Genomic DNA, 57045 nt, shown 5'->3' with positions numbered 1-57045 from the left:
ATAATTCAGAAAGCTGTATTTGCTTATTGGATTGACCATTGAAACTGCGTCAGCCAAAAATGGCACCTGCAAGGTGGTCCCTTCCATTAAAAGTCCCTCATGCCAATTAAACTGGGGCTTTTGATCAAAAAAGAGCGCGTCCACATCTTTTACATCCTCAAGCAATGCTGCCATTCCAAGATTAAATGGTCCAAGTCCTACTCCTATTACGTCATAAATCATTCTTTAGCCCCCATTCGAAATCTTCTCTTTCACATATCATGAAGAGTGCTTTTTTATCAGGCAGCTGAATTTCCTTTTGCGGAAAGAATCCGCATTTTTTGAAAACATGAATCATTTTCTTATTTCGGCTGTCAGGCTCGGCGACTATCCTCTGTGTCCGCTCGTCAGTAAACATCTGTTTCATGATTTCACGGAGCATTGGCAGTGAAAGACCTTTACCAAGGTAAAAAGGATCACCAATCAGCAAATGAACACCCTGATCATAAGGCTCTGATGCATAATAATCTCCAATGATGTCAGCACTTGCCCAATACGTTTCCCAATAGCTCATTGCCTCTCCGTTCAGATGCCCGATCCACAGCGTTTGATGATCATCCGCCAAAAGTTTTTTCAGATGCTTCGTATATTGGCTGAACGGATAATCTTGATTCCAATAAGGAATAACGTGCGGTTCGTGATGCCACTTATGAAGCATGGCAGCATCTTTTTCAAAGTCGGCCTTTCGAAATGTTATAGATAAACCGGTCTCTAGCTGATTCATTTTGATGCAAAGACCTCCTTCTTTGTAAATAAAGGATTACGCACTTGAACATAAACAGACTGTGTTTCAAGCGGCCCAACCAGTTCATCTAAATCATGAAATCTAGTTAATAGATTCGCTTTGCAGGGCAAGGTCTTGTCTTCCAGCAGGGTTTTAAGCAAAAGCGATGGATGAGTTGCAGGAATGGACTGCTTTTCCAATTCCTCCCGAATAAGGTGAAGAAGATTTTTCTCATCTGCCAGGTTTGCCGTTCCAAAGGCATTCACAAGTCCGAATAAATGATTGAAAAAGAAATAATAGCGCAGCCGTTCATCTGCAACCGCATCTGAACATACCGTTTCACTTTTTAAACCGATTCCCGGAAGATACGAATTTAATTCATTCTTTTTGGATTCGCAAAAGTAAAATCCCTGATTATCTCTATAAAAAAATCGCGATGGATATCCATTTTCCAGCTGAACGACGCTGTTTTGCTGATGTGCTTCAAGCGCAATGCCTTTTTCAAAATAAAGCCACAGAATCGGCTTTAATGAAATCGCCAAATAGCGTTTCAGCCAGTCTTCGCTTATTTCTTCTGTTGACCGTTTTTCCTTTTTTGAAAGGTCACGAACGATGCTTGCAAGTCTTGACGATTGTGGCAGCATTCCGTCCTGACAAAGGGCAACAAGAGCTGTTGCTTGTTCCGCACTCCTTTTATAAAAAGGATTTTCCCTGAGAATGACTTCAAAACCTGACTCTTTCTGATCGTGCAGCTTTAATGTAATAAATGCAGGATCGTGAATGATATTAAAATCAGGAAATTGTTCAGATAACTCACTTCCAAGCTGTGTGTCCATCAATTCTTTCACTTCAGCTCCGCGTTCAAGTTCTTTTAATAGGTTCACCCGGACAGAATTTGTGATTTTGATGTTAAGTGAAAACTTCATCATAAAGGCAACATCTGGATGATAGACCGTTCGCAAGGATGAAGTTGCATAAAAAGCCTGTCCCTGCTGCCCTAGATTTTCAAGCATGCCTTCTTGAATGAATTCTTGAACAGCTGAGTCTTTCAGCAAATACTCTGCCTGCCACGGATGAATTGGAAGAAGTGCGTATTCATCCTTTCCTGCGTACTTCTCTTTAAACTCATCACTGATCTCCGGGTCATCCTTGACAAGCTGCTTTATAAGTTCAATTGCCGACTGTGGCATTGTTGACTTTGAATAGATAGACGCAGCATGAGCTCTAAAATAATGCAGCGGAAATGCTCCTTTTAATTCTGGTGAATACACCTTTATATCTGATTCTGTCATTCCCTGTCTGCTTTTTGGTGTCGGATGAAGCAAATGCCCAAATAAAAGGGACTGCTCTGCTGCAATAAAATCAAATGAGGTTTGATAAAGTTCTTCCTCATCATCTGAACGCTCTTCAAGAAATTGAGCCATGGATTCGCAGCTTTGTTTGACACGCAAAAGCAATTCTTCATCTTTTTCAGATGATGAATCATTTGCACCCAGTTCTTTCAGCGTTTTTTCAATGCATGTTATGTAATCGATTTCCTCACTATCACAGTACACTGGGCAGTCTAACAAGTGACGTCCTGTCTCAGATAGATAGCCTGCAGGGATATAAAGACTGGAATTTTGATGTTGTAAAATAACATGAATCCATTTGCCACTGTGCTTCTTTCTTAATTCTTCAGGTGCATCTGCACTTAGATTCCCGCTGTTTGTCTCCCGCAGAAAGCAATTTAAATAGCTTTGAAGAGTTGCTTTTTCAGCAAGAGCCATTGCTTCAAGTTTGTTCATACTGCAGCCTCCTTGTTTCATCTTCGCCAATTTCTTTCATTCTTCTTATGATTTTTTTAACATCAGCCATTTTTGTTAATGGATTCAAAAAGGTAAATTTCAGGCAGGCATCGCCGTCCACCTTTGTCCGGGCCATGATCACTTCTCCATTTTCCAGTAGAATTTCCCGAATTTGATAGTTTAGCTGATTGAGCTTCTCATGCGTGAGAAAGCCTGTCCCGATGTATCTGAAAACAACCGTGCTCAGTTCGGGCTGATGATAGACGCTGAACTCACGCTCTTTTTTCAGGAGCTCATACGTTTTCTGTGCTACAAGCAACGTGTGATCAATCATTTCTGCCCATTCCTCTTTTCGGACTAATTGAAATGAGAGAAAAGGCTTCAGTGCATCAAAGCGTCTGGTTGTCTGAATGGATTTGAAGACTAAATTCGGGATATCATCTTCCTCGTCTTCAATTGGATTCAAATAATCAGCATGATGCCTGATAAACGAAAATGACTCCCGATTTTTTACAAGAAAAGCTCCGCAGCTGATTGGCTGATAAAACATTTTATGAAAATCTACTGTAATGGAATCTGCTTTCTCTAAACCTCCGAGTTTATGCTTATGGGTATCTGTTAAGACAAGCCCGCCTCCATAAGCAGCATCTGCATGGAACCACAGGTCATGATCTTTAGCCAGGCTGCTCATTTCCTCCAGCGGATCGATGCTGCCAAAGTCTGTTGTACCTGCAGTGCCGATCAGCGCAAAAGGCAATTCCCCATTTTTTTTCAGATTGTGCAGGCATGCAGCCAAGTCTTCCATACACATGCGGTACTTTTCATCCGCTTTTACTAAAACAACAGAATCTTCACCTAAGCCTAATATCGAGGCTGCCTGCTGGACAGAAAAATGAGCGGCTTCTGAGCATAGAATTTTCAGACGATGCAGTTCTTTCGGAAGACCCTGCTTTTTAATATTCCATCCCCAAAACTTTAAGGCAGCGCGTTCCCTTGCAAGCAAGAGGCCCATTAAATTAGACTGCGTTCCGCCGCTTGTCATCACACCGTCTCCGTCTGGCAGATGGAACATCCCGCACAGCCCATTCATTACATACTGCTCAACCATTGTAGCTGCACCGCTTTGATCCCATGAATCCATCGATTGATTTAATCCGGAAATAACGGCTTCTGCCGCTAAACCCGTAATCATTGGCGGGCAGTGAAGATGTGCGGCAGTTGATGGATGGCTGACATGAATGGTATTTGAAGTGATGGTATCCGTAAGTTTTTCAAATACAGTTTGCTGATTTTGATTCATTTTTGGATGAAAGACCGGAAAATGTTGATCTAATTCTTTCTTCACATCAAAAGGAGTCATCCCGCTGTAGGGGTTTTGTGACATCATTATCCTTTTAACGGAGTTCATCGCATGAGTCATTTGGGTTTCATAATTTTTTAAACTTGATTCATAATTTGATAAAAACAAATGTTCAAAGGCTGTTTTTTCCTGAATGGCTGTCAAATGATCCACATCCTAAACTAAACTTGGGCTGAGTGTTCTTTCTGCAGCTTTAACAGAATCGAAGAATATATCACATACTGTGTCAAGCTGTTCTCTTGTAATTATCAGCGGCGGCAAGAAACGAACCACGCTGCCGAAGCGCCCTCCAAGCTCTAGGATAAGGCCCCGTTTGAAGCATTCCTGCTGAATAAGCTTCGCGAGCTTTGGATGAGCAGGATAACTTCCGATGGCATCTGCAGCCGCTGTTTTATCTACAATTTCAGCGCCAACCATCAGTCCTAATCCCCGAACATCTCCTATAGATGATACTTCTTGCTTCATCTGTTTCAAACGGAGCATTAAAAACTCTCCAAGCAGAGCTGTCTGTTCTTCAAGCTTTTCCTGCTTTATAAATTTCATTGTTGCTGTTCCGGCAGCAATCGCAATCTGATTTCCGCGGAATGTGCCTGAATGCGCTCCCGGTTCCCATTGATCAAGATCTTTATGATAGACAACAACCGCTAAAGGAAGGGTTCCGCCGATTGCTTTTGAAAGAACAACAACATCAGGATTGATGTCAGCATGTTCAAAGGCAAACATTTTTCCGGTGCGTCCAAATCCAGTCTGCACTTCATCGATAATGAGAGGAATTTGCTGTTCTTTAGTAATATTCCGTACTTGTCTCACCCATTCATCAGGAGCTGGAATGGCGCCTCCCTCCCCTTGCACGATTTCCATGACCATGCCTGCGGGCTTCACAATACCGGATTCAGGATCGTTTAGAGTGCGCTCAATAAATGTAGAGCCGATTGCCGCCCCGTCGTCTCCCCCAATGCCAAATGGGCAGCGGTATGAATATGGATAAGGAAGAAAGTGTACGTCTGACATTAAATTGGGTATTTTGCTTTTAGGACCAAGGTTTCCCATTAGACTAAGAGAGCCATTTGTCATGCCGTGATATCCGCCTTGGAAAGAAAGCATGCCGCCTCTGCCGGTTGCTGTTTTCACGAGCTTCATAGCGGCCTCAACAGCATCTGATCCTGATGGTCCGCAAAATTGGATTTTTGCATGTTCAGCAAATTTTTTCGGAAGAGCGTCAAACAGTTCCTCCACAAACTCCTCTTTCATTGGTGTAGTAATATCCAGCGTATGAAGCGGACGCTTGCCTTTTATCACATTTTCCATCGCTTCTATAACAACAGGATGATTATGTCCAAGTGCAAGAGTACCTGCTCCTGCCAAGCAATCTATGTAGGTTTTATTCTCAACATCCTTCACATAAATCCCTTCTGCCTCACTGATCGCGATTGGAATTCTGCGCGGATAAGATCTTGCATTTGATTCTCTCTTACGCTGGCTGCTTAAATAAAATTCATTTGTTAGCATGAACAATCACCTTTCTTTTTTGAAAATAATTATCATTCTCATTTAAAAAAATTAAAAATTTTTTCTCAGCAAAATTTTAAGCTGGTTTGAAATTCATATACGTTTTCTATATGATTCAGCTCCTTACTGTCTTGTCAGTGAATATACATGAATATTAATTGAAAATGATTATCAATGTCAATGACTTCTGAAAAATCAGTCATTCCTTCCTATGCATTTTCTAAAAACAAGAATGAATTCTAGCACATCATACCTATTCTTCCTTTCCATTTATTCACAAAAAAAAAGAACAGAATTTAATCTGTTCTCCATTTTTCAAGTACAGTGATACTTACTCCAGGCGCAACTTCAATCTCTCCTGTTTTCATAAATTTAAATGATTGATAAAGTGTTATGGCCGGGATATTTTTTGTGCCAGTAGATACTTTTACTCTATTATTTGTATTCTGTTTTAAAAAATAATCAAGCAAAGTTGAAGCGATCCCTAATCGAAAATAATTTGGATGTATGACTAGTCTGCAAATATTCAGAGTCTCTGCATCCCTTTCATAAGATAGAACTCCGCGTATTTCATTATCGATTATGCAGCCTATAAAGGTTTCTTCTGAATCAGCTATGTCTTTTGCTGTTTCTTTAAGCTGGGGGATATCTCTGAACCCTATCAAATCAGCTTCAATTTGGTAGGCTGGGATTTGAATTCTCAGAATTTTTTCTGCTGTGCTGTATTCTTTGTGGTTTAAGTGCTTAATCATTTAACCCGCTCCAATTTACATAATATTATTATAAAAAATTTAGGGAACTTCTTCATTTTATATTCTATGTCTTTTCCCAGGATCCTTCTGAACCGTCTTAATATTCCAGTACTCTAGTATTCATGAGAAATTTACAGAAGATCCATACTAGATTTAATGTTTCGGAATCGGAAAAGAAATCGAGCTGGATCGCCGTTAAAAAATCCAAACAATAAGAAAACGTGCAAATGATCATCATGATTTGCACGTTTTCTATTACTCTCCTATTCAAGATACAGATTTCTTCAAAGCAGTCGCGCTTTTATAGACATCTTCAGCAAGACTTATCGATGTAATCACCGAGACCCCGTCAGCACCTGCTTCAATAACTGCACGCGCATTTTCAGCTGTAATGCCTCCAATTCCTACAATCGGAATCAAAATGCCGCAGTTTCTTACTTCTTCAAGAAGAGAAGTCCCCTTAACAGGTTCTGCATCTGTTTTTGTAAGCGTAGGGTAAATTGGCCCTGCTCCGATATAATCGGCTCCATCATCGATAGCCTTCTCTACTTCTGCAAGGGTATGGGCTGAGACACCAACTATTTTTCCCTCGCCTAAAATCTTTCTTACAGTTCGGGCATCTTCATCATCCTGCCCGATATGAACTCCATCTGCATTTAGTGCAAGAGCAAGTTCTATGTCATCATTTATGATAAATGGTATTCCATGGTTCTTACAAAGTTTCTGCAGTTTTCTTGCCAGGTCCTTTTTTTCGCTTCCTGTTAAAGCATCTGTTCCTTTTTCCCGGAACTGAAACATGGATATGCCTCCATTTATTGCTTGGAACAGGACTTTTTCAGGGTCTTCCGTACAGTTTGTGCTGCCCATAATAAAATAAAGCTGAAGTTTCGCACGAACTTCCTCATTCCACATGCAAAGGTCCCCTTTTTTTCTTTTGATAAGCCCAATGATTTGTAGGTCCATGGCCCTGTCCTAATTTAAGATCTTCTTTTATCGCTTCCCGGATGAATGCAACGGCGGTTTCTGCCGAATTATAAATTGACTTTCCTTTTGCGATCTCGGCTGTGATGGCAGCTGCGAAGGTACAGCCTGTTCCGTGCGTATTTTTTGTATGAATACGTTCACTTGTAAAATAGCTGAACTCTGTTCCATCAAATAACAAATCTACTAACTGTTCCTCGTTTTCAGCATGTCCCCCCTTAACCACAACATTTTTCACGCCGAAAGAGTGCAGGATTTTGGCTGCAGTCTGACGATCATCGAGATTGTGAATGGTTAAACCCGTCAGCACTTCAGCTTCTGGAATGTTAGGAGTAACGACCAAAGCAAGCGGCAGCAAATGATTTTTCAATGCTTCCACTGCTTCATCCTGCAATAATGAAGCACCGCCTTTGGCTATCATGACGGGATCTACAATCACTTTGCTCCAATTGAACCTCTTTATTTGTTCAGAGACTGCTTCAATAATTTCACTATTAAATAGCATACCGGTTTTAATGGCATCAGCTCCAAAGTCTGAGCCAATCGCTTCAATCTGCTGCATAACCGCGTCTGAAGTTAATGGAAATACACCATGCACCCCTAGTGTGTTTTGAGCGGTTACCGCTGTAATGGCAGACATTCCATATACATTCAATTCCTGAAACGTTTTTAAATCCGCTTGAATTCCTGCTCCCCCGCCGCTGTCAGAGCCTGCAATCGTCAGTGCTTTAGAGATTGACATGGTAAACCTCCTCAAGTGCAGAAAGTTTTTGAATATCATCTGCTGAAATGTTATAAAGCTTGTTTAAAAACTCGATTTGAAAGCTTCCGGGGCCTTCAATTCCTTCAGCTGCAAGTTCGGCAGCACTCCCGTAAACCGCTAATGCTGCAGCAGAAGCACGAACATAGTCTTTTTCAACCGCGCAAAATGCGCCGATAACAGAGGTGAGCAAGCAGCCTGCACCTGTTACTTTTGTTAGAAGAGAATGACCATTTTTGCATATATATGTTGTTTCTCCATCTGAAACAATATCTTGTTTTCCTGTAATGACCGCAATCGTGTTTAACTGCTTTGCAGCTTTTACAGCAAGTGCGATTAAGTCTCCTTTGCCGTCACCGGAGTCGACTCCTTTTATCGACCAGCTCTCACCAACGACATTTGCCACTTCAGCCGCATTCCCTCTAACTGCAGCGATGTCCAGTTCCCTTACGATTATTTGCGCCGTTTCTGTACGGTATTTTGTTGCGCCTGCACCAACTGGATCAAAAATGACTGGCACGCCATGCTTATTGGCAGATTTCCCTGCAAGCAGCATCGCTTCTACATTTTCTTCGTTTAAGGTACCAATATTTAATACAAGTGCCCCTGCAATTTTCGCCATATCCGCTACTTCTTCCTTGGCGTAAGCCATTACCGGCGATGCTCCGATTGCTAACAGGCCATTTGCTGTAAAATTCGTTACCACAACATTTGTAATATTGTGCACCAATGGTTTTTCTTTTCTTAATTTTTCTAGAATCGCATCAATCGTTTTAGGTTCCAGCATTTTTTTCCCTCCCAAAAAATAAAGAGCACTCTGCCGCGGCAAAGTGCTCATATGTATCCCTGAATCACATCCCTGCGCTGGCATTATCCAACAGGTTCATTCGGTCTACGGCAGATAGCCGTACTCTCAGCCTGATTCCACAAGCTCCCGCTTTCATTATTTTATTTTTTATTTTATGATTCAAAGTCTACTCTTCTGGCACTTAATTTGCAACCTTTAAGCAGATGTTTTCGCATTCATCACTTTTGTTTTTATCAATAAAATTAAAATAAGCAGGATTGGAATGCCAAACTGAAATGGCAAATGAATGTACAAAGGCAAGTCCATTTTTTAAATGCTCTTTAATATTCTGAGCAATGAAAAAAGTCGTGAGAAAGGCAATAGACATGACACAATATATAATCTTATCTGATTTGACAGAAGAAGGAAATTCCTTTAGTTGATACATAAAAAAACACGACGACTTTTATAAATCCTACAATGAAGAAATAATCAAAGATAAATCTCCAGATGCTGAAAAAAATCCATTAAATTAATTATTTCAATTGATTTAATGAGCGGAAATGTAAAAAATGCATTGGTTCTTTGGTACCTATTGTGCTAAAAGTATTTTTCAGCAAGCCAGATGTGCAGCCAAACATAAAAAAGACACCGTAAATGATGTCTTTACTTTCTTTCTATTGCTAATTTAATGCCAAATCCAATGAGTACTGCTCCGGTTATGCCTTCCATCCACTTTTGTACAGCAGGCTTTTTCATGAAAGCACTCAATTGATGAATCAAGTATATATAAATAATAAACCAAATAAATGTAAGAATTGTGTACGTTAATCCCATAATCATAAACTGTGTAAAAGTATTCGATCCCGGCTCCAAAAATTGCGGCAAAAAGGTTAAAAAGAAAACAGCTACCTTAGGGTTTAGGAGATTTGTCAAAAATCCCTGCCTGTAACAGTTGACTTGCTTTGCTTCAGGCTTTTGTTCTTCTCTATCTTGTATTCTGCCCGGTTTTTTTAAAGTCCATAAAGATTTAAGTCCTAAATAAATGAGGTAGCAAGCTCCCGCGTACTTTAGGATTGAAAAAAGAAAAGCTGATTTGACAATAAGTGCTGATAAACCTAATACAGCTGCAAAAGTATGAATTAAAAGTGCTGTCAAAGTCCCGAACACTGTTTTCATTCCTCCTGCCCTCCCGCCAGTAATAGTATTCTTAGTAGCGATGGCTGTATCAGGTCCAGGCAATAAAATTAATAAAATAGACATGATGATAAATAATGATAAGTGCTCCAAGGTTATTCCCTCCATAGGCTGAATTTTACCAATTTTAACATATGGAGGGCCAGCTGAATAGAACTGATTTATCGGAAAAGCAGTTTCCAGATTCCCAAAACATCCAGCAAAACGAGGAAAATAGCGATTGGAGCTACATATCTCATTAAAATGAACCAAATGTTAAAGAGTCCTTTAGATAAAGACGAACCGTTAGCAAGTTCTGAGTAAAGCATGGATTTTTTCATTTTCAAAGGAACAAAGATGGAGATCAGCAAAGCGCCAATCGGCATCAGAATATTGCTGACCAAATAATCGGCTGCATCAAAAATTGATTTTCCGAAAATGCTTACTTCACTCCAGATTCCAAAGGATAAAGCAGATGGCACTCCAACTGCGAATATAAGCATTCCAATGATCCACGACCATTTAATCCGTTTGTCAGCATCACCTTTAGAAATCACAGATACAATAATTTCAAGCATCGAAAAGGCTGATGTTAGTGAAGCAAATAAGAAAAGCAGCAGGAAGGCAACGAAGAATGCCATTCCAAATGTCATTTGATTAAAAACGGTCGGAAGTACATTAAATAATAAGACAGGACCTGCATCAGGCTTCAGTCCAAATGAAAAGACTCCCGGGAAAATAGCTAATCCTGCCATAACAACGATAAATATATTCATACCTACAATCGAGAACGCTGATTGCGGCAAATTCGAATCCTTTGGCAAGTATGAACTATAGGTAAGCATAACTGAAACACCCACACTTAGTGTGAAAAAGGATTGTCCAAGTGCTGCAAGAATGACTTCAGAAGTTAATTTTGAAAAGTCAGGATAAAATAAAAATTGTACACCTTCCATTGCACCTTCTAGTGTAATCGAACGGAATATCAGCACTATAAATAATAGAAATAAGGCCGGCATCATAAATTTGCTTGTACGTTCAATCCCATTTTGTACACCCTTTGCAACAACGGCAATGGTTATGATCATAAATACAAGATGAGCTCCAACGCTAAGCAGCGGATTTGAAATCGTAGCACCAAATAACTCCCCAAACTGCTGCTGATTAAGTCCATTCAGTTCTCCTGATATCGCTTTAACTAAATATAAAATGATCCATCCGCCAATGACACTATAAAAAGAGAGCAAAATAAAGCATGTTATCATGCCCAGGTATCCAATAGAATACCATTTTGAATCCGGTGCAATTTTTTTATAAGATTCAATCGCATCACTTTGTGTGCTTCGCCCGATTGCAAACTCTGCAAGCAGTAAAGGCAATCCAAGCAGGATCGTGAACAACAGGAAAATGAAAAAGAACGCACCCCCGCCGCTTACCCCTGCGATATACGGGAATTTCCAAATCGCTCCAAGTCCGATTGCAGATCCTGCTGCAGATAAAATAAATCCTAGTTTTGAAGACCACTGCTGATTTTCTTTCATGTTGCACCTCTTTAATATTTCTGTATTATTAATGAAAACGCAAAAAAGCCGCCCCTATAAAAATATAGGGGCGACTATTCATCGCGGTACCACCCTAGTTGAGAATAAAATCATTCTCCGGCTCTGAAGTCTATATCGGGACAACCCGTTAATCCCTTCCAATAGGTCGAAATTAAAACTCAGGGACCGAAATTCATCTTTTTTGTATGTACTGATTCCCACCAACCATCAGCTCTCTAAAACAGTGACAATAAGATTACTTTGCTTCCCATCAACGTTACGTTCCATTAATTTATAGATAATTTAAACATCTTAGACATGAGCTTGTCAACATAAATTGTATTTTTAAAAATGGAAAATAGATTTTTCAGCTGCTGTTTCGCGAAAAAGAATCCAATCAATGAAGGAATACTACTCATCAAAAACTTCCGGTTCATTAAAAACAGTAATCACTTTTGTAGCGCTATTTATTTTACAGTCCAAATTCCAAATGGTTTTCTTAAAGCAAACGACATCCTCATTTTCAAGGTAAAACTTTAAGAGCACATCATCTTCGGCATCAATAATCGCATATTTATCCTTGCTTCTGAAAAGCTCGTGTTCTTTATGCATCACGACTTTCCAGCCATGTTCCAATGAGAATTCTTTAAAATCTTTGGTGAATTTTTTTAAATTCATAAAGCTTTACCTCCAATCAGCATTTATTTTCATAAAAAAAACTTGTGTACAGATGGATTAAATGGTATATTACTAGAGCGATGAGCTGATTTGTGTAAGTCGAAAGACATGCGGTTTTCCGCACACATGAATGTGGTCATGTGGTTTTTCGCCTCAAAACGCAAGGAGACGACTGTTTTTACAGCGTCTCCTTTTTTATTTACTTTGCTTCAGAAGCCATGAAAAAAACTCAGGATTATTGTAGGCAGCCGTCCAAGAGTCATGACCTGCTTCAGGATAAGAAGTAAACGTTACATTCCCTCCCGCAGTTTTAATAGCATTCACCATATCCAAGCTTTCCCTGATTGGGATAACATCGTCTCTTTCCCCATGAAAGATCCATGTTGGAATTTCTTTTAACCGCTCTGCTTTTTCAGGGCATCCTCCCCCGCAAATAGGCGCTAATGCAGCAAATAGATCAGGCATCCTTGATGCAAGCTCAAAAGCCCCATAAGCTCCCATGCTCATCCCTGTTAAATATATTCGCTTGAGGTCGACGCGATGCGTTTTAATAACCTCTTTTAGAAGTGCAGACACACCATCTAATTCCATGATCCAATTTGCTCTCCTTGCAGTGGAAATTGGACATTGAGGTGCAAGGAGAATAAACGGATAGTCTCCTTTATCAACGACTTCCGGCAGACCTATTTTTTTTACATGCTCTGGATCTGTTCCCCGTTCCCCGGCTCCGTGAAGAAACAAAACAAGCGGTACCTCTCCAGTTCCTTCTTCATATCCTGCTGGAAGTTTTAAAAGGTAGGACAGATTAACATCAATTACTTTTGTGATTGTTTTTTGAAACACATCTGATCTCATCTGGTTACTCCTTTAGTAGTTTTCATATATGTCATCTATTACATTCTGCCTGATAAGCAGCAAACCCTTTTTTTAAGCAGCAAAAAAGGCCAATTCACTTGGAATTGGCCCTGGGTGTTATGATTTAGCCACTGATAATGAGCTTGGTTCTGCTTGAAATAGCTTCTTTGTAAGCAATGTTTGAAGGATGACAAAGATTCCGCCGATCGTCCAGTATAGAGGCAATGCAGCAGGTGCTGTCAGAGAGAATACACCAATCATGATTGGTGACAGATAGCTGAACATCGCCATTTGCTTTCTCTGCGCCTCATCAAGACCTATTAATGTAACTCTTGACTGTAAAAAATAGATCCCGGCAGCTAAAAGAGTCAATGTTAAATCAGGACTGCCCAAATTGAACCATAAAAACGAATGCTCTGCGATTTCAGGAGTTCTTTGAATGGCATAATAAAAGCCTGTCAGAAACGGCAGCTGTATAAGAAGAGGCAAGCACCCTCCCAAAGTAGCCAGCGGATTAATATTATGCTTTTGATAAATCTTCATCGTTTCCTGCTGAAGCTTCGTCTTTGTTTCAGCATCTTTTGCTTTTTTCATTTTTTCCTGCAGTGCTTTTAATTCAGGCTGTGCTTTTTCCATTTTGCCTTTCATATGCATCTGATCTTTTGATTGCTTTAAAGCAAATGGCAGAAGCACGAATCTGATCAGCAGCGTGACCAGGATAATTGAAAATCCGTAGCTTCCTTGAAACCAGTCCGCAAATGTTGTAAGCAATACAGAGAAGGGATACACAAAATAGTGATTAAAAAAACCAGGTGTCTGGCCTGTAATATCCTGAATGTTTCCATTTGCCTGCTGGCAGCCGCTCAGTAAAATCAGCAGTGTAATTCCTAACAGTATGAGTAATGTTTTCCGTGAAATGAATGCAGCTTTCTTTTCCATTTAAATCCTCCTTGGTGTTTTCCATTTTGAGCTAAACTTCCAAGAAGGATATTAGATGGTACATCATCACCTGAATCATACCGTCTCATTTGTCTGGTAATCCATAAAGATATGGCATTCGTTTCATTTTGCATCCGCTGCGAGGAAAATTGATTCTCCTGCTCTTTTTTCATGACCGGCTTTAAAGACGGATGCTTCTTTAATGATTGATTCAGCAAGTAGCCGAAAGCAAACATGGCTGCTACAGTAAAGAATAAGCTTAACAGCGATAAATATGGCGCCAAATCATGTGTAAATTCTAAGATCATCTGCTGCATTCACCTCCTTTTCATACCCTCAGTATATACTTATAAATAGGAAAAAGAAAGAGGATGACAATACCATGGCATGCCACCTTGTTTATTTATCCAATACATCATTTACTCCCTTGTTCACTCGAATTTTTCAGGATAAAATGCCATTGCTAATGTATTAAGTGCTTTGAGAGCCGCGAATTCCCTCTGCACCTGCTGTTAGTGGAAGAACCACAAAACGCTTGTTTTCGATAGCTGATACATCTTGAAGTCCATAATGACGATTACTTCTGGATTTCGTTTCACAACCTCTTCTATAACAATGCTTATATGTTTGTAAACCCCAATGGCTTCCTGCTTATGTCTTTTAATTGAAATCAACTCTATTCTTCAAAAAAAAAGCTCCTCTGATTCGAAATGCAGAAATTAAGACAAATAAAAACGCCCACCTAAACCATGAGCGAAAATAAAACTAAAACGAGAAAAAAGGATACACTCAAAAGCACTTCTCGTCCTGCCCTCTCAATTCCCGAAGTAATAAAGGCAGAACTCCTGATTTATGCCTGCTTTAAGGCGTTCGCATTTACAGCTGCGGGGAAAGTTCTGGATTCACACCACATTTTCCCTATTAAGTCCACCTTAGGCCACCTTCACTACTAAATAATTATGTGTTTCAATCACCTTGATGTTTGTTTTTCCCCCATTTATTCTCATAGATAAGCTGTTCTAGAGGATGCCTTTTTTCCCAATTAGCTAATTCTAAAATAGGTTTCTCCGGATATTCATCCGTATAACCAATAGTTAGAAGAGCGATAGGATCAATATGCAGCGGGATATCTAATATGTCACGAATATCATTCTTTTTATAAAAACTTACCCACCCTAAGGCAAGCCCTTCAGCACAAGCTGCCAGCCACATATTTTGAATGGCACAGGCTGTTGAAAGAATATCTGTTTCAGGAATTGAATTTCGCCCTAATACATGTGAACCTCCTCTTGCAGGGTCGCAAGTTACACATATTGTGATTGGAGCTTCTTTTAAACCTTCTACTTTTAAACCAAGAAATCTTGTTTCTCTTTCCCCATCATAATGAATAGCTAATGCTCGTCTTTCCTTGTCTGCTGCCCAAGCTAATTTTTCTTTTATTTCATCAGATGAAATGATTATGAAATTCCAAGGCTGCATAAATCCAACTGAAGGTGCATGGTGAGCAGCGTTTAGTATTCTATGTATAATATCTTTAGAAATAGGGGCAGACAGAAAGCTTCTAATATCTCTCCTCTTGTAAATCACTTTATAAATAGAATCTTTTTCTTCTTTAGAAAACATAAAATTTCTCTCTCCTATTTTCTAAAAAATTTTCCCCATCTTAAATTTTCTAGAATCTAACAAAACTTATTGAACAATTATTATGTTTCGTCTACTCTAGTCTGATCTATGAAAATAATAGAAAGGTTTCATGTTAGGCTGATTGCTCAACTGGATAATACGTTTAGAAATTGTTTCTGCAATTTCGCCAATATTCTCAAAAGACGGATTCAATAAAACCCCTAGAACAGTGCCGCTATGAGCGATAATAAGTCCTCCATCGTACTTTGAAGCAAAGCTTTTAAATTCACTAAAATAACGTTTAGGCAATATTTTTTGGTTTATGCCGGCGCTTAGTGTCGCTGCTTGACAAACAAAAGACAAATCCTGAAATTCTATTCCTAATTTAACCAAATGATATGCCTTTAAGAAAACGGCTTGATCCTCCTTGCTATATCGTTTGGGCTGTCTGTTAAATTCAAGCGTATTAATTGTTCCTCCTAAATCCATTCCGATCAAAACGAAGGATGGTAAAGGACCAAGCGTCTCTATTAATTGTCCATGAATGTAGTCGTATGCAACCAGATCTTTATACATAACACCGTCAGTAGGCTCAATCTCACTGGAAATCCGTGAGATGATCTCTTCTGACAAGGGTATGGAGTAACTATCCGCAACAGCCTTCATTGCAGCAACAACATCAGCTGAACTACTGGCCAATCCTTTACCCCTCGGAATATTCGAGTTAACCTCCAAATGCCCCCCGCCTTTTAAATCAAACCATTGAAACACCTTTTTGCATGCTACTACCGCTTTTGTATTTGAGAGTGGCCCAGTAATATCACCCTTCTTGTTATGAGGAATAAAAACAGCGTTACTCCTTAGAATTGGTATAGGCAGCGATATTAAAAACGGGCGTTCACATAAAACGCCTTGAACAAGTTCGCCAAACGTGCCATTGCACCTTCCTCTTCCCACCTGCATGCCAAAAACCCCTTTTTCCCAACAGCCAAACCATTAGAGAGTACAAAAATACATAATCAATTAATATAATCTACATCGCTTAAATAGATTGGAGGTTTTCCTGAATTTTTCCCCAACAAGAGTCAGCCGCATTGTAGAATTGGGTTCAGCCTGTAGTTCTTCCTTCATCTTGTCTCTTCTTTCTATAACCAAACCGTTTTTTCTTCAAAGGATGTTCTTGCGGAAGTCTTCATCTTCTTTAACGCCTCTTCATCTGGATACCCAATAAAAATATTCCCTATTATCGTCTTATTCTCAGGCGCACCAATGAACTGATACATGCGTTTATCATGAACAAGCCCCACGCCTCTTGTCCGCCATACAAATCCTAATCCTAGATCCTTCGCGGCCAGCCACATTGAATGAATCGCACAGCATACTGCATATTCATTATCTCGAGACGCTTCTTCATCCTCAGGAACGATATCAGAAGTAACAACGATATGTACCGGTGTGTTCTTTAATACTTTCAGGGAACTTTGTACTAAATTCGGTTTTGTTGGAAAACGTTCTTGCAAAAACTCTTCTGCCAGCTTCTCATACCTTTTTTTAGCTTCACCTCTTATTACATAAAAACCCCATGGCTCTCTCATCCGATCGTTTGGCGCCCAAGTTGCTATTTCCAGTAATTTCTTAATCTTTTCATCTTCTACGGCATGATCACGATAGTCACGTATTGCCCTGCGACTTTTTAATTCCGTTATGATTGACACGCTGCCCCCACCTTTTTTTTATCATTTTCTTTTAATAATTCCAGCTCTTCAAACCACTTTATTTTCTCCCTTAACTTAACCACATCACCGACAAGGATAATTGCAGGATGCTTTATTTGTGCAAGCTCCGCCTCTTTTTCAATCGTATTCAGGCTCCCTGTGACTGTTTTCTGTTTTTCCGTTGTCCCCCATTGGATAACGGCTACTGGGGTTTCCTGACTTTTTCCATGCTCGATTAACTTTTTGCAAATATAAGGTAAGTTTCCTACTCCCATGTAAAAAGCAATTGTATCTATTCCCTGAGCAAGGGCTGACCAATTCAGATGATCCTCTTCCTTTTCAGCGCGGCCATGACCTGTAACGATTGCAAAGGAAGAGGCGTGGTCCCGGTGTGTAACCGGAATTCCCGCGTAGGCAGGGGCAGCGATACCTGAGGTAATGCCAGGCACAATTTCATATTTTATACCATTTGCAGCCAGCACCTCAGCTTCTTCCCCAACACGTCCAAATACACATGGGTCTCCTCCTTTTAAACGTGTCACCGTTTTCCCTTCCAGTGCGTACTGAACTAAAAGCTCATGAATTTGTTCTTGAATAAGTTCATGTTTTCCGGGAAGCTTTCCGCAAAAAATAAATTCCGCATCGTTTTTGGCATGGTTTAATAGCTCTTTATTTACTAATCGATCATATAAAATCACGTCAGACTTTTGGATGCACTCCAAACCATAAACTGTAATTAATTTCGGATCTCCCGGTCCCGCCCCGACAAGATAAACGTATCCTTTTGTCATGATCATTTCTCACTTCTTTCTTTTTTCTCTATAGTCATATTCCTTTATTAGTACTCTTCCTTTTCGACATTCTAATAGGAGTGGAGCAAGATTGTCATAAAGCTTCAATACCCCATATGAATTTAGTAACCTTTTACATGGAATGGGTGACGTTTAAACTGGTGCTTCCCTTTCTCTGTAAATTTCGATATTTTTAGGTACAGGATAACTGCGATCCATATCCTTCTGATGGTTGGGTATTGCCGTAACGTATTTTAAAATGATTGAACAGCTTTACCCATTTGCTTTAATTTCCTTGCACCTCTCTATCCAATTCATTACCATTTCAGAACTAGAAGCAAAATGAAAATGAGTATACCCTGCTACCAGGTTATGTTTCAAATAACCTTCTTTCTTCGTACCGCGCATGCCTTTAGTTTCATATGCATACTCTATTTTATTTTCAGAATGGAAGGTTGAATAATGAAATTCATGACCTTTTGCTTTTTCATTCTCACCGATTAGAAAATTATTTTTTCGTCCGCTAATTTCTCTGTAACCTAATGCAGCCCGTTTTGATTGCATTTTTACATCGCCGGAAATGACTCCTGCCATTTGGTAGCTGATTTTATTGGTTGTTTCGATTGAATCTGTCAGGTACATAAAGCCTCCACATTCAGCAAGTGTTGGTAATCCTTGCTCAATCGCCTGTTTTATGGAGTCTTTTGCTATATGATTATTTGAGAGAGCAAGAGCGAATTCTTCAGGAAAACCTCCGCCCAGATAAAGTCCATTGACACCAGCTGGTAATGCTTCGTCTGCCAATGGCGAGAAAAAAACAATTTCAGCACCGTAAGACTCCAGGATTTCTAAGTTCTCAGGATAATAAAAATTAAAAGCCGCATCTTTTGCTACCGCAATTTTAACCGTTTTTTCTGCTTTTTTTTCAAAAAGCGAAGATGTTTCGGTTTTATTCAGCGGCGAAGCTAAAGATATTTCAAGTAATTTATCAATGTCGACAGTTTCAAGAACAAGCTCTCCTAATCTATCAAAAAAAGGGTCAAGATCTCCTCTTTCAATAGATGGAATAAGTCCAAGATGCCTCTCTGGTATTTCAATATCAAGCTCACGTCCTAAATAGCCGATAACAGGAATCTGACATTCTTGTTCTATTGCCGTCTTTACCAGTTTAAAGTGTCCTTCGCTTCCAACTTTGTTTGCTATAACTCCTTCAATCCTAGGGCCATCTGCGAACATTTGGAATCCTTTGACAATGGCAGCTGCACTTCGAGCCATACTGGCACAATTTACAACTAGCAAAACAGGCGTTCTCGTTATCATGCTAATCTCTGCAGTACTTCCTTGATTCGTTTTCGGGTTTTTTCCGTCAAAAAAGCCCATAACCCCTTCTATAATTGAAATGTCCGCTCCACGGCTTCCATGTGTAAAAATATCAACAACTGTATCTTTTGATAACATCCAACTATCCAAATTACGGGCAATCCGTTTTGTCACAGCGGTATGATAGGATGGATCAATATAATCTGGTCCGCATTTAAATCCTTGTACAGTTAAACCTCTTTTAATTAATGCGGACATTAACCCAATTGTTAAAGTTGTTTTGCCGACACCGCTTCCGGTACCAGCGATCACGATTCTTCGTTCTGCCACCTAACATTCCACCTCTCTAAAAGGAAATGACTGCAACGGATATTGTTACATTGCCTGATTTCTTCTTGCAAATCGACAGAGATTCTGCACCGCTGTACAAACGGGCAGCTGGCTCACTAACTCCATAGGCGCCAGTAAATTTAAACACCGTCTCAGAAGGTTCTGCAATTTGAACACGATTTAATTCTTCTGATGAATAACATTTAAATTCCCAGTTATTTTTTTGAGATACAGCAATTATCCCTTCTTCATCTTTTTTAAGATCAATAGAGCAAATAGCTTTAACACTTTTAATCGAAAAATGCAGCTCATTTAGTGTTTCATGAATGACTTGATCGATTTCTTCCATTGAAGTACCTCTATTACAACCAATACCAAGAACAATGACTTTAGGACGGTAAAGAACACCGTTATGTAAAATTGCTTCTTCACTCTTGTTTAAAATTCTATGAGTAACAACGAGTGCTGCATTCGGTTTAGCATGAATTGCTTCTTCAATCGATTGATAGACTTTAATTGTTTCCGGAAGGGGGCTATTGTAATTCCACCATTCTTTTTCTCCAGATTCCTGAATAATTGCAACATGTTCTTCATTTACGACTGATGCACTGACAGGAGTTAATTTTTCTGCACTTTCCCAAACCCAGCCAAACTTACTCCCAAATAGATCGACAGGTATCGTTTTTTGAACGTCAGATGCGGTTGTAATTACAGGTGCTGCACCTAGTAAATCAGCAACTTCCTTAGTTAACTCATTTGCCCCTCCTAGATGCCCGGATAACACACTAATAGCATGCTTCCCTTTGTCATCAATAACGACAACAGCCGGATCTGTTTTTTTATCTTTTAAAAGAGGTGCAATCATACGTACGACAGCACCTAATGAGATGATCATGATGATTCCTTTATATGATTGAAAGAGTGATGGAAGAAGAAGCCGCACATTCCCTTCAAAAAGAGAAATATTTCTTCGTTCTTCATCACCTCTCTCAAATTTACTCATATAAAATAAATCGGTCTGATGAAATTTCGCATGCAAGGTACGAGCAAGTTCAACACCGTGCTTTGTAATCGCTACAATGGCATATGTTCCATTTTGTTCAAGCGATACGTTTTTTCCCTCTTCCAGGACGAGTGTCATTCTTTCACTCCTTTTCGAAATCCGTGTGTGAACGCTTTGTCATAAAGCTTTGACCTAAAATCTTTTTGATGAATATCCTTATCTAGTGCCCACCCTGCTAAAATCATCGCTTGTTTTCTTATTCCGTTGGCACGCATATCTTCATCAAGGTGTTCGAGGGTTGATCTTACTATTTTTTGATCAGGCCATGATGCTTTATAGACCACCCCGACTGGTGTATCCTTACTCCAGCCTGCATCGAGAAATTCTTTGACAATCTTCTTTGTAAGCGTAGCACTTAAAAACAAAGCAACTGTACAATGGTGTTTTGCTAAATCTCTCAGCTTCTCAGCATCAGGTACAGGTGTACGTCCTTCAGCACGAGTTAGAATCACTGTTTGTGTCAACTCAGGAATCGTCAGCTCTGCACCTAGGGCTGCTGCTGAGGCAAAGACTGAGCTAACTCCCGGAATAATTTCAACACTTACGTCTTTCTTGTTTAAAATAGAAATTTGCTCCATGATTGCTCCGTAAACAGCTGGATCTCCTGTATGGACGCGCACTACCTTTTTTCCTTCATGAACTCGATCAACCATGATCTCAACCATTTCATCAAGATGCATTCCTGCAGTCTTGATAATCTCAGCTTCAGGTTTTGCTCGTTCTATTAGTTCCGTGCTTACCAATGAATCAGCATACAGTACAACATCGGCTTCTTGAAGTAACTTTAATCCCTTTACAGTAATTAAATCCGGGTCGCCCGGTCCTGCACCTATGATTGTTATTTGCATTATTTTCTCACCACCATTAATGTTAAATATTCCAATTCTGCTCGATCCAGCTCCTGAATGTCCCATATAATCTCCTCATCTGAAGTTACCTTTGTCACAACTGAAGCTTTGTCGAGTAAATTCAGTTCACGAAGAATTTTCAGCATTAAATCCATTACTTTGGCGACCTTTATAAAAATGATGCAGTCATTTTCAATGATTACTTTTTTCATAGCTTCATAGTCGTCTCTTGCAGGAATGATCGCGACATGGTCATCCCCTTCTGCAAGCGCAATACCAAGTCTTGAAGCTGCACCGTTAATTGATGATATCCCAGGCACCGTTTTAATTTTCACTTCGGGATAGCGGACCTTGACAAGGTTCATCATATGAATAAATGTACTGTATAAAAGGGGATCACCCTCGGTAACAAACGCGACATCCTTGCCTGCCTTTAGCTTTTCCCAAACAAGCTCCACTGTTTTTGACCATTCACGTTCAAGAATTTCAGGGTCCTTTGTCATTGGGAAAACAAGACCTAACATCTCTTTTTCTCCCGGCGTTATGTACACATCAATAATTCGCTGGGCATAGCTTTTGCTGCCTTTTCTTTTTTTAGGGTATGCGATCACTGGAGATTCCTTAAGCTTTCGAAAAGCTTTTACTGTCAGAAGCTCCGGATCACCAGGACCTACGCCTAAACCGTATAATGTTCCTATCATGGCTGTTCCCCTTCCGTATGCTGTGCGGTAATAATATAAATCGGATTCAATGCATCAAATCGTGTGAGGTTTAAAATCGGTTTACTCCTGGAAATCTGAGCAAGTGTAATTTTTGTTTCAAACCCTTTGCTTTTGAATCCATCAACAGCTTGCATTAAATTTTCAATTGTTACTGCATTTAACACAATTCGTCCGCCTTTTTTTAAACGCGAACAACAAACAGTCAGAATATCCTCCATACTCCCAGCAGTACCGCCAATAAAAATCGCATCAGGATCTGGAAATTCCTCTAAATGATTTGGTGCTTTTCCTTGAATCAGAGTAAAGTCCGTTTTGAATTTCACCATATTCAGCCGGCAATTTTCAAGGTCATGTTCATTTTTTTCAATCGCAAAAACCTGTCCTTCTTTTGCAATTAAACAAGCTTCAATTGCAACAGAACCAGTACATGTTCCAATATCCCAAACAATGCTGCTTTCTGTTAGCTTTAATTCACTTAGGCTGATCGTTCGGATTTCTTTTTTTGTCAGTAATCCCTTTTCTGGCTTTCTTTGATAAAACTCATCATCATCAATCCCAAACTGCCACGTTTTACTCTCAGATATCTTTTGCAGAACGACCACGTTAAGCGGCGAGAATTCGAGGTTCTCCATTTCTTCAAGTTCGTAAAAAGCACAGCGTTCATTTTCACCACCGAGATTTTCAGCCACAAATGCCCTGTACTCATTCATATTAAATGAACGTAAATATCGGGCAATTTCGGAAGGGGTATTTTTAGCATCAGTAAGCAGCGCTACTTTTTTACGCCCATTTATTCGTTGGGCCAGTCCTTTCATGCTTCTCCCATGAACACTTAGTACAAAGGCATCCTGCCAGCTCTCATTCATTCTTGCAAATGCCAGCTGGACCGAGCTTATATAAGGATAAATTTCGACATCAAGCTTCTTGGCTAAATAACTGCCAATTCCATAAAATAAAGGATCACCAGATGCTAAAACGACAATTCTCTTAGTTTCTTTGCTCAAATATGTAACTAGCGAAGGTAAACTACCTTTGATGGTAACTTTTTCACCTTGATAATCTTTGAAAAAAGATAATTGCCTTTCCCCTCCTACTAGTATTTCACTCTCATAAATCCACTTTTCATAGATAGGAAGAAGACTCTGTTTTCCATCATCACCTATTCCAATTAGCTTAACCTTCTTTGTCATTTTTCCCAGCCTTTCCAAGTAACGTACCCTTCATAGAGTACAAACTTGTTTCAATCGAAATCCCGCCGCCAGCTTCTTTTAACCCAGCTGTACAGCAATAGTCACAAAGAATTGTAAAAAAGTCGTTATAACCAAGCTCAAGCATGAGATCACCTACTTGTGACGCAGTATTAGCTTGTCGAATTGTTTGGATCAGTTGTTGATCTTTAACACCTGCTTCAAAAGCCACATTTGCTAAAAAGTTAAAATCAACGGGTGCACTTTTGGAATGAACCATCATGACTCCTTGTGCTACTTTTGAGAATTTTCCCATCATTCCAACCAAAGATACTTTCTTAATCCCCTGACGTTTACATTGTTTTAATGTAAAACCGACGAAATCCCCCATTTCAACAAATGCCTCTTCTGCAAGATCAGGATATTGTTTGATCCCGAATTTTTCACTTCGTCCGCCTGTAGTAATTACAACATGGTCACAATTACTAGCTCGTGCCACACTTATGGCTTGCACAATACTTGCCATGTATGCAGAACTAGAAAATGGTATAACAGTTCCTCTAGTCCCTAAAATTGAAATCCCGCCGATTATTCCAAGTCGCTTATTGAGCGTTTTTTCTGCCATTTTTTCACCATCAGGAACAGAAATAATAATTTTGATCCCTCTTATTAGTCCATGGGAGGATAGTACTTCTTCAGCAGTTTCATAAATCATTTTCCGCGGTACCGGGTTTATTGCAGCTTCACCGACCGGTACTGGGAGTCCTTCTTTTGTAACTCGGCCAACACCAACACCGCCATCAAGGGTGATACCAGGTTTTTCACACCAAGAAACAGTAGCTTTAATTAAAGCACCATGTGTCGCATCTGGATCATCACCAGCATCTTTAATTGTTCCGGCTTCAGCTAGACCAGGCTCAACGATGCAGCTTTCCATTTCAAAGGTGACAAATTTCCCGACTGGCAAAAAAATCGTTGCTTCAGCCTGGGGCATACCTGTTATTAATGCAATTAATGCCGCTTTCGTTGTAGCCGTTGCACATGCGCCCGTTGTATATCCAGAGCGCATCTCCTTTTTATCTTTCTTTTTTGCTTTTCCATCCATTGTTTAATCCTTTTCAGCTAGAAGAGAGATTGCATTTAGAGCCGCAACTGTAATCGTACTACCGCCTTTTCTACCTATATTTGTAATAAAAGGTACATCTAATTTTGCTAACTCTTCTTTTGATTCAGGAGCTGAAACAAATCCTACTGGAAGCCCGATGACTAAACTTGGCTTTGCTTCTCCTTCTTTAATAAGTCGAATTAATTCCAATAATGCAGTTGGAGCATTCCCGATTGCGAAAATCCCGCCATCAAATTGCTTAATTGCTTTCCGCACTGAAATGATTGCACGAGTTGTATTTAATCGTTTTGCTTCTTCCATTACATCTTGATCGGAAATATAAACATTCACGCTTCCGCCATGTTTTTCAATTCTCCCTTTACTGACTCCACTTAGGATCATTTGAACATCCGCATAAACCTGTTCACCATTTCGGATGGCATTTATCCCTGCTTTGATGGCGTCGTCATGAAAAAGCATACTATGTCCTAATTCGAAATCAGCAGAAGCATGAACAACCCGCTGAACAATCTTGTACTGCTGTTCTGTAAAAGCATGTTCACCAAACTCTGAATCTATCATGTTAAAACTCAATCCCTCAATTTCTTGAGGCTGTACAGTTAAAGGCTTAAATTCCGTACGAAAATCCATCTTAATTTCCTCCAATGTATCCATTTATTTTTGGGTTATTTAGAATTTCATTTATATGTGCCAGGATATCCGAAAAATCCGAATAAGCATTTCCATAGTTAATCTTTGGTCTCTTTATCATGATCGTTTCAATGCCAAGTTCGATTGCAGCTTCTAATTTTTCATCAACAGACCCTGCTTTTCCGCTTTCCTTTGTAATCATTGTTGTAACTCCATATTGCTTGTAAAGCGCAAGATTAAACTCCTTTGTAAACGGACCTTGTATAGCAACGATGTCCTTTTGCGGCAGGCCTAACTGCTCACATTTCTCCATATTATCTTTTCTTGGCAGCATCCGGGCAATCACACGAGTGTCAGGCTGATTTAGAAGTTTCTGAGTAAATGTCTGCAAGGTCTTGCTTCCTGTAGTGAGCATAATAACTCCCTTTTTTTCAGCTGCTTTTTCTGCAGCTTCCTCATAGCTGTCGACCATTGTTATTCCGTTATTTTCATATGATTGTGATTCACGTTCATAGCGGATGTATGGAATATCAGCTTCTTTCGCTGCTAAAAGAGCATTTTTACTTGCTTCTTCCGCAAATGGGTGACTAGCATCGACAACCGCATAAAATCCTTGTTCTCTTATAACTCTCACAAAATCCTCACTTGTCAGCCGGCCAACATACACATCTAATCCAGCCTTCCTCATTTCCTTTCCGGCATTTTCAGTAACTACAGTCGTCAGCAGTTTATATCCGGCCTCTTTTATCATGATGGCTAACGATCTTGCATCACTCGTTCCAGCTAAAAATAGAATCATAGTTTTTGTGCCTCATGATGGTGGTGGTGATGGTGATGATCATGGTCATGATCGTGATGATGGTGATGATCAATATGCTCCATTGCTTCAATACGGTAAAGGCATGTATCACAATTCATTTTCACGTCACCTTGCAACGTTTCCTCAATTCGGTCTTTGATAATTGTTTTTAATCTTGAGTGAAACCCGAAATAACCGGCCAGCTTGAACTCAACACTCCGATGTTCGTTTCCGAATTCTTCCATCATATTTTCAAGACGTTTAATTAAAATACCAGTGAATAAAAAGAATGGTAATATAATGATCTTTTTCGCACCTAATTTAATGCAGCGCTCTACCCCTTCTTTAATTAATGGATCCGTTACACCCATAAATGCAGGTTCTACTAACCTATAATTTAATTTTTCCCATAATAAGCGAGCAATTTTATATAAATCACTATTCGCATCTGGATCGCTGCCGCCTCGACCCAGCAAAATTACAGCCGTGTTTTGTTCAGGTTCTGTTATGGTACCGTCAACTTCTTCTAAACGATCTTTACAAATTTCTACCGTTTCCTCGTGAATTCCGAAAGGTCTTCCGTATGTAAAGTGAACCTCTGGATACTTTACTTTTGCTTCATCAATGGCTGCTGGAATATGAATCTTTGAATGTCCAGCTGCTAATAACATCATTGGAATAATAAAAACACTTGTTGCCCCTTTTTCAACACACGTTTGAATGCCTTGTTCAATTGTAGGTGTTTCAAACTCTAAGAAGCACGTTTCGATTAAAAGCTCCCGGTCGAGTTGCGGTTTTAAATCTTCTATTGTTTTTCTTACCTGCTCATTTCCTTCTGAATCCCGGCTTCCGTGTCCAACTAGTAAAACAGCTTTCATATATTTCTCCCCTACCCTTTAAATTAGTCTCCACATGGAGCTGGTTCGATTTCTATCTTCGGTGTCATGTCCTTATAGGTATAGCCTTGAATATTTCCAACACGCTTAAAGTACTTAAAAAATCTTTCATTTGGATGACCATTCTCTTTATACTCGTATATAATATTTTCAATTACCTTCACTATTTTATCTGGCTCAATTCCTTCCGCCACAGGCTGTCCGGCATGAGCTGTTCTCCCTACCGTTTTCGCTCCCAAAAACAAATCAAACTTTCCTTTTCTAAAAACAATTCCAATGTCTTCGTTTACTGCACCAAAGCACGCCATACCGCAACCATTGAAGCCAAGCTTCAGCTCTTTAGGCAATTCGAGTCCACTTAGCTTTTGGTGTAACTCTTCAGCATGAGGAATCGAATCCTTTTTCTCACCTTCGCAGAAATCACAAGCTTTCAGCTGAAAAACATCACCAATAGGTTCTAATAGGAAACCTACACCTCTTAATTTTTGAGTAATGACCTCAGGACTCGCAGTTGGAATCTTTAAATATATTTGATGGTGCGGCGTATATTCCATTGTCCCCTCATCACCGACTACCTCAGCGAGAGTTATCATTTGGTCTGGTGTAAACTTCTTATTTGCGATTCCTGGACTTACAGCTAATTCAAAGATCGATACTACTGGATTATTAACAGTCTTGTTTTCTTGAATACTTTTAGGTACATCTTCTACTTTACTAAGAGCTTCTAGAGCTAATTGTAAGGAGGAATGAATATCACGTTTAGTATTTACTTCAATACTATGATCAGCTTCATTCTTTCCTTTATGGAGTGCCCATGGTTCATTTTCATGTCTCAAGCGTTCATGCGGCTTTAATCTTTGTTCATTTGTATTTAATGTATACTTCCTTTGATACCCCCTTGGAGTAATCATTTTATTATCGTAAAAAAACGTAGACGAATTCCCAATGACTACAGTCGTCAGCATTCCGATATCGTAATCAAGCATATGGGCAAGATCAGTTATCACAATCTTTTCGCTCTCACGATATGCACTCTTCACTAGCCCAACAGGTGTATCGGGTGATCGATAGTGTAATAATATCCTTTGTGCCTCTTGAATTTGTCTTGTGCGGCGTCCACTCTTTGGGTTATACAGAGCTACAACAAAATCAGCTTGTGCTGCCGCTTCAATTCTTTTTTCAATTAGATCCCATGGTGTTAAATGATCACTTAAACTAATCGTACATGCATCATGCATGATTGGTGCCCCTAGGAGAGAAGCACAGGAATTAATGGCTGATATACCAGGGATAACCTCAACACTTACACCTGTTTCTTCTTTCCAGCCTTTTTCAATCAATACCTCATAGACCAGGCCTGCCATCCCATAAACACCTGCATCACCACTGGAAATGACAGCAACTATGTTTCCTTCTTCAGCAAGACGAACAGCTGCTTGAGCACGACTTACTTCCTCAGACATTCCTGTACTAATAATTTCTTGATCGGTTAAGAGATTTTCTATTAACTCAACATATGTTTTATATCCAATGATATAGTCGCTCTCTTGTATGGCTTCCTGAGCTCTATTTGTCATATGTTCAAAACTTCCAGGTCCAAACCCAATTACAAGTAACTTCCCTCGCATGTATACTCCTCCTTTCAAACTATCAGCCAACATTAAAATAACGAACCCTAACCTAAACGTTTCCGAGATTATATGCAGAAAAAAATGGCATTCCAACCGTCTGCAACACCAGTGAGATCTGTAATAAATGGAATTAGAGTTTTCATCCTGCTCTAATTCCATATTCATAAACTCTCTTGTTGACGAAAAATCAAAAATAAGTGTGAAACTAACCGTAAGTTTCAGTGTATGTAAAGTTGTTTGAGGAATCCGTCATTTAACATAAGTGGAAACAGTCCATTAATCCGCATAAGGGTGTGATCTCCCAAGGCATACTTGATCTCCTTTTTATTCCAAATCTCAAATCAAATTCATGCTGCTAAATTAGGAAACTTAAAGATGACAAGTTAACCGCCTCATTTTATTGGTTTGGATATTCCGATTACACACTCTGTTTTTTCAGGAGCAGCAAAACCTTGTTGATTATATTTGTAAATAACGGCTTCTTCTAAAATTTCTTCCCCTGCCAAATGTTTCTGTACGATTTTACTGCCTAGTTCCGGAGTAATCGCCTTGTACCATGTTCCTTCAGGATACACAATGACAACACAAGCATCCTTGCATCTTCCGTTACAGCGTGTTCTTGTCGTATGTATGGCGGCATCAAGATTCATATTTGCGACTTCCTCCCTAATCGCCTGCGTTACCTCCTCGCCTCCTTTCCTCATACAGCTGCTGCCATTGCAAATCAATACATGATGTTTCGTTTCCCTCAAATTCCAAGTTGTCATTTTAGCACTTCCAGTCTATTATTTTTAAAAAAATAAAAATGCACCCCTATATAGATAGAGGTGCACAAAAAATACATAGCAAAAGAACATAGCATTTTCTACTACACATCTACCTATAAGCCCGTAGGTATGCGTAAAAGATAGGCAGGTCTCCTGACTAAGGTTCATTGCTTTATTGCGTCTTCCCGAATACTATCAGTGACATTTGCAATATAGCTCCCCATTACAGTGGCGGGTACCGCGACGGCTTTTCACCGTACTTCCCTTTTGATCAAAATCTTGGTAAGATTTTTGAACCTATCTTTAACTTATTTAATTATTATTCTTAATGTTATTATTATTTCATAAATTTGTCTATTTCGATATTCATATTAAACAAGAATTCAGAAATTAGCAAACTACTTTTTAACAAATCGGACAACAAAAAAATCCGTCCAATTATTTTGGCGGATAAAACGGAAGCGCCAAATCACATTAAAATAAGCCATTTCCCCTGCTATTCATTTCACCGTTCCCCCGAAGAAAAAGAAACTTTAATACTAAATTTAAAAAGGACACAAAACCTATATTGTTCACGCTAAATTATATAAAAATAAATAGACAACTGCTAAACCTTATAGTAAGGTATAGACAAATTAACCAATCTTAACAGGTGCCATGCATGTGAAAGAATGTGTATAGCTTAAAAGGGAAGCTCGGTGTAAGTCCGACATGGTTCCCGCCACTGTAAATCTGAGCGACCTGCATAATGTCACTGCTTTTTAAAAAGCGGGAAGACGCAGGAAGCAGTGAAGATGAGTCAGGAGACCTGCCTGTATAAAGAACATAATGTGACCTACGGGAAATAGGGAGGTGTGTGCGAAGGGATATTGATGTGTCTGTATGCGGGCGGACCATTGTCTTGTAAGCATTTAAACTTCTAGTGGGTTTAAATGCTTTTTTATTTTGGCAACAACTATTTTAAGGGAGATTAAGGATGAAAACAAAATCATGGCGGGTTTCACTTATCATGCTGCTTGGATTATCAAGTTATTTTTGGCTGAATTCGTACGAAGAAGTTTATGCTATGCATATCATGGAAGGTTTTTTGCCTTTTGGCTGGGCGGTTTTTTGGTGGGCTGCAACACTTCCCTTCATACTTGTCGGCTTGCGTTCTATACGTAAGAAGCTTAAAGAAAACCCTGAATTGAAAACAATGCTTGGCCTGTCTGCTGCTTTTGCGTTTGTATTATCTGCCTTAAAGATTCCCTCGGTAACAGGCAGCTGCTCTCACCCAACTGGAGCAGGTTTAGGAGCCATATTGTTTGGACCTACAGCAATGAGTGTATTGGGTACGATCGTTCTATTATTTCAGTCATTGTTATTAGCGCACGGCGGTTTGACAACATTAGGGGCAAATGCTTTTTCCATGGCAGTCGCAGGTCCGTTGTTAGCATATGCGATCTTTAAGATCAGCAGAAAAATGAAGATATCGTTTGCAGTTTCTGTTTTTTTGGCAGCTATGCTAGGAGATTTAGGTACATACTTAGTTACTTCAGTCCAATTAGCGCTAGCATTTCCAGCTGAAGTGGGCGGATTTGCAGCATCTTTTTCAAAATTTGCCGCCATCTTCGCCTTTACTCAAATTCCGTTAGCAATTAGTGAAGGATTATTAACGGTTATTGTTATGAATTTACTTCAAAAATATAATATGCCTGAATTAAATCAACTTCCTGCTGTTAAGGAGGTTAGGTAAATGAAAAATTTTATTTTGTTTTTATTCGTTATTGTGTTGGCGATTATTCCCTTATATCTTCAAAAAGATGCTGAATTTGGCGGGGCTGACGGTCAAGCAGAAGAGGTTATTGAGGAAATTGCGCCTGCTTATGAGCCTTGGTTCAGTTCCATTTGGGAGCCGCCAAGCGGTGAAATCGAAAGTTTACTATTTTCTTTACAGGCTGCGACTGGGGCGATTGTCATTGGTTATGTAATCGGATTTGGTCGTGCCAGGAAGAAATATTCCTCTAAATAATGAGCAGAAACAAGGGATCCTATGTTGAAAATCGATGATTATGCTTATACTAGTGCATTAAAAGATGTTCATCCAATTGAGAAGGTCGGGTTTGCTTTTTCTTATTTACTATTTACGATCATTACAAAGAATATATGTATTGCTTATCTAACATTTATTTTGATGAGTGCAGGCATTGTTTTAGGGGCGAAAATACCATTTTATTCCTATGTAAAGCTTCTTCTGTTACCTTCTTTTTTTCTGTTTTCCAGCGTAGTTGCCATTCTCGTTTCAATTGCTCCTGCGAATAGCAAAATCTTAAATGCAATATGGAGTATTCAAATGGGATCATGGCAACTATATGTTAGCCCATATAGTATAAATCAGGCCTACCATCTCGCTGCAACTGTCTTAGCATGCGTGAGCTGTTTGTACTTCCTGATTCTGACTACAACTCTGCACCAGTTGATTTGGGTATTACAAAAAGGAAACCTTCCGGCACTTTTTATTGAATTAGTGGGACTGACTTATCGCTTTATCTTTGTACTTTTGGATAATATGCATGAAATCTATCTTGCACAATCCAGCAGACTGGGTTATCAGAATTATAGAGTTTGGATATCTTCTATCGCACAACTTATCGTTGGTCTTTTTATTAAATCGATACGTTCTGCCAGAGAATTGCAAATAGCAATAGACAGCCGCGGCGGAGATGAGGGTTTGTATGAAGTGGAATTGAATTTGAAGTATAATCGCTTCCATTGCGCAGGAATTATTCTTTCCATGGCAGCACTTTTTGCAATAGCCATTTTAACAAAGAAGATTTAATGAAAATTTAAAAGGGGCATCAGCAGTGAGATCACCAATCCTTTCGTTTGAAAATGTTACTTATAAATATGCAGATGGTACTATTGCGTTAAAAGATATTTCATTATCCATTGAGCATGGGAAGAAGATTGCCTTAATAGGCAATAATGGAGCTGGAAAATCAACATTGTTCTTGCTTCTAAATGGTATTTTAAAACCAACGGACGGTAACATTAAATTCAAATGGAAAAAACTAACGTATACACGTAATGAGATCCGGCAAATTCGCAAACAGGTAGGAATTGTCTTTCAAAATCCTGAGACTCAGCTTTTTTCATCAAGTGTTTATGAAGATATCAAATTTGGCCCTAAGAATTTAGAAATGTCTCCTGAAGAGTTAGAAAAAACAGTTCACGAGGCGATGATTTTAACAGAAACGGAATCTTTGAAAGATAAACCACCCCATTTTTTAAGTATCGGCCAAAAGAAAAGAGTTGCAATTGCAGGAATTATTGCAATGAATCCAGAGTTAATGATATTGGATGAGCCAACTGCAGGGCTTGATCCCTATTATTCTATGAAAATTATGGAGTTACTGAAAAACTTGAATAATGAAAACCGTACGATTTTACTATCTACCCATAATGTTGATCTTGCTTATGAATGGGCTGATGAAGTCATTATTTTAAATAACGGAAAGATTATTGCGCAGGGTTCTCCTGAAGAAGTATTTCAAAATGCAGAAGCTATCCAACAAAGTCATTTAGAAAAGCCTTGGGTGATGGAGATTTTTGAAAACCTTGCTGAAACAAAACTTCTTTCACAAAAAAATTATCCTAAATCCAAAAAAGAGTTATTTGAAATAATGAGTACATTAAATAAATGCTAATTTGATAGGGTCCGTTAATAGGTATGATTTACATTTAATTATTTCATTAAAAAGCATTCGATGTTCAGGGACATCGAATGCTTTTCTAATTAATTTTTCTTAACATACATCGGCAGTTCTTTATGTCCAAGCATGCGAGCATATACAAATAGATTTCCTTTATGATTTACTTCATGCTCAATTCCCATTTTAATTAGTGCGGACCCGGGAACTTTGAAACCGAATACATCTGTTAAATCAATGACTTGATTTAAATCTTCATCTGTTAAAGATTCAAGGATCTGCACCGTTTTTTCCGTATAGAGCTCTGCAAGTTTCAGCAGGTTCGTTTCCGTTATTTCTGCTTCCTGCATGAGCGGCTGTGCATTTCCTGCTTTCACTACAGCTGTAAATTTGTACATCGAAGTCAGCATATGAGTAATCAGTTTTTCCGTCGTCATGGATGTTTCAGCAGGTTTAAATTCAGGGTTATCATGCTGCATTTTTGATATTAATTCCAGTGTTACAGCTCGGTGTGATAGAAAATGGTTAATCAATTTTGAATTCATTAAATGGCCTCCGGCAAGTTATTTAGCAAATCCCATGAACTGCTTCAGCATAGAAAGGCCATATTTACGTTCATCTCTCGATTTTTGATGCTGCTGAACAAACGCAAGAAACTTTTGCTCGCGAATTTCAATATGTTTTTTGGCGAGCTCCCGTTCGTATCTGATTTCTTCTTGATACATATCCCTTTCATTGCTTGACGTTTCATGGATCACATCAAGCTTATCATGAAGCGCGGAAAATTGTCCTTCAGAAGCACTCAGCTGAACTTTAGATTGTTCATTAAGCTTTTTATGAAGGGCTGAGAATTGACCCTTTGCAGCACTCAGCTGAACTTTAGATTGTTCATTTATCTTATTATGAAGCGCCGAGAATTGACCTTTTGCAGCACTCAGCTGAGTTTTGGAATGCACATCAAGCTCCTGCTTGACCGTTCTCTTCATTTCATCAATCAGCGTCAGCTCCAGCTGATCCATTTTCAGCTCCAAAATAGAAATATCCTGTTTCCCTTTTTCTTCGATTAAATTAAAGATTTCCTCAAGCGCAACCTTTATATTTTTCTTTGCTGAAAGTTCAATATCTGTATCAGCCTTTGCTGCAGCAGTCTCAGATTTCCCGTTCATGTTCAGCATTTGAATAATCGTTTCATGGTCAAGCTGACTGTCTTTTAAGTGCTTAATTTTACGAAGCACCTCAATATTTTCTGGCGAATACACACGTGCATTTTTATGATCCCTCTCGATATCCAGATATGCTGAGAATTCCAGTTCCCACATTTTTAAAATATAAGAAGATTCCCCAAGCAATGAAGCAACCTTTGAAATATTTAATGTTTTCCCCATTTAAAACCCCGCCTTTTCTAATTTTTTGTTGCTATATCATTCGAGGCGGGTATAAGAGGATTCCTGCAAGTCGACAAAGGTTCTAAAATAAAGTCATCATCCTATGTATTCATGTGTTTTTCGGCATTTTCTGCTTACTGTGATTTTTATAATTACTCTTTTTCCAGGGAGTATTCTTTCTCGATTTTACAAATTTCCGCTTTATAATCAGAGTACTATTTTTCTTTTCCAGCTTTCTGCGCTCTCATATGCTCGGTGTACTGCTTCCATTCTTTTATGGCATCAAGAGAATGCCAATAGGAAATGGTGATTCCGAATCCTGCGGGTTCTCTCATACTCTCCATGTGAAGAAAGCCAGGCTGTTTTTTAGCGGCTTCTTCCAAGGCTGCAGCCATTTTTTCATAACCGGCACAGCCTTATCTGTTCGCTGTGAAGTGAAAATAACTGCATATGTATCCAATGTTTCTAACTCCTTCTAAAACCCTTGTATAGTCATGCCGCCATCAACAAATAATGTTTGGCCAGTAATGTAGCTTGCAGCATCTGATCCCAAAAATACAGCTGGTCCGACAAGCTCTGGCAGCTGGCCAATTCTTTTTAACGGGGTGACAGCTAAAATGTCAGATACGTATTTTTCGTCGCTCAATATTTTTTCGGTAAGAGGTGTTTCAAAATACCAGGGACCAATAGAGTTAACGGCAATATTATGCTGCCCCCATTCAAAGGCCAGTACTTTTGTCATTTGAATCATCGCCGCTTTTGTCTGGGCATAGACGACGCCTGTACGCAAAGCGGTATGTCCTGCAACGGAAGAAATATTAATGATTCTGCCGCCATTTCCCTGCTGTTTCATCAGCTCTCCCGCTTTCTGTGACATAAAAAAAGCAGATTTCAAGTTTGTATTCATAATCGTTTCCCATTCTTCCTCTGTTACATCAAACGCTTTAGACCGGATATTCATTCCGGCATTATTGATTAAAATATCTATAGCTGGATTGATCTCTTTTATTTGCTCAAATGCCTGATTTATACTGTTTTTATCTGTAACATCGGTGACAATCGGAAAAGCTTTTTGCCCCATTGCTTTAATTTCGTCTGCAGCCTCAAGAAGATCACCTTCTGTTCTGGAAAGCAATACAACATCTGCTCCTGCTTCTGCATATCCAATGGCTAATGCTCTTCCAATTCCCCGTCCTGCTCCTGTAATAACGGCAAGTTTGTTTTTCAGATGAAATGATGGTAAATACATGCTAATCCCTGCTTTCAATGAAATATCTCTTATTTTATCATAAAGTTCCGATTTTTCTGTTTTATAAAGTAACTCTTTAAATGGCAGATTGCTAGTTTTAAAACACAAAAAAAGAGCAGACATTTGTCCGCTCTTCCTGCTATTAAAATTTTCCAACATTGCTTCCTGGAATGGAAGTATGTGTTTCTGGTGTTTCTGGTGCTTTTTTAGATCCAGAACGATTTGTTTCAGATCCTCCTGTTAACTCACTGCCAGCTTCTTTTACCTTTGAACCGATTGATGCCAGATCTTTTTGTGCGTCTTTAGCTGTAGAAAGTGTATCATTTGAAATTTGAACGACGTCATTCACGTTATCCATAACATCTGCATTTAAACGGTCATAGAGTTTTTTTGCCTCATTGATTGCATCTTTTAAAGAATCCGCTGCACTTTTAAATTGTGATACCATTTGATTTTTGACTTCACCTGGATTTTCTTTTACTTGTGTAAAAACATCAACAGATGAATCCTTCAAATTAACAGCTGAGTCTTTCACTTGATTTCGGGTTTTACGGTCAAATAAGGTGACTAGTCCTCCTACAACTGCGCCTGCTAATATTCCCTTTACCAGCTTGCTGTTATTTTTATCTTTGCCTTTTTTTGCAATGCTTATCTCAGTCTTCGAAATTTCAGTTGGTGCTGGTTCTGATCCCAGTGTATTGTTTTGGTTTGTATTATAGATTGTCATTGTATTAATCCTCCTGTTTAGTTAATGTCCTACTCCCTACATACCCACCTTCTTAATTAAATGAAACCTATTAATTTAACATCTTATAAAATTTTTAATAATTTAGAATAATCTGTTCATATTTTCTTAGAAGATGTATAATTACTTAGGAACACGAAAGATCAATATTCGTTTGGAGGGAATGTCCATTGGAAAAAACGATTGAAAAACGTTTATATCGCTATGAAGTGCCAGCAGAACTGACATGGAATTTAAAAGATTTGTTTGAAACACATCAGGATTGGGAGTCAGAATTAGCGACCATAGAACGGGACGCCGCACAAATCAGAACATATAAAGGGAAGCTCGGTGACGGTGCAAACTCTCTATTGGAATGCCTTCAAGCTGAAGAAAATTTATCAAAAAGAATAGTCAGAGCCGGAACCTACATCAGCCTGCAGCAATCTGCAGATGGAACAAATCCCGAGCATCAAGGAAATTACTCAAGGTTTGCTGCCGTTCATTCAAAAGCAAATGCAGATTTATCTTTTATAGAATCTGAACTATTGTCTCTTCCTGAGGGAACCATTGATGCATACATAAAGGAACAAAGCGGATTAGCGGCATTCAGCAAAAAATTAAAAGAATTGCTTCAGTCGAGAGTTCATCAGCTGTCAGAAGAAACAGAAGAAGTATTGGCAGCATTGGGAGAAGTCCACGGTTCACCTTACCGAATCTATCAAACAAGTAAATCTGCTGATATGGATTTTGACACAATTGAGGACGAAAATGGAAATGTGCTGCCGAATTCATTTGCTCTTTATGAAGATCGCTATGAATTTACACCGAATACATTTGTAAGAAGAAAAGCATACGATTCTTTTGTCATAACACTGAAAAAATATAAAAACACTTTTGCAGCCACTTACGCTACTGAGGTGAAAAAACAGATCACGGTTTCACGCTTAAGAAAGTATGATTCAGTAACAGACATGCTGCTGAAGCCCCAGCATGTGACAAAGGAGATGTATCATAATCAGCTTGATATTATTCAAAAGGAACTAGCGCCCCATATGCGAAGGTTTGCCTCCTTGAAAAAAAGGGTCCTGCAGCTTGAAGAATTGCATTTTTGTGATTTAAAAGCACCGCTTGATACAGAGTTTAATCCTAAAACGACCTATAATGAAGCTTGCCGTGTGATCTTAGAAGCACTTGAAGTAATGGGCCCTGAATATACACAAATTATGAAAAAAGCATTAACGGACCGCTGGGTTGATCTGTCGGATAATGTAGGGAAATCAACTGGTGCATTCTGTTCAAGCCCTTACGGTGTGCATCCATATATTCTTATCACTTGGCAGGATACGATGAGAGGTGCTTTTGTACTTGCACATGAACTTGGCCATGCCGGACATTTCTATTTGGCAAACAAAAATCAGCGCATTATGAATACAAGACCTTCTACATATTTCATAGAGGCCCCTTCAACATTAAACGAAATGCTGCTTGGCAGGCATTTACTTAAGAATACGCAGGATAAACAAATGAGACGCTGGGTCATTCTTCAGCTCCTCGGAACGTATTATCATAACTTTGTTACACATTTACTTGAAGGAGAATTCCAGCGCCGCGTCTATGAAGCAGCCGAAAAAGGCATCCCGATTACAGCAAAGATGCTTTGTGATCTTAAAGGGAATGTGCTCTCCACTTTTTGGGGTGACGCGGTAACATTTGATGAGGGAGCCTCATTAACTTGGATGAGACAGCCCCATTATTATATGGGTCTCTACCCTTACACGTACTCAGCTGGACTGACAGCTTCAACCTTGGTTTCACAATTGATAGATGAAGAAGGAAAACCTGCAGTAGACCGATGGATCGGGGTGTTAAAAGCTGGAGGAACAAAAAAACCAGTAGATCTATTGAAAGATGCAGGCGTGGATATGACAAATCCTGAAGCCATCAGAAAAGCCGTCGCATATGTCGGCACACTTGTTGATGAGCTGGAGAAAAGTTATGAATAACAAGAAAAGCGGAACCGCCCGGTTAGCTCCGACAGACAGATAAGGATCCGCCAGAAAAGGCGCTTTTTGCCTTTACTGGGGGATCCGTTCTGGCCGAGGAGTTGGGCGGTGGAGCTGGACAACGGGAAAAGCGGAACCGACTGCTCAGACCCGACAGACAGATAAGAATTCACCCGAAAAGTCCGGGTTTGACTTTTTGGGTGAATTTGTTCTGGCCGAGGGGCTAAGAGGTGGAGCTGGACAATGAAAAGCGGAACCGCCCGGTTAGCTCCGACAGACTGATAAGGATCCGGCAATTAAGGAGTTCGTAATATAGTTTTGCCCTATAAATAAAGACCAGCTGGAATTCCAGCTGGTCTTCTTATTTCTCTATATCGTTCTTCCCTGTTAGTGAACCAGCTCTCTTTTTACAATGGCCGCTTTAATCATAAAATAGGTCACCTCATCAGGAAGGCATTCTTTAAGCGGCTTCAGCAGGCCATAGCCGTGTGTCCGGATCGCCTCTTCGATTTGTCTTTCATACTTGGCCGGGATCCAGGCATCAAAATCTATGTCAAGTCCCTCTTTGGCACAGCGCAGCAAATGATTTTCAATTGTTATCACCGACAAATCTCTTTTTTCAGCAATATCTTCTACACTCAGACCTTCTTTGTATAAGTGCAGGGAGTCCAGATAAGATGATTCTTTCCGCTCTTTTTTAACAGGAATCAACGTTTGAGCTGGCTGCTCTATATTAGGGTTCTCGTTTACATATGCGGTTATTTTCTCAATGAAGATTTCACCATACTTTTGCTGTTTCGTTTCTCCAACCCCCTGAACTGCAAGAAATTCTTCCAGCGACTTCGGCATTTTGGCACTCATATCCATTAAAGATTTATCTGAGAAAATTACGAATGGCGGAACATTTTCCTCTGTTGCAAACTGTTTTCTCAGCTCTTTAAGCTGCATGAACAGCCCGTCATTCGCTGCAGCTTCAACAATACGCATTTTTTCCTTTCTGTGCACTTCTAAATTGCCCTTTAGAACCTCTAGTCCCTTCTCTTCGACTACTAGAACGGGAAATTGCCCGCCAGTAATCGAAATATATTGTTCTGAAGTCAGGTAATCAATAAATTCGCTGACTTCTTTTGCTGTACGATGCTTTAAAATGCCGTATGTTGAAAGCTCATTAAATTTAAATTCCATCACTTTTTTGCTGGATGAACCCGTCAGTACCTGACTGATCATGGTTTTACCAAATCTTTGTCCCATTCTGATCATGCAGGAAAGAACCATTTGCGCTTCTTTTGTTACAACCTCATGCGTGCGCTCGTCCCGGCAATTGCTGCATTTTCCGCACGGTTCAGCTTCACTGTCCCCAAAGTAATTCAAAATAAATGATTGGAGACACCCTTCCGTATGGCAATAATCGCGCATTTGATGCAGCTTAACAAGCTCTGCCTGCTGTCTTTCTTTATGAAATGTTGACTGTTCAATTAAATAACGCTGTATTTGAATATCCTGCGGGGAATACAGCAAAAAACATTCACTGTCTAATCCATCTCTTCCAGCTCTCCCCGCTTCCTGGTAATAGCTTTCCATATTTTTAGGAAGCTGATAGTGTATGACATACCTGACATTGGATTTATCGATTCCCATGCCGAATGCGTTGGTCGCTACCATTACAAGAATATCATCCCTTAAGAAAAGGTCCTGCTGCAGCCCGCGCTGCACATCACTCATTCCCCCGTGGTATCTGCCTGCTTGAATTCCTTTTTTAATAAGACGTTCATATATATGATCTGCTTCTTTCCTCGTAGCAGCGTAAATAATTCCTGATTCGGTGCCGTTTTTTGCTATGTATCTTTCAATAAAGTCGTATCTGTTTTCACCTTTGTTTACATTGAATGATAAATTTTCCCTTTCAAATCCTGTTACTGTGGTATGTTGCTCTTGTATTCCAAGAGATGTGCATATATCTTCTTTAACAATTGGAGTCGCTGTAGCTGTCAATGCTAGAAAAACGGGATTTGATTTAAGCTCCGTTTTTAATTCTTTTATTCTTAAATAGCTCGGCCGAAAATCATGACCCCATTGTGAAATACAGTGGGCCTCATCGACAGCAACCATAGAAACATTCATTCTTTGCAGCTGCTCTAAAAACAAAGATGATTCTAATCTTTCAGGCGCAACATATAAAATTCGATAATTTCCTGCTTCTAAATCTAATAGCCTGGCACTTGTTTCTGTGTGAGAGAGTGTGCTATTGAGGAAGGTAGCAGGGATTCCTGCCTGATCAAGAGAGTCCACCTGATCTTTCATGAGTGAAATAAGGGGAGAAATGACGAGGGTAATGCCAGAAAATAAGAGTGCGGGGATTTGATAACATATGGACTTTCCGCCTCCAGTCGGCATAATGCCTGCTGAATGATTTCCATTCAAAACGCTGCTGATAATTTCTTCCTGTCCCGGACGGAATGATGAATAACCAAAATAGTGCTGCAAATGCTCTTTCGCTTGTTCTAACAAAATAATATCCCTCCTGAAAAATAACTGTACTCCAATTTTACATCCGCGGACTTAAATTAGCTATACCTCTAGCTGAAATCGAATTTTGTATAAATAAAAAAAACTCTAAAATAGAGTTTTTTTAATACTTTTTATGATTATTTATAACCTCAAGCACTTTTGTGCTTGCTTTCATTTCGCTTTTGCAGAGCGGACATACAGGTGTTTCGCTTTCACTGCTTTTAAAGTTATCGCGAACCCATCCTTTGCAGTCCTCAGACGTGCAAATCCATACCTTCGTTTCCTCTGTTACTATATCTTCTGGTTTTTTTCTATACATTCATGACTCTCCTCTCAGGTTCTGATTAATGAATAGCTTGAAACAGTTTTAGAAAAATCATAAACGTTAACTGGAAGAAAAAAATTCACCAATTATAAAAAGTACCCATTGCGTGATGACTCTTTATAAGTAGTGAATTAAAAATGCAATACTGCTAGATTATTTTATATGTTTTTACTGCATTTGTCAATAGATAATCCTATTTAAGGATAACCGCCCCCATGAATTAAGCTCGTTTCAGGAGGTGCCAATCATGGACTTAATTTTATATCTGATCTTTATACTCGCATACTTTATATTATTTGGCTTTGGATTCTTTTTAATAAGGAGAAAGGCAACAATCCCGGGAATTATTTTGGTTCTCGTTACTCTCGGGTTAATCATAGATAATGCGATTCTTGCATCAGGAGCATTAATTGGAGACTAGTATTTGGAGAAAAACGAAATGGCTGATTAAGCTGATTGGCAGTACCGTATCTTTACCAATACCAAGCTCCGCTGCTGCTAATGCGTTTGAACTAATCTTCATCCTTTCTTTATGGATTACATCCAGAAAAAGTCTGAAGGCTGCCCGGTTAAATCGGCAGCCTTTGTTCTATTTACTGAAAGGATTATAGTCCATTTTTATCTGTGGCAGCTCACGCACTTCTTCTGTCATCTGACTTCCGCACATCGGGCAGGACAGATCTTCCGTTGAAAAATCTTTTCTCATCCAGCCATTACAAGCTTCCGATTCACAAGCGTATACTGTTGTGTCTTCAATAATTGTAACGGGTTCTTCAGCACCCTTTTTAGCAAAGTACATGAGCATAACTCCTTTTTTTATATAGTATACGCTTATTAAACAAAAAATATTTATGTCATTTTTCTTTTTTCAATTGGAATCGAAACTTCTTAAAATATGTCTTTGAAATCGTATTTTCATACGTGTATTAAAGCAGTTTGATTCATGATCTACTATTCAATAGTTTGATGTGTTTCGGGAAACTTATCATTTTCAGCTTCTTTTTTAGGAGTATTTATGCAATAATTAACACTAATATAGTTGTACAAAAAAGCCGGATTGAATGATTCAATCCAGCTTTAGCACTATATATGAATAGGCAATGAAATGCTGAAGGCAGACCCTAGACCTTCTTCACTTGCAACTTCAATCCTGCCATTATTCGACATAACGATTTCAAAACAAACAGCAAGACCTATCCCTGTTCCTTGTTCCTTGGTTGTGAAGAATGGTTTAAAGAGAGAATCTACCGTCTCCTTTCCCATTCCTATTCCATTGTCTGTAATCTGAATAACAACATGTCCGTCTTCTATTCTGGTTGTAATTGCAATCATTCCATTATCTTTTTGATGACTGATTTGAATGGCTTCCATAGCGTTTTTAACAATATTCAGCAGCACTTGTTTCATTTGCTTGACATCAACCGTAACCATAAGATCAGGGTCATTCACAGTATAAGTCAGCTCACAATTTGATAGTATAGCTTCACTTTTACAAATCAGAATAATATCATTTATCAGTTTTCGAAGCAAAATGGGCTGTCTGTCTTTATTCTGCTCTTTAGAGTTATTTAAAAACTCATAGATGATATCGTTTGCACGATTTAATTCTTCTAAAGCAACATCAGCATAATGGCCTTTTCCGATTTCGATTAAATGAGGCTTTAGCTGCTGCAGAAAACCCTTTACGCTTGTAAGCGGATTGCTGATTTCATGGGCAATGCTTGCGGCAATTTGTCCAACAGTTGCCAGGCTGTCCTGCTTTATGGCAATCTCCTTCATCTGCTGAAGCGATTTCTCGAGCTGCTCCTGCTTTTCAAGCAAATTAAGGTTAGCATAAAGCAAATCATCTTCAAGCGTTTTTACGGCCTGGTAGATTTGATCAGCACTTTCTTCTTTATCAATGCAAAAGATATGAATAAAGTTTTTGCCCTCATATTGAATATAGACATCAAATAATGTCATCGGATTTGATTTCGTTTTTAAATTCAGTTCAATTTTTGTAATGGACGGCGTGTCCAAAATGAACTTAGCTGCTTTTTTCTTGCTTCCAATTCCTACTATATCGAGGAAATGGCTTTCCTCATCAAAGATATTAAACGTGCATTTTGAAACTGATACGATCCTAAGCTTTCGATCGACCAGAAAATAAGGAAATGGTATTTTGTCATATTTACTTGCGATTAATTGCATTTCCATGGCGATCATTCCTTGAGTTAGATTTTTCAATCCAGCTGCCGAGCTGATCAATGTTTTGAATCACCACGGTGTTGGGCGGGCAGTAATAATCGAGATCAAAATCGCTTGTCAAATTACCCCCGAGTATAATCGTCGGTGAGTAATTCAGTTTTTGCAGTTCATCCATATATTGAATAACAGTCGGGATGTTGCAGATTACACTAGTCGAAAAAGCAATCACATCCGGCTTCCATTTCTCCGCATACTGACAAATATTATCCATTGATACATTTGACTCAATACAGCTTGTTTCCCAGCCATATTCTTTAAATAAGAAAGAAGTCATCATCATTCCTATCGTATGCTCTTCATTTCTCATAGAAAGCAGCATAACGCGCGGTTTCATTGTTGCAGGCGACAGTATATTAGGTTCTTTATGTAATTGTTCCACTTTTAAATGGTAATAACTGGAGATCATAGATTTGCAGACAGCCGCTGCTACATATTCATCCGCCACAGTCGCCCGATTCAGTTCCCACAATTCTAAGACATTGTCCATGGTATCTGATAGAAATCCATACACTTGAGTACTGGTGGTATCTTCTTCAATCATACTCTTTAAGTAGTTCCATGAAAGAATGTGTTCGCCATCGATAAACAATTGACTCAACTCTTTAACGGGATTCATAGAAATCACCAACCCATCGTTTTCATCTTCTTATCTACCTAAAAACAGCTGTCAAGAGAGATTGTGCGGTAAATGGCATTATAGTTTAAGGGTAACACATAACTAGACTACTAGATACAAATATTCGTTCGCAGGGCGAATATTTCAAAAAATTTTACAAAACTGCCTCTCTTATGAGAAAAGCCAGAGTTTGATACAATAAATAAGAGAAGATTTGGAAAGGATGCTTTAAATGAATGAGAAACTATTTTATACCTCCCCTAAAACATTTGAGTGGAAAACAAAGGTTACGAGCAAAGAAGAACGCAACGGCTTAAAGCTGTTAAAATTAAAGGAAACCGCTTTTTATCCCGAAGGCGGCGGACAGCCTTCAGATCATGGCTGGATTGAATCTATTTCAATTGAAGGCCTGATAGAAGACGGAGAAGAAATCTATCATATCGTCTCTCGCTTTCCATCTGAAAAAGAAGTCACTTGTAAAGTAAACAGCAAACGGAGAATCGATCATATGCAGCATCATTCAGGTCAGCACCTCTTATCTGCTGTCTGCCTTGAATTATTTGATTATCAAACAGAAAGCTTCCACTTAGGAGCTGACACTGTAACAATTGATTTAAAGACGCCTCAATTAACCTCTGAGCAAATGAAGCTCATAGAGAGGAAAAGCAATCAATATATCTTTGAAAATAGAAAAATACATACGTTTTTCGCTGAAGAAAATAAATTGCGCGAATTGCCGCTGAGAAAACTGCCTGATGTTAAAGAAAAGATCCGGATTGTTCAAATAGAAGGAATTGATACGTCTGCCTGCTGCGGCACCCATGTTGGGCGCACGGGTGAAATCGGAATGCTTAAGCTTATTAAGACCGAAAAACAGAAAGGTATGATCCGTCTTCATTTTAAATGCGGTTTCCGTGCTCTATCGGACTATCAGAACATGCAAGAAACCGTTCAATTTGCAGGACAGTTTTTTCAAACGTCCGCGAATGAGATTTCTGCAAGATTAAAGGCAATGGATCAGGAAACAAAGCTGATTCAAAAAGAAGCAGAGCAGCTGAGAGCAGAAAATGCAGCTTTTACTGCAGAAAAAATGGAACTTGAACAAGATGGTTTGTTGGGTCATGGGCTGTTTGAAAAGAAAACTATTAAAGAGCTGCAATTGATTGCCTCCCGTTTATTAGAAAACGGAAAAGAATATGCTCTTCTGGCATCAGTCAGCGAAAATTGTGTTCTTTTCTCACAGAAAGGCACTGTTCATGCTGGCACCTTATTTAAAACCAATCTTGCTGACTTCGATGGAAAAGGCGGAGGCAGCGAAAAGCAGGCCCAGGCAAAATTTATTACTAACTCCGAAACAGAGCACTTCTTTTTACAAATAAAAGAAAAAATAGACCAGCTTATATAAGCGGTCTATTTTTTAAATCCAAATGTATTTCCGCCCTTTACTGGAATAGATTGGCCTGTTATGTAATCAGAATCTTCAAAAGTAAGGTAAGCGACTGTCCTCGCAATGTTTTCGGGAGTCCCCATGTGCTGCAGCAGAATGCTTGATTGATAAGCTTTTTGCCTTCTTTTAAAGATTTTTTTATTGTTGCCATATAATGTTTCTAAACAGTTAAAGGATGATATTCTTCCCTAGTATAATCACACTTGGTAAATGATACAAATTTAACCTCCGAGGCTTCACTTCTTCTTAACGAAAGTACAAAAATACCAGCCTCCTTCACGAATGATGGGTTTTAAGTCTTTCATTTTCATATTGGATTGGTCAGCTATCGAAGAAAGCTCCTGTTTTGTAGGTAAAGCATATAGATTATCAAATGCAGTAAAGAAACTATTAAATACACTTGAAAACTGCTTACCGTGCTTAGGTTTCCTTATCGGGGTAATGATGGATATCACCCCGCATCCGGAAAGGCAGCTGCTTAAATTCCGAATCACATTGACTCTTTTTTCAGGAGATATATAATGCAGTAAATTATTCATCATGATTAAATCCACTGGTGCCGCTGCTCTCCACTCTTCAACATCCATACATGTGATTGAAATGTTAGGAATTGATCTGCATCTGCTGTCCGCCTCAATTGCTACTTCTTCATTGATTTCGATCCCGGTTAGTTTTATATCAGGCAGTGCATGCGACAGTTTTTGAAGGTAGCCCCCATGTCCGCAGCCAACGTCGACAATCGACTGTACTTTATTCTTTTTCACGAGCTGTATCAGCTTAGGATAAGCCAGCTGCTCAAGCAAAGTAGATGTCTGGGCCACTGTCGTTCCGTGCTGCTCATGGTCAAATGTTTGCCTTTCATCTGTTTTCATGATCGCAGGGTAGGTTAATAGAGCCGGGATATGAAGCTCCATCATTTCCTTCAGGAGGATTCCGACTGATTTAGGATCCCTTTTGCTGTCAGGAAGCATGAAGCTTTTTGAAGTCTTAAAACGATTTTTGGAAACTTCTTTTAAATATTTGATTGATACTCCTGTCTCAACCCATCGTTCGAGCAGCTCCAGTTCTAATGAATGTATAGCCGCCACTTCATCGATGGTTTTCGGTGATTTAAAGATTTCAAACAAGTCCAGTTCATACCCTACATATGCGTGCCAGCTGTATAAAAAAGGCATATTGCGCTTCATCCAGCTTCTTGCTTTAAATAAGCGGACGTATTCAGCAATGATCATAAGCCATACCTCCCTTTCACTTCCCATGGATAATCATTTTCATACGTAAACATATACCTTGTATGCAGCAGTTCAATATTCTGCAGGGTTCTCGGAGGCAGCATGCCGATTTGGACGAGACGATCGTAAAATGACTCTTTCCAAATGCCTAGTCCTGAAATATTCAGCATTTGTTTCGTGTGAAGCTTTTCATCCTCTGTCATCTGTTTAAGGCTTCTATTTCTAAGCGAACCGAAATAACGAAACGGCTTGGAGTAAGCAAGTGCTGATAAATGGCTTAAATTTAAAATGAAATCCACTCTGGATTTGCGGACCTTTTCGTACCATTTCAAGTTGACAGGACTGTGTTCATCATGTTTGTACATCCAGCAAAGCAGTTCACCGAGTACATCTCCGTCCTGTATGGCAAGGTTCATTCCCTCACCTGCCATTGGATGAACACTGTGTGCAGAATCCCCAATAATGGCCATGTTGCCTTTTACATAGGTCTCAGCATGAAAATGAACGGGAATCATCAGCTGAATTTTTTTCCATTCCTTAAGATTCGTTACGTATCCGTCAAGTTCCGGGCACAAATCAATATACTTCATATGAAAGTATTCAATGCCGCGTTCTTTTAACGATTGATATTCTCCTGACTGGATGAGATAAACCGTTCTTACTTCATTGTTCGGAAGAGGAAAAAGTCCGAGAAAAGCATGCGGTGTAGATATGATTTTCCCCTCTGTCATAGACACAGGCCTTTCAAACGTAACTGTTAAGAAATGATGATCATATTCGTGTTCATTTAATTTCACATTCATGGCTTTTCTGACGTTTGATCTCCGTCCCTCAGCCCCAATATAATAATCTGCCTTAATGATAAACTCTTCTTTATTACCGGTAACGACCGCTGCCTGATTTTTGAATTCTTTAAATTTTGCAGGCTGTATATAATGAAAAGCGGGATATTCCTTCGCTTTTTCAAGCAGGACTTCTTTAAGCCTTTCATGGGGAATCATAAGGGCATAATTGTATTCGCTCTCAATGATGCTATAACGCATTGTGGCCGTTCCAAGCTTTACATACGTGCCTTTTTTCCGTTTCATTTCATTCATTTCAATTTCGTTTATTTGATGCCCGGCTTTCAAAATCGGCTTATTAATTCCAAGCTGATGAAAAATTTCAAGGCTTTTCGGCTGCAGCAATTCACCCTTGTACATGTGCGCCGAACCTTTTGTCTGCTCCACAACACATACATCTATTCCGCATTTAGCAAGCTTCAAAGCTGCCGTTAAACCGCCTACTCCGCCGCCGATAACCAAAACTTGTGTTTCCATCCACTCACCGCCTTTGCCCTTTCATTTCCACTTCTGTTAAAGAACGAAACCGCAGAACTCTCTAATTATTTGAAAGTTAATCGTCTTGCAGCAATAATTGAATCCCAAATTTGCATGGCAGGCTTTCTCATAAAAAGGCAAATAAAAAACGCTTTCCTAAAGAAAGCGCCTGTTTTACGAAGAAAAATTTATCATGATCGAATCTTGAATCGGCTGATACCCTATTTTTTGATAAATGCTGTTTGATGTTGGATTAGAGAGGTCAGTATAGAGCGTGCAAAAGGAAAAATCTTTTAACAAGTGCTCGCTAAGCACAGCAACGCAGCTGCTTGCGTACCCATTGCCCCTGAATTCATCTGGAGTATAGACGAGCGAAACGCAAATTCCATTTTTCGTGGTCCTTGATTTCTTTGCCATTGATACAGGTTTACCTTCGGCCATCCAAATGAAGACTGATTTCTCTGCAATAAACTGCTTCATTCTTCCTGCCGCCTGCAGCGCTGTAATTGGAGGCTCGTTTGTATAATTCATAAAATCCACCATCCATTCTGTCAGGAGGGGAATATGGGCTAGTTCTGCCAAAACAAATTTACCGTCACTGCGTTTCAGCTGAGTCACTTCATGAAGACGATAAATCTTTTGTTCCATTACAATTTCAGCTCTGTCCTCTGTTTCGATCGACCATATTTTCGCGAATGCCTCTGTCCATTTCCGTTCTCCTACCACACCAGGTATATGTAAACCTTTCTTAACTAGTGCGCGGACTATTTCAAGGAGAATTGTCTCAGTCATTCCATCCTCATTAAAAGACAGGATCAAATTATGCGGAGGTGTCATCAGCATCGTTAGTGCTAGCTCTCCGTCTTTAACCACCGCAGCGGTATATACATCTGCAGCAGGAATCGTCCGTTTAAAAGCTCCTATAAGTCCCAGCATAAGGTTATTTTCTGCTTCTTTTTTCAATAGAAAAGGTTCCGCTATTTCAATAAATCGACTTCTATCTGTGTATTCTGTCAGTTTCATCTGATTTCACCTCTGCTATATAATTAGCTTTCAGCTTTTGAAATTCCTCTGCAAAAATATAAAAAACTCCGGCGTTTTTGCCGGAGTTAAAAGGTTGTAAATCTGAAAAATTTCTGAACGGCATAGATCGCACGCTTAATAAATGGCATGTCATCTCTGTACTTTTCGAAATCCAAGGTGTAATCAGCACCGTCATTTGTCCATAGTTTGATAAAATAACCTTCTACTTCCTTCATGACTGGTTCATCAGCTGGCGCTGCAATCTTAAGATCATTTTCAAGATTCAGGTCCTCTAGGTTCCGTTTCGTAAAGTTGGCAGATCCGCTGATAATGGTCGCTTCTTCTTTGCTTTTTATAAAAAGCATTTTGGGATGATACTGTTCTTTTGTCGTATTGTACCATCTCACCTTAATTTTTTGGTTTGTATCTTCTAAGAGTTCTTCTGCGACCGGCCGATTCGGAAGACCGATTTTCTCCTGACCGAAAGCATTTTGATTCGGATCGAGAATCATTTTGATTTCTGCTCCGCGATTAGATGCGGCAACGAGAGAATCAATGACTTTTCGGTCTGCGAGGTAAAACATACCAATCCAGATTTCATCGTCTTTCTCTGTATTTCTTATTGACTCGAGCAAGTGTTTATAAATTTTTCCTTCTGTTAACACCTGCACTTTAATATCGCCCTTCTCATCGTTCTTTTTCTCATACTCCGGCAGTTTGGGTCCTCCGGAATAATCAGAGACAGCCTGTTCTGATTCAAGCACATCCGCAATGACATTTCCGTTCACCTGAAAAGCCACATTGGAATGATAACCGCTCGCATCATGAGGGTTTGCTGATGAAACAATGGCTGTTTTTTCGGTTGCGACTGCTTTCCTGTGATTGGCCTTTACATTGAAAAGGTTTAAATAAGATCTGATATGGATGTCTGGTGCCGTATCGCCAAAAGGATTTGAAAGCCAGCCTGGACCAGACTGGCCAAACCATTGGAAAAAAGTTCGCCAAACACTGGAATAGAGCGGATTTGAGTCACGCAGGGCATTATGTCAGATATGACAACATCAATGCCGGCATCTTTAAAAGCATCTAATTCTTTGGAGGCATGCGATCCATATGATGTATTAATATCATCTGTGATAAAAACGATTTCCATTTCAGGATTCGCTTTTTTCTTTTTCAGCAGTCTATCAGACAGCTCTTTACTGAGTTTAGGGTAGGTCTCTCCCCGATCATAGTATCCGTTAAATAAGAACAAATCGATGACGATAAATTCTTCCGCTTCATCAATGGCTTTAAAAACGGCATCAAAGATCATTTGATCCGCTTCAACCCGCCCTTCTATTTTGTAAGTTAAATCATACAAAAAATTTACATCTTCTACTTTGTGAATATCTCCTTCGTAGGAGATATTTTCCGGAAGAGGTTTATAGCTCTGGTAAATAACCGTGCCCGTTAAAATAATAATAATAAGCAATATAAGCAGCGGCCGTTTGTTTTTCAGCCTTAAAACACGAAAACCTGACAAAAAGACTCCTCCTAAAATTAGATCATAGCTCTCATTATATGCCCTAATTCAGATGAGGAAAAACCTATTAGACCGAAAAAAACAGACCAGATTAAACTTCCTCAGGTCTGTTTGCTTCTGACTATTTCGCTTGCGGAAAAACACGGTTAATCATTTCGTTAAATTCATCTGCAAGTCCGGTAACCGGCTCTCCGCTGCGGATTTTATCCCCATAATCTTTCGTACGATCAAAAAAGTCCGGGTTTTCAGAGACGTATACGTTGTTAATATCCCGGTCTGTTGATCTGATTTGATCAGCTGCCTTATCCTTCACTTCATTTGAAAGCTTCCCTTTAGGATCTCCTTCCAGCACCACGGCTGCATACGCATTATTGTTTGTTACGATGACGTTGGCATATTTTATTTCCTCTAAATCAGCCACTTTTTTTGCGGCATCGTCCGCTATATCCATTCGGTTCCGCTCATTTGTTTGTTCATCATAGGTGACATTTTTCAGCTCATTGTTCATGATATTATCATTTTCACGGGCATTGTTATCCATTCCGCATCCTGCACTTATCATGAGGGAAAGGGCAATGCCCGCTCCAGTTAACAGCTTTCTTTTTTGCATAACTTTATTCCTCCATTCATTTCATTTCTATTATCTTTTGCTGAAATGAAGGATTTATGCAAAAAAAGACTAGCCGTTTTCTGTTAATCGCTGATTTTTTGCAGTTGATATCCTTTTTCTTTCCATATAAAATGGATGCCCTGTTTAAATGATTGAAACGTGCGGACTTTAAGGGCAAAGCTGTATAATGTAATATGCTGCACTAGCTTTGGATTCAGTCCGACAAAAATAGATTCTGCACCCATCAAACGGTGAGCTTCAACAATTTGATTTATCCCATAAATTCTTCAGGATCTTCCATTCCGACGTACGGTCCGACTTTTTCTAATATCTGTCTTGCCGTATCATTAAACCAGATTATATGGAAATCATTATCTGTAAATATAAGCCCCTCTCCGATGCTGTTCAGCAACGCGTAAACGTTCATATTTTGAAAGAATAAAATACCTGGAATGAAAAAAGCAAGAAAACCCGCAGATCTATTGCTGCTGCGGGTTTTCGCTTTTAGCCTTTACCAGCCTGAAAGCTTGGATATTTCGTCATTCCGCCATCTGCATACAGGGTAATTCCCGTTACGTAGCTTGCCTCTGATGATGCAAGCCATGCTACGCAGGCAGCAATCTCTTCAGGCTTTCCGATATACCCCATCGGGATAAGATCAATGACATCTTTTTTTGCTTCAGGATCTGCAAACTTCTCTGCATTGATTGGAGTATCAATGGCTCCAGGTGCAATATTATTTACGCGAATCCCGGAAGAAGCGTACTCGAGTGCCAGCGTTTCAGTCAGCAGCTTGATTCCGCCTTTGCTTGCAGCATAATGGGCGAAGTGAGGCCAGGGAATCTGCTGATGGACAGATGACATGTTAATCACACACCCTTTAATATTGTGGTCCAGCATATGCTTGATCGCTTCCCTGCTGCCCAGAAAAGCACCGGTTAAATTGGTCTGAATGACTTTATTCCAGTTATCCAGTGAAAGCTCCTCAGTCGGGATTTCCGCTTGAATACCTGCGTTGTTCACCATCACATCAAGCGTCCCGTAGGTTTCAACGGCAAACTGAACGATCCTCTTTACATCGTGCTCTTGTGAAACATCTCCCTGTATTTTAGAAGCCTCTCCGCCTTTTGTTTTTATTTCATCAATGACCAGTTCCGGTTTGTCATCCTCTGTTAAATAATTGACCACTACCTTTGCACCTTCTTCAGCAAAGCGCTGTGCAATGGCTTTTCCAAGACCTGAAGAAGCCCCTGTAACAGCCACTACTTTCCCTTTTAAACTTGGATACATGTTTAATTCCTCCTAACGTTTTGTATAACCGAGTAAGACTCCGCCTGCGATAATCAACACACAGCCGATTATGACAAAAATAATTTGTTTTTTCGTTTTCTTTTCCCCAAGCAGAAAAATTCCGCCAAGTGTCGAAATGATGATTCCGGTTTGTGAAAGAGAGAAGCTTGTCGCAACTCCTATTTTCTGAAGAGAGAGAAGCAGTCCCAAATTTCCGGCTGCCCACAATAACCCTGTTAAGATATTGCGAAGTGCAAATTTATTAAAAGGCTTTTGTCTCGCTGTTAAAGCTGCAGCAGCTGCAACCATCCCGATTGCCTGAGGCAAAATGGCTGCCCAGCCGTCAATTTCAAAATATCTGATGATAATGACATATCCTATGTACCCTAATGAAGAAATAAATAAAATCAGTAATCCTTTTTTGAGGCTTTTGCCTGCATCTTTATCGTCTTTTTGCCCGATTGAAGTAAAAACAACACCGCCAATAATGAATAGAATGGCGATGATTCCAAGCATGACCGTCATTTTCGTATCCCATTCTTTAAATAGAAGAACACCGAATAAAGTTGTGCCCATCAGCTGCATACCCGTTGAAATAGGCACTGTTTTAGAAACGCCGATATGCTTGACGCTTGCAAGCTGATTTAATTGTCCAACGGTCCAGAAGATACCTGATACAATCCCGATTGACCAGACGAGAGGGGTTAAATCAGGGTTTGAAAAAAAGAACATGACAAGGGAGAATAAAAATGCTCCAATGGTTATGCCGAGTGTCTGACTGTAAGCATTTCCTCCAAGCTTTACACTGACAAGCACAAGGCTTCCCCAGGCAACAGCAGGAATTAATGCAAGAAGTATACCGATCATGATGATTTCCTTTCGTGAATGTAGTATGAGTATCCATTTACAGCATGCATTAATAATAAGAGCAGGTGAATGAAGCAGGTCAGTGTTAAAAAAAGAGTCTGCTGCACTTCTTAAATTTATGGTTTCCTACTAATTGAAAAATTAACACGATTCTTCATGAATCTCTTACACCTTTCCACTAAAAACACAAGCATAAACTTTAATGTTTAGAAAATGAGTATTTTCTTCATACTGGTAGCTGGAAAGGATGATCATAATGGAAGAAATTTTTAAGGAATCCGGAGCTGGAGATTTTTTTCAGAGGCATCGTTATCCGCTTGAGATGTCAGGAATACTTGATTCGATCAGTGAGGGACAGCTGCAAAGCTTCTTAGAGAGGTTTGAATGTGATACATTTGAAAATTTCGTTTATTTTCTCACCTTGTTTCTATCTATCCAAGAAAAAAACAGGCACCTTGTCTAATTCAGGGATGCCTGACCCATTTATCGCTCTTTCCATAAACGCAGCAAACATGATCATATCCTGATTGGACGGTTTCAGCAATGGATCTGACTGCTTCTTAGTATACGATTTCAAATAAAAATCAACTGCGGCGCGATGCGGTTCAGGAAGATTCTCTAGACCCCATTCTTCTCCCTCTTTTTTTGACATGATTTTCTTTTCTTTTAAATATGCAAGAACACGGCAAAGATTTAGCCGGCCACTCGGATTTCAATGACTTGAGCCGATTTAATAGCATCCGTTTCTCCTCTATTTTCGATTGAACTCTTCACTACAGTCAGAATATCCACATCGCTTGCCTCTTTATTGAATCCATTCATCGCAAGAGATCCATGAAGATAGATTCCAGATAAGGTCTTTTTGCACATTTTTTTAAAAAGCTTAATAAGCCCGTTCAACAATGATTTCATTTCTATCACTTCAGAAAATCCCAATCTGCCATATTCATATTTTAAAAGATATCAAAGACTTATATATTGTAAATTGTGAATTTTTAGTATATTATTTTTAGTGTAATCGCTTACAATATAGCGTCGTAACTGGCAGGCCGTTCTGCCCGTCTTCAGCATGATTTCTACATATTTTTTCACCACTACCATTTAGGAGGCTGATTTTATGAGTCAAGCTACGTTAAAAGTTGGAGAAAAGCTGGAGAAATTTCTGCAGGGAAAGAAAAAGCTATTTATCAATGGTGAATTTGTAGAGAGTGTTTCTAAAAAGACGTTTAACACTCCAAACCCTGCCACAGGCGAAACACTTGCATCCGTTTATGAAGGCGACAAGGCTGATATCGATCTTGCTGTAAAGGCTGCAAGAAGAGCATTTGATGCAGGTCCATGGTCTAAAATGAGCGCTGCTGAACGAAGCAGACTGATGTACAAGCTTGCTGATTTAATGGAAGCGAATAAAGAAGAGCTTGCTCAGCTTGAAACGCTTGATAATGGAAAACCGATTAATGAAACAACAAATGCTGATGTACCATTGGCAATTGAACATATGAGATATTATGCAGGCTGGTCAACCAAAATTGTCGGACAAACCATTCCGGTGAGCGGGCAATTTTTCAATTACACAAGACATGAAGCCCTTGGTGTAGTTGGACAGATTATTCCTTGGAACTTCCCTCTTCTAATGGCGATGTGGAAATTGGGAGCTGCACTTGCGACTGGATGTACTGTTGTGCTAAAACCGGCTGAGCAAACGCCTCTTTCCGCTTTATACTTAGCTGAGCTGATTGCAGAAGCAGGGTTCCCTGAAGGAGTAGTCAACATCGTTCCGGGCTTCGGCGAAACAGCCGGAGATGCACTTGTTATGCATCCTGATGTGGACAAAATTGCATTCACAGGTTCTACACCTGTAGGTAAAGTGATCATGGAGAAAGCATCAAAAACATTGAAGCGCGTAACACTTGAGCTTGGCGGCAAGTCGCCTAACATCATTCTTCCTGACGCAGATCTCTCTGCTGCAGTTCCGGGTGCTCTAACTGGAGTTATGTTTAACCAAGGTCAAGTATGCTGTGCAGGATCACGCGTTTTCATCCAAAAGAAGCATTATGATAACGTTGTGGCCGACATGGTTTCCCATGCAAAAAATATCCGCCAGGGTGCTGGTATTGAGCCGGAAACTCAAATCGGGCCTCTCGTATCGGATGAACAGCAAAACCGCGTTCTGAATTATATCCAAAAAGGTGTAGAAGAAGGCGCTGAAATCTTAACTGGCGGCGGATCTCCATCTGAAAACGGCTACTTCGTTTCACCTACCATTTTCTCGGCAGTTAAAGATGAAATGACCATTGCAAGAGAAGAAATTTTCGGCCCGGTTATTGCTGCCATGCCATATGATGATCTGGATGAAGTCATTAACCGTGCAAATCAAAGTGAATTTGGTCTTGCTGCAGGATTATGGACACGGGATATTGCCAATGCCCATTATGTAGCAAGCAAATTAAAAGCTGGAACCGTCTGGGTCAACTGCTACAACGCATTTGATGCTGCTTCGCCGTTCGGCGGATACAAGCAATCCGGACTTGGACGCGAAATGGGATCCTATGCATTGTCTAACTATACAGAAGTTAAGAGTGTTTGGATTAACCTTCAGCGTTAAAAGAAAAGCGGAACCGCCTGGTTAACGCGTGTAGACAAAAAGCCATCTGATCAAAATCAGATGGCTTTTTTATCGTTTACTTCTCTTCAAAATAATCCTTGTAGAACCCGCTCACTTTTCCATTGTTATCAATGACAAAATAAAACTCTTCTGTTTCGTTTTTCACTTCATATGTATTTCCGGCTGTTAAAACTCGGTTTACCATGTATTTTTCTGCATTAGTATGTTTGCATGTTACCACTTTAATTGTCTCTTTGTTCAGCCATTCTTGATGAATCATTTCAGCATTCTCCTTTGTGCATTTTGACCTTATTATACTATATAAACCCTGTGCGGAACACCGTTACTGTGATAACACCCCCTTTTCGTGAATAGATTGAAAAAGATGAGGTGAATACAGTGATTTCAATGAACATTTTAAACGAACAAATCCAAAAGATGACAGATGAGCTCAGACAGCTGCAAAAAAGTGATGGTTCATGGCGCTTTTGCTTTGAAGGCGGGCCAATGACGGATGCATTTATGATTATTCTTCTTCGTTCCTTGAAATATAATGATGAGGATTTAATTAAAAATCTGTCAAATCGGCTGATAAATCTGCAGACAGATGAAGGCACATGGAAACTTTACGAAGATGAAAAAGAAGGCAATTTAACAGCAACAGTTCAGGCTTATACAGCCCTGCTTTTCTCAGGATTATATAAAAAATCAGACTCCGCGCTGATACGGGCAGAATCTTATATTATCTCTCAAGGCGGACTCGCTAATGTTCATTTCATGACAAAATGGTTCCTGGCAGTAAACGGCCTTTATCCATGGCCTAAGTATTTTCGCTTTCCGCTTGCCTATTTGCTGCTGCCCCCCGGTTCCCCGGTCAGCATGTATCAATTGAGTTCCTATGCAAGAATCCATTTTATGCCGATGATTCTTGCGATGAATAAACGATATATTCACAGTACTCCCCATTCTATAAACCTTTCGCATTTACATGTTTCAAAACCAAGATCCATTGATTGGCTGTCGTTTTCAGACAGCCATCGCA

General features: G+C 39.5%; 65 protein-coding genes, 4 riboswitches and 1 other annotated feature (2 of these 70 running past the window's edge). Of the genes, 10 read left to right on the top strand and 55 right to left on the bottom strand.

Features of this window, described 5'->3' with window-relative positions; genetic code table 11:
- The 31 genes from QFZ72_RS13850 to QFZ72_RS13700 all read right to left on the bottom strand — a co-directional run.
- Positions 1-222, bottom strand: the beginning of a protein-coding gene (locus QFZ72_RS13850) for a lysine N(6)-hydroxylase/L-ornithine N(5)-oxygenase family protein (protein WP_307434152.1). The gene continues 1089 nt to the left of window position 1, outside the view; the window shows 222 of its 1311 coding nt (coding positions 1-222); its start codon is at positions 220-222; its stop codon lies beyond the left edge, outside the window.
- Positions 212-763 (bottom strand): GNAT family N-acetyltransferase, encoded by a 552-nt coding sequence (locus QFZ72_RS13845; RefSeq protein WP_307434150.1) that lies wholly within the window; start codon positions 761-763, stop codon positions 212-214. Before QFZ72_RS13845 ends, QFZ72_RS13850 begins: the two co-directional genes overlap by 11 nt.
- Positions 760-2550 carry an IucA/IucC family protein gene (locus QFZ72_RS13840; protein ID WP_307434148.1) on the bottom strand — a complete coding sequence of 597 codons (1791 nt, stop codon included), beginning with the start codon at positions 2548-2550 and terminating at the stop codon, positions 760-762. The genes QFZ72_RS13845 and QFZ72_RS13840 overlap by 4 nt, the downstream gene beginning before the upstream one ends.
- A complete protein-coding gene (locus QFZ72_RS13835; RefSeq protein ID WP_373464537.1) occupies positions 2537-4063 on the bottom strand; it encodes a pyridoxal phosphate-dependent decarboxylase family protein in 1527 nt (508 codons plus the stop codon). The genes QFZ72_RS13840 and QFZ72_RS13835 overlap by 14 nt, the downstream gene beginning before the upstream one ends.
- A 3-nt stretch (positions 4064-4066) precedes the next feature.
- A complete protein-coding gene (locus QFZ72_RS13830) occupies positions 4067-5419 on the bottom strand; it encodes an aspartate aminotransferase family protein (RefSeq protein ID WP_307434145.1) in 1353 nt (450 codons plus the stop codon).
- Positions 5420-5715: 296 nt separating this feature from the next.
- Entirely contained in the window at positions 5716-6171 is a 456-nt protein-coding gene (locus QFZ72_RS13825) for a GNAT family N-acetyltransferase (protein ID WP_307434143.1), read from the bottom strand.
- 267 nt (positions 6172-6438) lie between these two features.
- Positions 6439-7083: a thiamine phosphate synthase gene (thiE, locus tag QFZ72_RS13820; RefSeq protein WP_307434141.1), complete on the bottom strand. Its 645-nt coding sequence runs from the start codon at positions 7081-7083 to the stop codon at positions 6439-6441.
- On the bottom strand, positions 7073-7894 hold the full coding sequence (gene thiD / locus QFZ72_RS13815) for a bifunctional hydroxymethylpyrimidine kinase/phosphomethylpyrimidine kinase (protein ID WP_307434140.1): 822 nt from the start codon (positions 7892-7894) through the stop codon (positions 7073-7075). The genes thiE and thiD overlap by 11 nt, the downstream gene beginning before the upstream one ends.
- Entirely contained in the window at positions 7881-8699 is an 819-nt protein-coding gene (thiM, locus tag QFZ72_RS13810; protein ID WP_307434138.1) for a hydroxyethylthiazole kinase, read from the bottom strand. The genes thiD and thiM overlap by 14 nt, the downstream gene beginning before the upstream one ends.
- 52 nt (positions 8700-8751) lie before the next feature.
- Positions 8752-8860, bottom strand: a riboswitch (TPP riboswitch).
- A gap of 505 nt (positions 8861-9365) precedes the next feature.
- Positions 9366-9989, bottom strand: a complete 624-nt coding sequence (locus tag QFZ72_RS13805) for a LysE family translocator (protein ID WP_307434136.1) — start codon at positions 9987-9989, stop codon at positions 9366-9368.
- A 68-nt stretch (positions 9990-10057) separates the two neighbouring features.
- Positions 10058-11416: a sodium-dependent transporter gene (locus tag QFZ72_RS13800; RefSeq protein ID WP_307434134.1), complete on the bottom strand. Its 1359-nt coding sequence runs from the start codon at positions 11414-11416 to the stop codon at positions 10058-10060.
- A gap of 63 nt (positions 11417-11479) precedes the next feature.
- Positions 11480-11700: a binding site (T-box leader), on the bottom strand.
- Between the two features lie 127 nt (positions 11701-11827).
- The gene (locus QFZ72_RS13795) at positions 11828-12094 is read right to left on the bottom strand and encodes a hypothetical protein (RefSeq protein WP_223435439.1); all 267 of its coding nucleotides are present in this window, start codon (positions 12092-12094) and stop codon (positions 11828-11830) included.
- A 195-nt stretch (positions 12095-12289) separates the two neighbouring features.
- Positions 12290-12949, bottom strand: coding sequence for a carboxylesterase family protein (locus tag QFZ72_RS13790; RefSeq protein ID WP_307434131.1), 660 nt, complete (start codon positions 12947-12949; stop codon positions 12290-12292).
- 117 nt (positions 12950-13066) lie between these two features.
- On the bottom strand, positions 13067-13888 hold the full coding sequence (gene yidC / locus QFZ72_RS13785; RefSeq protein ID WP_307434129.1) for a membrane protein insertase YidC: 822 nt from the start codon (positions 13886-13888) through the stop codon (positions 13067-13069).
- Positions 13837-14196, bottom strand: a complete 360-nt coding sequence (locus QFZ72_RS13780) for a hypothetical protein (protein ID WP_307434127.1) — start codon at positions 14194-14196, stop codon at positions 13837-13839. The genes yidC and QFZ72_RS13780 overlap by 52 nt, the downstream gene beginning before the upstream one ends.
- A gap of 204 nt (positions 14197-14400) precedes the next feature.
- Positions 14401-14562 carry a hypothetical protein gene (locus QFZ72_RS29785; RefSeq protein WP_307434126.1) on the bottom strand — a complete coding sequence of 54 codons (162 nt, stop codon included), beginning with the start codon at positions 14560-14562 and terminating at the stop codon, positions 14401-14403.
- Positions 14563-14706: 144 nt separating this feature from the next.
- A riboswitch (cobalamin riboswitch) is annotated at positions 14707-14848 on the bottom strand.
- A 6-nt stretch (positions 14849-14854) separates the two neighbouring features.
- Complete coding sequence (gene bluB / locus QFZ72_RS13770; protein WP_307434124.1) at positions 14855-15511, bottom strand: 5,6-dimethylbenzimidazole synthase; 657 nt, start codon at positions 15509-15511, stop codon at positions 14855-14857.
- A gap of 96 nt (positions 15512-15607) precedes the next feature.
- The gene (locus QFZ72_RS13765; protein WP_307434122.1) at positions 15608-16474 is read right to left on the bottom strand and encodes a GHMP family kinase ATP-binding protein; all 867 of its coding nucleotides are present in this window, start codon (positions 16472-16474) and stop codon (positions 15608-15610) included.
- Between the two features lie 182 nt (positions 16475-16656).
- The gene (locus tag QFZ72_RS13760; RefSeq protein WP_307434121.1) at positions 16657-17226 is read right to left on the bottom strand and encodes a nitroreductase family protein; all 570 of its coding nucleotides are present in this window, start codon (positions 17224-17226) and stop codon (positions 16657-16659) included.
- On the bottom strand, positions 17214-18017 hold the full coding sequence (gene cobA, locus QFZ72_RS13755; RefSeq protein ID WP_307434120.1) for a uroporphyrinogen-III C-methyltransferase: 804 nt from the start codon (positions 18015-18017) through the stop codon (positions 17214-17216). The genes QFZ72_RS13760 and cobA overlap by 13 nt, the downstream gene beginning before the upstream one ends.
- A gap of 273 nt (positions 18018-18290) precedes the next feature.
- A complete protein-coding gene (locus tag QFZ72_RS13750) occupies positions 18291-19667 on the bottom strand; it encodes a cobyrinic acid a,c-diamide synthase CobB (protein WP_307434119.1) in 1377 nt (458 codons plus the stop codon).
- 16 nt (positions 19668-19683) lie between these two features.
- Complete coding sequence (locus QFZ72_RS13745) at positions 19684-20808, bottom strand: cobalt-precorrin 5A hydrolase (protein ID WP_307434117.1); 1125 nt, start codon at positions 20806-20808, stop codon at positions 19684-19686.
- Positions 20805-21578, bottom strand: a complete 774-nt coding sequence (gene cobM, locus QFZ72_RS13740) for a precorrin-4 C(11)-methyltransferase (protein ID WP_307439766.1) — start codon at positions 21576-21578, stop codon at positions 20805-20807. The genes QFZ72_RS13745 and cobM overlap by 4 nt, the downstream gene beginning before the upstream one ends.
- A complete protein-coding gene (gene cobI / locus QFZ72_RS13735; RefSeq protein WP_307434116.1) occupies positions 21578-22279 on the bottom strand; it encodes a precorrin-2 C(20)-methyltransferase in 702 nt (233 codons plus the stop codon). Before cobI ends, cobM begins: the two co-directional genes overlap by 1 nt.
- The gene (gene cbiE / locus QFZ72_RS13730) at positions 22276-23490 is read right to left on the bottom strand and encodes a precorrin-6y C5,15-methyltransferase (decarboxylating) subunit CbiE (protein ID WP_307434114.1); all 1215 of its coding nucleotides are present in this window, start codon (positions 23488-23490) and stop codon (positions 22276-22278) included. The genes cobI and cbiE overlap by 4 nt, the downstream gene beginning before the upstream one ends.
- Positions 23474-24592 (bottom strand): cobalt-precorrin-5B (C(1))-methyltransferase, encoded by a 1119-nt coding sequence (locus QFZ72_RS13725; protein WP_307434113.1) that lies wholly within the window; start codon positions 24590-24592, stop codon positions 23474-23476. The genes cbiE and QFZ72_RS13725 overlap by 17 nt, the downstream gene beginning before the upstream one ends.
- A 3-nt stretch (positions 24593-24595) precedes the next feature.
- Positions 24596-25243, bottom strand: a complete 648-nt coding sequence (locus QFZ72_RS13720) for a precorrin-8X methylmutase (RefSeq protein ID WP_223435463.1) — start codon at positions 25241-25243, stop codon at positions 24596-24598.
- 1 nt (position 25244) lies between these two features.
- Positions 25245-26042 carry a precorrin-6A reductase gene (gene cobK, locus QFZ72_RS13715; protein WP_307434110.1) on the bottom strand — a complete coding sequence of 266 codons (798 nt, stop codon included), beginning with the start codon at positions 26040-26042 and terminating at the stop codon, positions 25245-25247.
- A complete protein-coding gene (locus tag QFZ72_RS13710; RefSeq protein ID WP_307434108.1) occupies positions 26039-26920 on the bottom strand; it encodes a sirohydrochlorin chelatase in 882 nt (293 codons plus the stop codon). Before QFZ72_RS13710 ends, cobK begins: the two co-directional genes overlap by 4 nt.
- Before the next feature lie 23 nt (positions 26921-26943).
- Complete coding sequence (gene cobJ / locus QFZ72_RS13705; RefSeq protein ID WP_307434106.1) at positions 26944-28566, bottom strand: precorrin-3B C(17)-methyltransferase; 1623 nt, start codon at positions 28564-28566, stop codon at positions 26944-26946.
- A 395-nt stretch (positions 28567-28961) separates the two neighbouring features.
- Positions 28962-29336, bottom strand: coding sequence for a (2Fe-2S) ferredoxin domain-containing protein (locus tag QFZ72_RS13700; RefSeq protein ID WP_307434105.1), 375 nt, complete (start codon positions 29334-29336; stop codon positions 28962-28964).
- 126 nt (positions 29337-29462) lie between these two features.
- A riboswitch (cobalamin riboswitch) is annotated at positions 29463-29652 on the bottom strand.
- A 319-nt stretch (positions 29653-29971) separates the two neighbouring features.
- Positions 29972-30166: riboswitch (cobalamin riboswitch) on the top strand.
- A 146-nt stretch (positions 30167-30312) separates the two neighbouring features.
- Here QFZ72_RS13700 and QFZ72_RS13695 point away from each other — a divergent pair.
- Genes QFZ72_RS13695 through QFZ72_RS13680 form a run of 4 tightly spaced genes read left to right on the top strand, consistent with a single transcriptional unit; the run spans position 30313 to position 33022 of the window.
- Positions 30313-31071 (top strand): energy-coupling factor ABC transporter permease, encoded by a 759-nt coding sequence (locus QFZ72_RS13695; protein WP_307434102.1) that lies wholly within the window; start codon positions 30313-30315, stop codon positions 31069-31071.
- A complete protein-coding gene (locus tag QFZ72_RS13690; protein ID WP_307434100.1) occupies positions 31072-31347 on the top strand; it encodes an energy-coupling factor ABC transporter substrate-binding protein in 276 nt (91 codons plus the stop codon).
- Between the two features lie 24 nt (positions 31348-31371).
- Positions 31372-32154 (top strand): cobalt ECF transporter T component CbiQ, encoded by a 783-nt coding sequence (cbiQ, locus tag QFZ72_RS13685; RefSeq protein WP_307434098.1) that lies wholly within the window; start codon positions 31372-31374, stop codon positions 32152-32154.
- Positions 32155-32179: 25 nt separating this feature from the next.
- Positions 32180-33022, top strand: a complete 843-nt coding sequence (locus QFZ72_RS13680; protein ID WP_307434097.1) for an energy-coupling factor ABC transporter ATP-binding protein — start codon at positions 32180-32182, stop codon at positions 33020-33022.
- 89 nt (positions 33023-33111) lie between these two features.
- Here the strand turns inward: QFZ72_RS13680 and QFZ72_RS13675 are convergent, their stop codons facing one another.
- From QFZ72_RS13675 to QFZ72_RS13650, 6 genes are all read right to left on the bottom strand, one after another.
- Positions 33112-33570 carry a DinB family protein gene (locus QFZ72_RS13675; protein ID WP_307434095.1) on the bottom strand — a complete coding sequence of 153 codons (459 nt, stop codon included), beginning with the start codon at positions 33568-33570 and terminating at the stop codon, positions 33112-33114.
- An 18-nt stretch (positions 33571-33588) separates the two neighbouring features.
- Complete coding sequence (locus QFZ72_RS13670; RefSeq protein ID WP_307434093.1) at positions 33589-34410, bottom strand: helix-turn-helix domain-containing protein; 822 nt, start codon at positions 34408-34410, stop codon at positions 33589-33591.
- A 215-nt stretch (positions 34411-34625) separates the two neighbouring features.
- Entirely contained in the window at positions 34626-34754 is a 129-nt protein-coding gene (locus QFZ72_RS13665) for an antibiotic biosynthesis monooxygenase family protein (RefSeq protein ID WP_307439764.1), read from the bottom strand.
- On the bottom strand, positions 34742-34870 hold the full coding sequence (locus QFZ72_RS13660; protein ID WP_307440048.1) for a hypothetical protein: 129 nt from the start codon (positions 34868-34870) through the stop codon (positions 34742-34744). The genes QFZ72_RS13665 and QFZ72_RS13660 overlap by 13 nt, the downstream gene beginning before the upstream one ends.
- Before the next feature lie 15 nt (positions 34871-34885).
- Positions 34886-35659, bottom strand: a complete 774-nt coding sequence (locus tag QFZ72_RS13655) for an SDR family NAD(P)-dependent oxidoreductase (protein WP_307434092.1) — start codon at positions 35657-35659, stop codon at positions 34886-34888.
- 142 nt (positions 35660-35801) lie between these two features.
- The gene (locus QFZ72_RS13650) at positions 35802-36386 is read right to left on the bottom strand and encodes a YtxH domain-containing protein (RefSeq protein ID WP_307434090.1); all 585 of its coding nucleotides are present in this window, start codon (positions 36384-36386) and stop codon (positions 35802-35804) included.
- A 188-nt stretch (positions 36387-36574) separates the two neighbouring features.
- On the opposite strand from QFZ72_RS13650, the gene pepF reads away from it, so the two are divergent.
- The gene (pepF, locus tag QFZ72_RS13645) at positions 36575-38389 is read left to right on the top strand and encodes an oligoendopeptidase F (RefSeq protein ID WP_307434089.1); all 1815 of its coding nucleotides are present in this window, start codon (positions 36575-36577) and stop codon (positions 38387-38389) included.
- A 387-nt stretch (positions 38390-38776) separates the two neighbouring features.
- Here pepF and recQ read toward each other — a convergent pair whose 3' ends face one another.
- Positions 38777-40900 (bottom strand): DNA helicase RecQ, encoded by a 2124-nt coding sequence (gene recQ / locus QFZ72_RS13640; protein ID WP_307439762.1) that lies wholly within the window; start codon positions 40898-40900, stop codon positions 38777-38779.
- A gap of 118 nt (positions 40901-41018) precedes the next feature.
- Positions 41019-41216: a cold-inducible protein YdjO-related protein gene (locus QFZ72_RS13635; RefSeq protein WP_070875891.1), complete on the bottom strand. Its 198-nt coding sequence runs from the start codon at positions 41214-41216 to the stop codon at positions 41019-41021.
- Between the two features lie 253 nt (positions 41217-41469).
- Between QFZ72_RS13635 and QFZ72_RS13630 the strand changes: the two genes are divergently transcribed.
- Positions 41470-41643 (top strand): hypothetical protein, encoded by a 174-nt coding sequence (locus QFZ72_RS13630; protein ID WP_307434087.1) that lies wholly within the window; start codon positions 41470-41472, stop codon positions 41641-41643.
- A complete protein-coding gene (locus QFZ72_RS13625; RefSeq protein WP_307434085.1) occupies positions 41633-41833 on the top strand; it encodes a hypothetical protein in 201 nt (66 codons plus the stop codon). The genes QFZ72_RS13630 and QFZ72_RS13625 overlap by 11 nt, the downstream gene beginning before the upstream one ends.
- Here QFZ72_RS13625 and QFZ72_RS13620 read toward each other — a convergent pair.
- The 3 genes from QFZ72_RS13620 to QFZ72_RS13610 form a co-directional block, all read right to left on the bottom strand.
- On the bottom strand, positions 41812-42021 hold the full coding sequence (locus QFZ72_RS13620; protein WP_070875893.1) for a cold-inducible protein YdjO-related protein: 210 nt from the start codon (positions 42019-42021) through the stop codon (positions 41812-41814). The genes QFZ72_RS13625 and QFZ72_RS13620 overlap by 22 nt on opposite strands.
- 284 nt (positions 42022-42305) lie before the next feature.
- Positions 42306-43418: an ATP-binding protein gene (locus tag QFZ72_RS13615; RefSeq protein ID WP_307434082.1), complete on the bottom strand. Its 1113-nt coding sequence runs from the start codon at positions 43416-43418 to the stop codon at positions 42306-42308.
- A complete protein-coding gene (locus QFZ72_RS13610; RefSeq protein ID WP_307434080.1) occupies positions 43393-44085 on the bottom strand; it encodes a cobalamin B12-binding domain-containing protein in 693 nt (230 codons plus the stop codon). The genes QFZ72_RS13615 and QFZ72_RS13610 overlap by 26 nt, the downstream gene beginning before the upstream one ends.
- 232 nt (positions 44086-44317) lie before the next feature.
- On the opposite strand from QFZ72_RS13610, the gene QFZ72_RS13605 reads away from it, so the two are divergent.
- Positions 44318-45490 carry an alanyl-tRNA editing protein gene (locus QFZ72_RS13605; RefSeq protein WP_307434079.1) on the top strand — a complete coding sequence of 391 codons (1173 nt, stop codon included), beginning with the start codon at positions 44318-44320 and terminating at the stop codon, positions 45488-45490.
- Between the two features lie 5 nt (positions 45491-45495).
- Here QFZ72_RS13605 and QFZ72_RS29475 read toward each other — a convergent pair whose 3' ends face one another.
- The 12 genes from QFZ72_RS29475 to QFZ72_RS13550 all read right to left on the bottom strand — a co-directional run bounded on the left by QFZ72_RS29475 (position 45496) and on the right by QFZ72_RS13550 (position 54310).
- Positions 45496-45714 (bottom strand): SDR family oxidoreductase, encoded by a 219-nt coding sequence (locus QFZ72_RS29475; RefSeq protein ID WP_373464692.1) that lies wholly within the window; start codon positions 45712-45714, stop codon positions 45496-45498.
- A gap of 54 nt (positions 45715-45768) precedes the next feature.
- Positions 45769-46764 (bottom strand): class I SAM-dependent methyltransferase, encoded by a 996-nt coding sequence (locus tag QFZ72_RS13600; RefSeq protein WP_307434077.1) that lies wholly within the window; start codon positions 46762-46764, stop codon positions 45769-45771.
- Positions 46761-48083: an FAD-dependent oxidoreductase gene (locus tag QFZ72_RS13595; protein WP_307434075.1), complete on the bottom strand. Its 1323-nt coding sequence runs from the start codon at positions 48081-48083 to the stop codon at positions 46761-46763. The genes QFZ72_RS13600 and QFZ72_RS13595 overlap by 4 nt, the downstream gene beginning before the upstream one ends.
- A gap of 174 nt (positions 48084-48257) precedes the next feature.
- The gene (locus tag QFZ72_RS13590; protein ID WP_307434073.1) at positions 48258-49106 is read right to left on the bottom strand and encodes a GNAT family N-acetyltransferase; all 849 of its coding nucleotides are present in this window, start codon (positions 49104-49106) and stop codon (positions 48258-48260) included.
- A gap of 86 nt (positions 49107-49192) precedes the next feature.
- Positions 49193-49894 (bottom strand): phospholipase D-like domain-containing protein, encoded by a 702-nt coding sequence (locus tag QFZ72_RS13585; RefSeq protein WP_307434072.1) that lies wholly within the window; start codon positions 49892-49894, stop codon positions 49193-49195.
- Between the two features lie 116 nt (positions 49895-50010).
- On the bottom strand, positions 50011-50631 hold the full coding sequence (locus tag QFZ72_RS13580; RefSeq protein WP_307434071.1) for a phospholipase D-like domain-containing protein: 621 nt from the start codon (positions 50629-50631) through the stop codon (positions 50011-50013).
- Between the two features lie 121 nt (positions 50632-50752).
- Complete coding sequence (locus tag QFZ72_RS13575; protein WP_307434069.1) at positions 50753-51241, bottom strand: YhcN/YlaJ family sporulation lipoprotein; 489 nt, start codon at positions 51239-51241, stop codon at positions 50753-50755.
- An 83-nt stretch (positions 51242-51324) separates the two neighbouring features.
- Positions 51325-51489 (bottom strand): STAS domain-containing protein, encoded by a 165-nt coding sequence (locus QFZ72_RS13570; RefSeq protein ID WP_307434067.1) that lies wholly within the window; start codon positions 51487-51489, stop codon positions 51325-51327.
- A 256-nt stretch (positions 51490-51745) separates the two neighbouring features.
- Entirely contained in the window at positions 51746-52531 is a 786-nt protein-coding gene (locus QFZ72_RS13565) for a glucose-1-dehydrogenase (protein ID WP_307434066.1), read from the bottom strand.
- 12 nt (positions 52532-52543) lie between these two features.
- Positions 52544-53395: a GRP family sugar transporter gene (locus QFZ72_RS13560; RefSeq protein ID WP_307439760.1), complete on the bottom strand. Its 852-nt coding sequence runs from the start codon at positions 53393-53395 to the stop codon at positions 52544-52546.
- 430 nt (positions 53396-53825) lie between these two features.
- Positions 53826-54050, bottom strand: coding sequence for a DUF4111 domain-containing protein (locus QFZ72_RS13555; RefSeq protein ID WP_307434064.1), 225 nt, complete (start codon positions 54048-54050; stop codon positions 53826-53828).
- 41 nt (positions 54051-54091) lie between these two features.
- Positions 54092-54310, bottom strand: a complete 219-nt coding sequence (locus tag QFZ72_RS13550) for a nucleotidyltransferase domain-containing protein (protein ID WP_307434063.1) — start codon at positions 54308-54310, stop codon at positions 54092-54094.
- Positions 54311-54515: 205 nt separating this feature from the next.
- Here QFZ72_RS13550 and QFZ72_RS13545 point away from each other — a divergent pair, with 205 nt between their 5' ends.
- Positions 54516-56003 carry an aldehyde dehydrogenase family protein gene (locus QFZ72_RS13545; RefSeq protein ID WP_307434061.1) on the top strand — a complete coding sequence of 496 codons (1488 nt, stop codon included), beginning with the start codon at positions 54516-54518 and terminating at the stop codon, positions 56001-56003.
- Between the two features lie 76 nt (positions 56004-56079).
- On the opposite strand, the gene QFZ72_RS13540 is transcribed toward QFZ72_RS13545, so the two are convergent.
- Positions 56080-56283, bottom strand: coding sequence for a DUF6501 family protein (locus QFZ72_RS13540; protein ID WP_101566436.1), 204 nt, complete (start codon positions 56281-56283; stop codon positions 56080-56082).
- 128 nt (positions 56284-56411) lie between these two features.
- On the opposite strand from QFZ72_RS13540, the gene QFZ72_RS13535 reads away from it, so the two are divergent.
- Positions 56412-57045, top strand: the 5' portion of a protein-coding gene (locus QFZ72_RS13535) for a terpene cyclase/mutase family protein (RefSeq protein WP_307439758.1). 1232 nt of this gene lie beyond the right edge of the window; the window shows 634 of its 1866 coding nt (coding positions 1-634); it begins with the start codon at positions 56412-56414; its stop codon lies off the right edge, out of view.

Origin of the sequence: Bacillus sp. V2I10 (genome assembly GCF_030817055.1) — a bacterium.
GTDB lineage: Bacteria > Bacillota > Bacilli > Bacillales > Bacillaceae > Bacillus_P.
The sequence above is the reverse complement of the archived record's forward strand: the minus strand, read 5'-3'. Positions and strand labels throughout refer to the sequence as shown.

Coding starts and splice junctions, on each gene's coding strand:
- QFZ72_RS13840 (WP_307434148.1), bottom strand. CDS start 2,550: ATGAACAAACTTGAAGCAATGGCTCTTGCTGAAAAAGCAACTCTTCAA.
- QFZ72_RS13540 (WP_101566436.1), bottom strand. CDS start 56,283: ATGATTCATCAAGAATGGCTGAACAAAGAGACAATTAAAGTGGTAACA.
- thiM (WP_307434138.1), bottom strand. CDS start 8,699: ATGCTGGAACCTAAAACGATTGATGCGATTCTAGAAAAATTAAGAAAA.
- QFZ72_RS13615 (WP_307434082.1), bottom strand. CDS start 43,418: ATGGAAATGCAATTAATCGCAAGTAAATATGACAAAATACCATTTCCT.
- QFZ72_RS13545 (WP_307434061.1), top strand. CDS start 54,516: ATGAGTCAAGCTACGTTAAAAGTTGGAGAAAAGCTGGAGAAATTTCTG.
- QFZ72_RS13745 (WP_307434117.1), bottom strand. CDS start 20,808: ATGACACTCGTCCTGGAAGAGGGAAAAAACGTATCGCTTGAACAAAAT.
- QFZ72_RS13825 (WP_307434143.1), bottom strand. CDS start 6,171: ATGATTAAGCACTTAAACCACAAAGAATACAGCACAGCAGAAAAAATT.
- QFZ72_RS13795 (WP_223435439.1), bottom strand. CDS start 12,094: ATGAATTTAAAAAAATTCACCAAAGATTTTAAAGAATTCTCATTGGAA.
- QFZ72_RS13550 (WP_307434063.1), bottom strand. CDS start 54,310: ATGAAATCATTGTTGAACGGGCTTATTAAGCTTTTTAAAAAAATGTGC.
- QFZ72_RS13650 (WP_307434090.1), bottom strand. CDS start 36,386: ATGACAATCTATAATACAAACCAAAACAATACACTGGGATCAGAACCA.
- QFZ72_RS13675 (WP_307434095.1), bottom strand. CDS start 33,570: ATGAATTCAAAATTGATTAACCATTTTCTATCACACCGAGCTGTAACA.
- QFZ72_RS13670 (WP_307434093.1), bottom strand. CDS start 34,410: ATGGGGAAAACATTAAATATTTCAAAGGTTGCTTCATTGCTTGGGGAA.
- QFZ72_RS13605 (WP_307434079.1), top strand. CDS start 44,318: ATGAATGAGAAACTATTTTATACCTCCCCTAAAACATTTGAGTGGAAA.
- QFZ72_RS13665 (WP_307439764.1), bottom strand. CDS start 34,754: ATGGAGAGTATGAGAGAACCCGCAGGATTCGGAATCACCATTTCCTAT.
- QFZ72_RS13700 (WP_307434105.1), bottom strand. CDS start 29,336: ATGACAACTTGGAATTTGAGGGAAACGAAACATCATGTATTGATTTGC.
- QFZ72_RS13710 (WP_307434108.1), bottom strand. CDS start 26,920: ATGAAAGCTGTTTTACTAGTTGGACACGGAAGCCGGGATTCAGAAGGA.
- cobM (WP_307439766.1), bottom strand. CDS start 21,578: ATGCAAATAACAATCATAGGTGCAGGACCGGGCGACCCGGATTTAATT.
- cobJ (WP_307434106.1), bottom strand. CDS start 28,566: ATGCGAGGGAAGTTACTTGTAATTGGGTTTGGACCTGGAAGTTTTGAA.
- QFZ72_RS13720 (WP_223435463.1), bottom strand. CDS start 25,243: ATGGATTTTCGTACGGAATTTAAGCCTTTAACTGTACAGCCTCAAGAA.
- cobA (WP_307434120.1), bottom strand. CDS start 18,017: ATGACAAAAGGATACGTTTATCTTGTCGGGGCGGGACCGGGAGATCCG.
- QFZ72_RS13765 (WP_307434122.1), bottom strand. CDS start 16,474: ATGCAGGTGGGAAGAGGAAGGTGCAATGGCACGTTTGGCGAACTTGTT.
- cobI (WP_307434116.1), bottom strand. CDS start 22,279: ATGATAGGAACATTATACGGTTTAGGCGTAGGTCCTGGTGATCCGGAG.
- QFZ72_RS13655 (WP_307434092.1), bottom strand. CDS start 35,659: ATGTATTTACCATCATTTCATCTGAAAAACAAACTTGCCGTTATTACA.
- QFZ72_RS13620 (WP_070875893.1), bottom strand. CDS start 42,021: ATGTACTTTGCTAAAAAGGGTGCTGAAGAACCCGTTACAATTATTGAA.
- QFZ72_RS13695 (WP_307434102.1), top strand. CDS start 30,313: ATGAAAACAAAATCATGGCGGGTTTCACTTATCATGCTGCTTGGATTA.
- QFZ72_RS13790 (WP_307434131.1), bottom strand. CDS start 12,949: ATGAGATCAGATGTGTTTCAAAAAACAATCACAAAAGTAATTGATGTT.
- thiE (WP_307434141.1), bottom strand. CDS start 7,083: ATGTGGAATGAGGAAGTTCGTGCGAAACTTCAGCTTTATTTTATTATG.
- bluB (WP_307434124.1), bottom strand. CDS start 15,511: ATGTTTTCTAAAGAAGAAAAAGATTCTATTTATAAAGTGATTTACAAG.
- thiD (WP_307434140.1), bottom strand. CDS start 7,894: ATGTCAATCTCTAAAGCACTGACGATTGCAGGCTCTGACAGCGGCGGG.
- QFZ72_RS13630 (WP_307434087.1), top strand. CDS start 41,470: ATGGACTTAATTTTATATCTGATCTTTATACTCGCATACTTTATATTA.
- QFZ72_RS13690 (WP_307434100.1), top strand. CDS start 31,072: ATGAAAAATTTTATTTTGTTTTTATTCGTTATTGTGTTGGCGATTATT.
- QFZ72_RS13600 (WP_307434077.1), bottom strand. CDS start 46,764: ATGATCATTGCTGAATACGTCCGCTTATTTAAAGCAAGAAGCTGGATG.
- QFZ72_RS13590 (WP_307434073.1), bottom strand. CDS start 49,106: ATGAAACTGACAGAATACACAGATAGAAGTCGATTTATTGAAATAGCG.
- QFZ72_RS13555 (WP_307434064.1), bottom strand. CDS start 54,050: ATGTCAAAAAAAGAGGGAGAAGAATGGGGTCTAGAGAATCTTCCTGAA.
- QFZ72_RS13575 (WP_307434069.1), bottom strand. CDS start 51,241: ATGCAAAAAAGAAAGCTGTTAACTGGAGCGGGCATTGCCCTTTCCCTC.
- QFZ72_RS13565 (WP_307434066.1), bottom strand. CDS start 52,531: ATGTATCCAAGTTTAAAAGGGAAAGTAGTGGCTGTTACAGGGGCTTCT.
- QFZ72_RS13800 (WP_307434134.1), bottom strand. CDS start 11,416: ATGAAAGAAAATCAGCAGTGGTCTTCAAAACTAGGATTTATTTTATCT.
- QFZ72_RS13830 (WP_307434145.1), bottom strand. CDS start 5,419: ATGCTAACAAATGAATTTTATTTAAGCAGCCAGCGTAAGAGAGAATCA.
- cbiE (WP_307434114.1), bottom strand. CDS start 23,490: ATGACAAAGAAGGTTAAGCTAATTGGAATAGGTGATGATGGAAAACAG.
- yidC (WP_307434129.1), bottom strand. CDS start 13,888: ATGGAAAAGAAAGCTGCATTCATTTCACGGAAAACATTACTCATACTG.
- QFZ72_RS13780 (WP_307434127.1), bottom strand. CDS start 14,196: ATGATCTTAGAATTTACACATGATTTGGCGCCATATTTATCGCTGTTA.
- QFZ72_RS13725 (WP_307434113.1), bottom strand. CDS start 24,592: ATGGATGGAAAAGCAAAAAAGAAAGATAAAAAGGAGATGCGCTCTGGA.
- QFZ72_RS13845 (WP_307434150.1), bottom strand. CDS start 763: ATGAATCAGCTAGAGACCGGTTTATCTATAACATTTCGAAAGGCCGAC.
- QFZ72_RS13635 (WP_070875891.1), bottom strand. CDS start 41,216: ATGTATAGAAAAAAACCAGAAGATATAGTAACAGAGGAAACGAAGGTA.
- QFZ72_RS13610 (WP_307434080.1), bottom strand. CDS start 44,085: ATGAATCCCGTTAAAGAGTTGAGTCAATTGTTTATCGATGGCGAACAC.
- cobK (WP_307434110.1), bottom strand. CDS start 26,042: ATGATTCTATTTTTAGCTGGAACGAGTGATGCAAGATCGTTAGCCATC.
- QFZ72_RS13595 (WP_307434075.1), bottom strand. CDS start 48,083: ATGGAAACACAAGTTTTGGTTATCGGCGGCGGAGTAGGCGGTTTAACG.